Here is a 54,744-nt window from a genome sequence, read left to right as displayed (position 1 = left end):
GCCTGGGGCGGCTTCATGCGCGCCGCGCGCACGCTGGCGGAAGGCGGCCGCTTCGACGGCTTCGCCGACGCCGCGCCGGGCGCGAGCTCAACGCCTTCTTCCGCCCCTTTGCCGGCTGAGGCGTCGTGGACGCGCTGCTCGCCGAGATCCGCAACTGCCGCGTCTGCGCCGAACACCTGCCGCTGGGGCCGCGCCCCGTGGTGCAGGCCAGCGCCGGCGCGCGGCTGCTGATCGTCGGCCAGGCGCCCAGTCTCACCGTTCACAAGACCGGCGTGCCGTGGGACGACAAGAGCGGCGAGCAACTGCGCCGCTGGCTCGGCGTCGATCGCGACACCTTCTACGACGCGGCGCGCATCGCGCTCATGCCGATGGGTTACTGCTACCCCGGCCGAGGCACCAGCGGCGACCTGCCGCCGCGCAAGGAGTGCGCGCCGCTGTGGCAACACAAGCTGCTCGCGCAGATGCCGCGCGTCGCGCTGACGCTGCTCATCGGCCAGTACGCGCAGCGCCACTTCCTGGGCAAGACCGCGCGCGCCAACGTGACCGAGACGGTCGAGGCCTTTGCCGACTACGCGCCGCGCTTCATTCCGCTGCCGCATCCGTCGCCGCGCAACACCGGCTGGTTCCAGCACCACCCGTGGTTCGAGAGCGATGTGCTGCCGGTGCTGCGCGAGCGCGTGCGACAAGCGCTCAGCGGCTGACGCACGCCATCCTTCGTCGGGGAGCGAAGCGAGGCGGTGCCTTCGCCGACATCATCGGCGGCATCTCACCCCTCGGAAGAAAGCGCACCCCATGCAACGCGAAGTCATCCGTGTCGAACCGCTGTCGACCTGGCTGGACAACTGGAAGGCCCCGGTCTCGGTCGCCACGCGCCACGGCGACACGGTGTACGTGTCGGGCCTGCCGCCGTTCGACCCGGCCACCGGGCAGGTGGTGCTCGACGCCTCGCTCGAGCGGCAGGCCGAGCTGGTGCTCGAGCAGCTCAGGCTGTGCCTGGAGACCGCCGGCTCCTCGCTCGGCCACGTGCTCAAGTGCAACGTGTATTGCACCTCGGTCGAGAAGTTCGCGGCGGTCAACGCCATCTATGCGCGCTACTTTCCGAACGACCCGCCCGCGCGCATCTTCGTCTGCGTGCCCGCGTGGCCGGGGAAGTTCGACATCGAGATCGACTGCGTCGCGGCCACGCGATAACTACTGCGCCGAGGCCGCGGCATCAAAGGGCCGCGCCGCGTACACCACGCGCCCGCCCACCACCGTCATCAGCGACGTCGTCTTGCCGATGCGTTCCACCGGCACGGCCAGAAAGTCCTGGTCGAGCACCGCGAAGTCCGCGAGCTTGCCGACCTCCAGCGTGCCGCGCCGGTTCTCGTCGAAGCTGAACCACGCGCTGCCCGCCGTATACAGGCGCAGCGCCTGCTCGCGCGTGGGCGTTTCGTCGGGGCCGCGCATGGCCTTGCCGCTCACCGTCTTGCCGTCGAGCATCCACTGCAAGGCGACGAAGGGGTTGTACGAGGCCACGCGGTGCGCGTCGGTGCCTGCGCCCACGTTCACGCCGGCGCGCAGCGCGGTGCCGATGGGCGGCATGCGCCGCGCCGCGTCGCCGCGCACGGCGAGCATGCGGTCGCCCTGGAAGTACATCGCGTCCTGCATGGTCCAGCCGATGCCCAGCGCCTTCATGCGCGCCAGCGTCTCGGGGGAGGCGTCGTCCAGGTGCGCGATCGACCAGCGCAGGTCCTTGATCGGCACTTCGGCGTTCAGCTTCTCGTACAGGCCCAGCAGGTGGTCGACCGAGCCGTTCTCCTGCCAGTGGATGGTGACGGCGAGCTTGCGCTGCGCCGCCCATCGCACGAGCTCGTAGAACTTCGCCTTCACCGCTTCGTCGGGGAAGTTGTTGTTGTACATCGCGAGCGTCACGCGTTCACCCAGGCCGTTGAACTTGAGCATGTCGTCGCCGAAGCCCATCGGCAGCATCTGCGTGAGGTCGCGAAACTCCTGCAGCTCGGCGCCGGGCTTCTGCGCGAACACGCTGTAGGCCACGCGCAGCGTCAGCGCCTTCTCGCGCCACAGCTCGAACAGCGCCGCGTACTGCGAGGGCGCGATGCTGAAGCCACCCGGGTCCACCAGGCCCGTGATGCCGAGCCGGTTCAGCTCGGTGAAGAAGGCGCGCGTACCGGCCACGTTGTCGGCGTAGGTGGGCTTGGGCAGCTTGTCGAACAGCGCCGAGATGCCGACGATGTCGCCGGTCATCCAGCCCGGCGCGCCGTCGGGCGAAGGCTTCATGCCAGCGGGCAGGGTGCCGGCGGGAACGCCCAGCGCCTGGAGCGCCTTCGGCGTCATCACCACCGCTTCGTAGAAGAGCTGCACGTACACGGGATGGTCGGGCGCGGCCTCCTGCAGCTCGGCCAGCGTCGGGCGGCGGCGCTCGGCGAACTGCTGCTCGGTCCAGCCGCCGGCCACGATCAGCCAGCCGCCGGGGCGTGCGTTGGCGGCGGCCGTGCGGATGCGCGCCATGGCCTCGGCGATGGTGCCCGCGCCGATCCAGTTGACCTCGGTCGAGTAGCTCAGCGCGGCGCGCACCGCGTGCATGTGCGAGTCGATCAGGCCCGGAATGACGGTGCGCCCGCCCGCGTCCACGGTGCGCGTGGCGGGGCCAGAGAGCGCGCGCATCTGCGCGGCGTTGCCGACGGCCACGATGCGGCCGTCCCGCACCGCGAGCGCCTGCGCGGTGGTGCCGGCGGCGTCGAGCGTGACGATCTTTGCGTGGGTGACGACCAGGTCTGCCGGTTGCGCCTGCGCGGCAAGGGTCAGGGCGAAGAGGCTGGCAAGCACCAGTCCCTTGCCAGGGACACCGCAAAACCGGCTTTGCCGGGCCGCGGGTGTCGCTCCCTGCAAGGGGGTTGGCGTAGCGACACGAAGTGCGCGAAGACTGGGGTTGAGCTTCATCAGTCGACCTTGATGCTCGCGGCCTTGACCACCTGCTGGGCCTTGCCGGTCTCGTCGACGATGAACTTGTTGAACTGCGCCGACGACATGGTGAAGGGCTCGGCGCCGAGCTTTTCGAGCCGCTCCTTCAGCTCGGGCGACACCATGATCTTCGCGACCTCGGCCTGCAGGCGGTCGACCACCGGCTGCGGCGTTTTCGCGGGCGCGAACAGCCCGACCCAGAACAGGTACTCGGAGCCCGGCACGCCGGCTTCCACCGTCGTCGGCGCATCGGGCAGCGCCGACGAGCGCTTGCCCGTGCCCACGGCCAGCGCCTGCAGTTTGCCGGTCTTGATGAGCGGCAGGGCCGACACCATCGGCGCGAAGAACCAGTCGACGCGCCCGGCCATCACCTCGGTCATGGCCTCGGGCGTGCCGCGAAAGGGCACGTGCTGCGCGTCGATGCCGGCCGCGAGGCGGAACACCTCGGCGTTCATGTGCGTGGCCGAGCCGTTGCCCGCCGAGCCGTAGTTGAAGCCGCCGGGCTTGGCCTTGACCTTGGCCACGAGGTCTTTCACGTCGCTGAAGTGCGACGGCGCCGTCACCAGCACGTTGGGCAGGCTGGCCATGGGCGTGATGCCGGTGAAGTCCTTGAGCGTGTCGTAGGACAGGCCCTTGTAGATCCACGGGTTCACGAGGTGGCCCGCCGAGTGCACCAGCAGCGTGTAGCCGTCGGCCGGCGACTTGGCCGTGATGGCCGCGCCCAGCGTGCCGCCCGCGCCGGGCTTGTTGTCCACGATGACGCTGGTGCCCAGCGCCGGCCCGAGCTTCTCGGCCACGAGCCGCGCGACGATGTCGGTGCCGCTGCCCGCCGTGAACGGCACGACCAGCTTGATGGGCTGCGTGCCCGGCCAGGGGCCCTGCGCGTGCGCGCCGGTGAGCGCGCAGGCCGCGAGTGCCGTGGCCGCCGCCGCCAGCGCCTGCCTGCGGCTCCAGGTGAATGTCTTCTTCATGCGTCTTGTCTCCGTTGATTTAATTGGTCGAGCAATGAATGACTGGAAAAAAGGGGAGGCGCTAGGCGGGCGGCGCGTGCGGCATCACCAGCGCGACCAGCACCGGCCGGTTCGTGCGGTTCTCCAGCTGGCGCTTTTCACCGGGCGCGAAGCGGCAGCTGTCGTAGGCCTGGAGCACGTCTTCCTGGTGCGCGCCGTCGATCTCGCCGACCACGTGCAACTGGCCTTCGAGCACGAGGTAGAGCTTTTCCATCGGCGAGCCGTCGAGCCCGGTGTGGCCGCCCGGCAGGATCTGGCTCATGCCCATCCACATCTGCGTCGAGGGGCCGGCTTCCTTGCCTTGCAGGCGCAGGCAGCGCATGTCGAAATGATTGGGCGCCTCATAGTGCGGCGCCTCGCTGAAACGGGTCACGTGCATGGGGTGTGCTCCAGGAGGGAGGGGGTGGTTCAGGGCCGCAGCACGACGCGGTCGGTGCTGCCCGAGAGCACCAGCCGATAGGCGTCGATCGCTTCGTCGAGCGTGAAGCCGCGTGCCACGGGAAAGGGCTTCAACGTGCCGCGCTCGAAGCCGTCGCGCATGGCGTCGAGCTGCGCGGTGCTGGCGATGCAGTCCATGGCCAGCGAGTCGATGCCCACGAAGGTGTGCATGCCCCGGTAGAACGCGAAGATGTCGAAGGGCACTGCGCGCTCGTGCGTGGCGATGAAGATCTGCGTCGCGCCCTTGGCCATCGCCTTGTTGGCGGCCTCGAAGTAGGCGCTGCCCACGGTGTTGTAGACGATGTGCGCGCCGCGCCCGTCGGTCAGTTCGCGCACCTGCGCGCCCACGTCGGCGTGGTGGCGCGCATCGATCACATCGACGGCCCCGCTGGCAAAGCCCTCGAACGGCCCCGCGTGCCGCTGCACCGCGATCACGCGGGCGCCGGCTTGTGAAGCCAGTTGAACAGCAGCCTGCCCGACCTTGCCGTTGGCGCCGAGCACCAGCACCGTCTGCCCCGCCTGCGGCATGCCGCTGCGCCGAAAGCCTTCATAAGCGGTCACGAAGGGCACGCCCACCGCGCCGGCTTCGTCCATCGAGATGCCCTGGGGCTTGGCGCGCAGCGCCTGTTCGGGCAGCACGAGATAACGCGCATGCGAGCCGTCACGCGTGATGCCGACATCGCCGCCGGAGCCATAGACCTCGCGCCCGATCCATTCAGACGGCCCGCTCACGACCGTGCCCGCGAAGTCGCGCCCCGGGGTCCGTGGCCACACGGCCTGCGGCATGATGCCCAGCGTCGCCTTGACGTCGCTGGGGTTCACTGCAGCGGCGGCGATGCGTACCACCGCGTGGCCGGCAGGCGGCGTCGGTTCGGCCTGCGGCGCGGCGTGCAGTTGCAGCGCATCGAGGTTGGCGGCTTTTTCGTTCACCCGCAATGCGCGGGAGGTGTGGGTCGTGTGCATGGCAGCGACGTTCATCTTTGGATTCCTGCTTGCTGTGTTTTGGATTGCTTGTGCTGCTGTTCAGGGCGTGTGCACAGGACACCGGGTACTCCCCTCCGCGAATGTCCCCCGGGGCTTCGCCCCTCCTCCTTTATTTCGCTGCGGGGAGCACCCGATGCCCTGTGCACTTGGGCACGCTGCTGGTGCTCGCCGATCAACGACCGCTCCGCATAACGGTCACGTCGATGGGGTGCCTTGCGCAGCGAAATAAAGGAGGAGGCCGCAGGCCGGGGGACATTCGCGGAGCAAGGCACCCCGTCGGCGTGATCGCGCCCTGAACGACCGGACGCAAAACAAGAGATGCAGGGGGCCACGCTAGCCCCGCCCAACCGGCAGCCCCAACATCGCACGCGCCTCACGCGGATTCGCTACTTCACCGCCCAGGCTCAAGAGAATGTCTCGTGCCTTGGCCACGAGCTGCGCATTGCTCTCGGCGAGCACGCCCTTTTCGAGGTAGATGTTGTCTTCCATGCCCACGCGCACATGGCCGCCCAGCAGCCACGACTGCGCGACGATCGGGAACTCCATGCGGCCGATGCCGAAGGCGCTCCAGAACGCGCCGCGCGGCAACATGTTGCGGGCGTAGAGCAGCGTCTCCGGCGTGGGTGCGAAGCCGTACTTCACGCCGAGCACGAAGGTCCACATGGCCGGCCCGTCGAGCGTGCCGTCGGCGATCAGGTCGAGCGCCAGGTTGATGTCGCCCGAATCGAAAATTTCCAGCTCCGGCTTCACGCCCGCCTCGCGCATCACCTTCGCCATGCGCCGCACATTCCTCGGCGTGTTGATGACCACGTCGGGGCCCGAGTTCATCGTGTTGAGGTCGAGCGAACACACGTCGGGCTTGATGAGCGCGATGTGCTCCACGCGCTTCTCGGGCGGCAGCAGCGTGGTGCCCGGCGCGGCCACCTTCGGGTCGTCTTCGCCCGGAACGAAGCGCCCGCCGGGCCCGGTCGTGAGGTTGACGATCAGCTCGCGGTTCTCGCGGCGGATGCGCTCGACCACCTCGCGGTACAGCTCGACCTCCATCGACGGCTTGCCCGTCTCCGGATGGCGCACATGAATATGCACCTGCGCCGCGCCGGCCTCGGCCGCCGCCAGGCATTCGTCGGCGATCTGCACCGGCGTGATCGGCAGGTGCGGCGTCTGCTCCGGCTTCACGAGGTTGCCCGTGACCGCGCAGGTGATGAGCGTCTTGGTAGCGGCGCTCACAGGTGGCGCCCTCCGTCGACCACGATGCGCGTGCCCGTCACGAAGCGCAGCGTGGTGGCCAGCGCCTCGACCGTGGCGGCCACGTCGTCGGGCAGGCCGATGCGGCCCAGCGGCGTGGTGCTGGCCATCTTGTTCGCGAACTCCGCGCCGCGCCCGGGCACGAAGCCCGATTCCACCGCGCCCGGCGACACCGACACCACGCGCACCGCCGGCGCCAGCGCCTTGGCCAGCGCGTCGCCCACCACGTCGAGCCCGGCCTTGGCCGCCACGTAGGCCAGGTTGCTGCCCACGCCCGTGAAGCCCGCGATGGACGAGATGTTGGCCACCAGCCCGTCGCCGCTGGCCTTGAGCATCGGCGCAAAGGCGCGGATGGTCGCGAACACGCCGCGGAAGTTGGCGCGCACGATGTCGTCGATGAGCTCGTCGGTCAGCGCGTCGAGGTCGGCGGCCGGCACGGGCTGCGTGTGGCCCGCGCTGTTGACCAGGATGTCGCAGCGCCCGAACGTGGCCTTCACCTCGGCGGCGGCGGCATTCAGGCTCGCCGAGTCGACGATGTCGGCGCGGATCGCCGTGTGGCGCTGGCCGTGGGCAGAGGGCAGGGCGGCGGCGCGCGCGGCCGCGTCGTCGCCCTTGCGGTGCAGCAGCACGCAGGTCGCGCCGAGCGCGGCCAGCCGCGTGGCCGTGGCGTAGCCGATGGCGCCTAAACCGCCGGTGATGACGGCGACCTTGCCGTCGAGTCTGGAAACAGGATCGAAGCTCATGGTGATGGATGTGGTGGGTAGGCGTGGGTTCAGGGAATGGGAGGCCGGGGGAACTTCATCTCGCCGGGCTCGAGCTCGAAGTCGTGGTGCATCGACGCGCTCCGGCCGTCGGGCGCCAGCGCGAAGCGGCCGATCAGCCTGCGCGTCACGCCGAAGGTCGGGTCGCTTTCCAGGTTCTCGTCGTCGTCCGCGAACACCTGGGTGATCAGCACCTTGTGTCCCGGCTTGCTCACCATGAAGTGCAGGTGCGCGGGCCGGTTCGGGTGGCGTTGCTGTGCGCGCAGCAGCACGCCGCAAGGGCCGTCGGTCGGCACCGGGTAGCCGGCGGGGCGCACGCTGCGAAAGTGAAAGCGCCCTTCGCGTCGGTGGCGAAGCGGCCGCGCAGGTTCATGTCTTCCTGCGACGGGTCCTGGTTTTCATAGAGGCCGATGGGCGAGGCCTGCCACACGTCGACCGTGGCACCCGCCACCGGCCGGCCCTGGCCGTCGCGCACGGTGCCCGTCACCTCGAGCGGAATGCCCGGCGTGCCCGAGCGCGCGATGCTGTCGCCCAGCGCGCAGTCGGGCGAGTTCGCGCGCCAGAACGGGCCGAGCAGCGCGGCCGGCGACTCGCCGTGCGGGTCCTGGTTGTTCTGCAGCGCGACCACGGTCGACACGCCCAGGATGTCCGCCGCCAGCACCACCTCGTTCTTGGTCTCGCCCGTGGCATGGCCGATGGCGACGATGAATTCGAGCGCCTGCTCGAACTCTTCTTCGGTCAGCCGCACCTCCTGCACCAGCGCGTGCAGGTGGCGCGTGACCGCCTCCATCACGGTGCGCAAGCGCGGGTCGGGCGTGCGTTTCATGGCGTCGAGGGTGAAGCCCAGCACCGAGCCGGGCGAGGTGGCAATGTTCATGGCGGGTCTTTGCAATCGTTTGCACGATATTAGTCCAAATCGCCGAAAAGTAAAATGGCGGTTTCCGACAGACCCTGAGTCAAGTATCGGAACCCGGAGCCGCCCGACTGCCCGACAATCGTTTGCACCAATGAGCACCAGCCCCGCATCGCCATCGTCCCCCGTCACCATCCGCGACGTCGCGCGCGCCGCCGGCGTGCACGTGTCGACCGTGTCGCGCGCGCTCAGCCCCGAGAAGCGTTCGCTGATCAGCGACGAGGTGCTGCGCGTGGTGGAAGAGGCCGCGCAGCGCCTGGGCTACCGGCCCAACCGCGCGGCCTCGGCGCTGCGCACGGGCCGCACCCACACCATCGGCGTGCTGGTGCCCGACATCACCAACGCGGTGTTCCCGCCGATCCTGCAGGGCATCGAGGCCAGCGCGGCGGCGCGCGGCTACTTCGTGTTCGTCACCAACGTGGTGGACCCGGCGCTGGCGCGCCCGGTGCTCGAGCGCATGCTGGCGCAGCGCGTCGACGGCGTGGTCATGGCCACGGCCACGCGCGACGACCCGCTGGTCGACTTCGTCACCAGGGCCGGCATGACGGCCGTGCTGGTCAACCGCGCCGACGAAACCGGCCGCCTGCCGGCCGTGGTCAGCGACGACCGGCTCGCGATGAAGCTGGCGGTCGATCACCTCGTGGGCCTGGGCCACAAGCGCATCGCGCACCTCGCGGGGCCGCAGACCATTCCGACCGGCGTGGGCCGGCGGCTGGGCGTGGAGCAGGCGCTGCGCGACCACCGCATGAAGCCTTTTCGCGTGGTCGAGTGCGCAAGCTACAGCCGCGAGGCCGGCGCGCTGGCCATGAAGCAGATGCTCGCGGCCGGCGCGGCCCCGCAAGCGGTGGTGTGCTGCAACGACCTGGTGGCGCTGGGCGCCTACGACGCATTGCGCGAGGCCGGGCTGCGCGTGCCCACCGACATTTCGGTCACCGGCCACAACGACATGCCGCTGGTCGACATGGTCGACCCGCCGCTCACCACCATCCGCCTGCCGCACCGCGAGCTGGGCTGGCGCGCGGCCGAGATGCTGTTCGACGAGATCGACGGGCGCTCGATGTCGGCGTCGACCGTGGTGCTGCGGCCCGAGCTGGTGGTGCGCAAGTCGACAGGCGCGCCCGCCGCTGCTGCCGCGCGCTGAACCGGCAGGCGGCCTACCTGATCCGCCACCACAGCGCCGAGATGTCGTCGCTCAGGCCCGCCAGAAGCAGGGCCACGGCGGCCAGCGCGATGAGCGCCTTCGTGCGGCGCGACAGCCCTTCCTTGGGCGCGAAGTCTTCGGCACGGCCGCTGAAATGCACGCCGCAATGCGGGCAGCGCAGCGCATAGCCGAACACCGGTTCGTTGCAGCGGATGCAGGGCACTTCGCCGGGGCCCGGCTCGCTCGACGCGTCGGCGCCGTCGCGCGCGGCCTGCGCCGCCGCCGCGCGCTGCTGGGCTTGCCGGGCCCGGCGCTCGCGGTGCGCGGCCAGGTCGATGGGTTCGTGGGAGTTGTCGGGCATGGCTGAATGCTCGTGAGTCTAGGCCGGGCGCGGCGCGGGTTTCTTTCGCGCCGCCGGACGGCGCGGCGGCTTGGCCTCCAGCACCAGTTCGGCCGGCAGCGTGTCGTTCCATGATTCGGTGAAGTAGGCGCGGTCGCTCGGCACCAGCTGCGGCAGCGCCTCGCGCAGCAGGTCGAGCGACTGCTCGGCCGCCTTCAGGTCGCCGGCATGCGCCGCGTACCAGGCGTGCTCGAACAGCAGGCTGCAGTGCTGCAGGCCGGGGTAGCGGCGGCGCCCGGCCTGGTGGTCGGCCAGCCGCGCCTGCGCCACCTGCACCCAGCGCGCGGGCCAGTGGGTCGCGTCGAAGGCGTCGGCCAGCGGCCCCGCGAGCTTCGACACGGCGGCCGGGTCCAGCGGCTTCTGCGCGCGGAACTGCGCGAGCGTCGGCTGCTTGTCGGGCCGCAGTGGCCGCGCGCGATGCGCATCAGGTAGATCGCGTTCCATGCCGAGCGGCCCTGGCCGTCGGTGTGGCCGCACAGCCATTCGCTGAAGGCGATCCACTGCACCGCGCGGCGCGTGGTGTCGGCGTTGCCGTGCTGCGCGAGCGCGGGCAGGTCCGACAGGCCCACGCGGTCGAACAGCCACGCGGCCATGCCCATGTTGGCGGCCACGTGCTGGGCCGCGTCGAACGAATGCGATTCGAACGCCGCCGCCAGCGCCTCGCCGAAGCGGCGCAGCGACTCTTCGGCCAGCGCGGCCGCGGCCGGCTTGTCGTCGGCCGAGAGCCCGAGTGCGCGCGAGCGGCACACCAGCGCCCACAGGTTGCACCACTCGAAGCGCACGTCGGGGTGGTGCCGCAGCACCAGCCCGCGCGCCGCGTCGTCGGCCATGCCGCCGAGCAGCGACTGCGCCAGCGGCAGGTCGCGCGCGGTGTAGGCGCACCACGCGGCGACGATGCACTCCATCGCGCCCAGGTAGTCGTTGCCCGCCACGTGGTGCGCGAGCCGCTGTTTCTTCAGGGCCTGCAGGCGGCGCCGCGCCTGCTCGTTGTCGCCGAGCCGGCGCCACAGCATCGCCTCGTTGAGCGTGACCAGCGCGCGCTGGAAGTCGGTGGCGGCCAGCGTGCCGGCGAGCGGATCGATTCGAGCGCGCTCGGCGGTTGGGCGTCCGCACCGCTGCCGCCGCTGCTGCCGTTGCCCGCGACCGGCGCCATCAGCCGGCCCTGCCGCGCCGCCTGCTGCGACGCGACCAGCTGCTTCCAGAATGCCGCGTCCTGCAGGTGCACCGCGTCGGGCGGCGGCGAGCCGGTGGCCTGCGCCTTGCGCGCCCGCAGCCCGAGGAACGACGCCACCTCGCGGCCGTGGCCGCGCGGTCGTCCACCAGCACACGCACGCGCCGGGCCTCGGCCGCCGGCAGCCAGAACGGCCCCTGCTGCGCCGCTCGGCATTCAGGAAGCGGGGCTCGCGCAGCGTGTCCTCGCCCCAGCCGACCTCGATGTCCCAGCCTTGAAGTCGCGGAACGCGCGGCTCACGACCATGCGCAGCGTGCTGGCGTCGGACACTTCGCCGCGCAGGTCGGCCAGCCGCACCAGCCGCGCCGGCCTCGTGGGCATGCAGCATGCGCACCAGCAGCCAGAGCGATTGAAAGGCCGCGCGCCGGCCGTTGACCGACTGCGGCGAGGTGAGTTCGATGGAAAGAAGAGCGGGCTTGGACACGCCCCGAATTGAACCTCAAAACGGGCGCGATACCTGAAGAAAAACGCGTGCCGGGCTCAGTACCGGTGGCGGTCCAGCAGCTCGGGCACCTCGCTGCGCCCGATGCCCAGGTCGCGCAGCTCGTGCTCGCTCATGCCGGCCAGGTGGCGCATGTCGGTCCGCGCGCGGCGGCCGTTCACCACGCGGCGGCGCCAGCCGCGCAGGGCATGGATCAGGCGTTGATGAAAAGACGATGGCTTCGGGGCGGTCACGGTGGGCTCCTTGGTTGGGAGCGCTCATCTTCCGGCGGTGCATACTATTGTGGAAGTTGAGAATTCTGAGCACTTCAATCAGATTCCCTGATACCTGCGGACGACACCCCATGCGACAGCTCAACCTCGACCAACTGCGCACCCTCATCGCCATCGTCGATCTCGGCACTTTTTCGGCGGCGGCCAAGGCGCTGCACCTGGCGCAGCCACGGTGAGCCTGCACATCAGCGAGCTCGAATCGCGGCTGGACGCGCCGCTGGTGGTGCGCGGCAACCGCCGCATCACGCCCACCGCCGCGGCGCGGCGCTGGTCGAGCGCGGCCGCAAGCTGCTGCGCGACACCGACGACGCGGTCGAGGCCGTCAAGCGCCAGGCCGAGGGCCGCGTGGGCCGGGTGCGCCTGGGCACCTCGACCGGCGTGCTGGTCGACCTGCTGCCGCAGGTGCTCGAGGCGCTGGGCGAGGAGCATGCGGGCATCGACGTCGAGGTGAGCATCCGCGGTTCGTTCGAGGCGATGGAGCGGCTGGCCGAGGGCACGCTCGACATCGGCCTAGTCGCCATTCCGCAGCCGCCGGTGCGCGGCATCGTCGTCACGCCGTGGTGCGAGCAGCCGATGATGGCCTTCGTGCCCGCGCGCTGGAAGGCGCCCAGGCGCGTCACGCCCGCGTGGCTGGCGGCGCAGCCGCTGATCTTCAACGAGGCGACCACGCACATGTACCGCCTCACGATGGAGTGGTTTGCCGCCGCGGGCTTTGCACCCCGCGCGCGCATCGAGCTGAACTACGACGCCGCCATGCGCAGCCTCGTGGCGGCCGGCTATGGCGCGGCGCTGTTGCCGCTGCAGCAGAGCACCGACACCGCGCGCAACGACCGCATGCGGATCCTGCCGGTGACGCCCAAGCTCACGCGGCGCGTGGGCATTGCGCACCGCCAGCCCGCGATGCTCGACGGCGCCACGCTGAGCGTGCTGAAGGTGCTGACGATGTTCCGCCAGACCTGACGGGCAGCGGCGGAGAACTCAGCCCGCGTCGGGCTTGCGCATGCCGAGCGAAAGAATCTCGTTGGCGTTGACGATGGCCGTCGCGATTTCTTCGGTGGTCGTGCGCTTGCTCATGGCCTGGTCGCGAATCAGGTCGTAGGCCTGGCCTTCGGACACGTCGTGCGTCTTCATGAGAATTGCCTTGGCCTCGGCGATGCGCCGTTGTCCCAGCAGCTTGGCCTCGACCTTGCGCAGCCGCTTGGCCAGCGAGCGCGCTTCCTTGTGCGCTTCGCGCGCCACCACCAGCGCCGACAGCAGGCCGAACGAGCGCACCGGTGAAGGCAACACGGCCTTGGCCCCGATTTCGAGCACGGCCTCGATGATGGTCGGGTTCTCGTAGGTGACGACGGCGATGATGGCCGGCGCATCGTCGCTCTTGGTCCACTCGAAGCGCAGGTTGATGAGGTCGGGCTGCACCGCCATGAACGCCACGTCGATGCCTTCGGGCAGCACTTGCACGGGCGGCCAGAAGGCTTGCACCTGGCAGCCGATGCGTTGCAGTTGCTGCGTGAGTTGCCGGCCGTCGCTGTCGTCGGGGTGGATCACGGCGATCTTCAGCAGCCGCAGCTCTTTCAGCTGCGGCGGTGTCACGCGCAGGGTGTGCCGTTTGGGGGCTGTGCCGTCCACTTATCGGGCCTTCTGTTGTTCGGGGCGTCGCTGTTCAGGGCGTGTGCACAGGACACCGGGTACTCCCCTCCGCGAATGTCCCCCGGGGCTGCGCCCCTCCTCCTTTATTTCGCTGCGGGGAGCACCCGATGCCCTGCGCACTTGGGCACGCTGCTTTTGCTCGCCGATCAACGACCACCCTGAACAGCAGCGCACGAACATGGGCGATGTCATCCTAGAGCTCCAACGTATCCAGCTTGGCCGTCCAGTCGCCCAGCGAGTGGGTGACGAGATAGGGATCGGGGTACACGGCCCGCGTCGCCTGCCGCACGATGGTGAATTGACCGTGCGCATCGACCCGCCCGATGCGTGGGTACAGACAGGTGTGGTGATTGGCCGGATCGATCTTGACCAATCCCTGCGGCGCATCGAACTCGCTCCCCAGAATGTATGGAAGGATTTCCGCGATGCCGTCGCTGCCCGCCTGACGATAGGCATTGGCGAAGATGTGCATCTGGAAATACGAGGCCTCCCAGCACAGGTTGGGTACGCAGCCGTCGCCGAAGCGCGCGCGCAACATCGCCAGGCAACGCCGGTTGGCCGCCGAGTCGATCGACTGGAAGTACGGCGCCGCCGTGAAATGCCCCGTTGCCACGCCATGGCCCATCTGCGAAATCTCGGCCTCCGAGGTCGTCAGGCTCGCGATCGGCATCGTCTTCGGGTCGAAGCCGGCTTCGGCATACGCGCGGTACAGGCTTGCGGTGGAGTCACCCACCACCGTCGAGAAAATGAAGTCGGGCCGCTTGTCGCGGATGTCGTCCATGATCGCGCGGTAGTCGCGCTCGCCGGCATCCAGCGCCACGTAACGCTCGCCGAGCTTTTCGCTGCCGGGCCGCTGCATCACCAGCTCGCCCATGATGCGGTTCGACTCGTAGGGGTAGATGTAGTCGGAGCCGATCAGATACACGCGCGCGCCGAAGTTCGTGGTCATGAACTCGGCCAGCTGCACGCTGTTCTGGTTGGGCGCCGCGCCCGTGTAGATCACGTTGCCCGAGTACTCGAAGCCCTCGTACAGCGTCGGGTAGAAAAGCAGCTTGTTCCACTTCTCGATGACCGGGATCACGGCCTTGCGGCTGCTCGACATGTAGCAGCCGAAGATCACGTTCACGCGGTCCTGCACGATCAGTTTCTCGGCCAGCTGGGCGTAGCGCGCGGGGTTGGATTGCGGGTCGTAGCGCACGGCCGCGAGCTCGCGGCCGTCGACGCCGCCGGCCGCGTTGATCTCCTCGATGGCGAGCAACGCGCCCTGCAGCTGCGAGAGCCCGATGGTCGATGTGACGCCGGTTTCCGAGTAAAGGATGCCGACGCGAAGGGGGTCCTTGTCAGCCACGCTGAAGTCTCCTTGGGGGTCGTCGAATCATCATAGTCTTCAGTGGGCGGCGGCCAGCCGCGCGCTCATGCGCGTCAGGCGTGCGGGCAGGCTGCGCGCGTCGTCGGCGATGCAATAGTTGCGCCAGCCGAAGATGCGCCGCACATACGCGTCGGCCGCGCCGTCCACCGCGATGCAGGCCGTGCGCACGCTGGCGCCGCGGGCCTCGGCCACGGCCTGGCGGGCGTCCTCGACCAGGTAATGCGGGTCGTGCACGTCGATGTCGGAAGGCGCGCCGTCGGTCACGAGCAGCACCGCGCGCTGGCCGGGCGGCTCGTCGTGCATCAGCGCGGCGGCGTGGCGCAGCGCGGCGCCCATGCGGGTGGAGTAGCGGCCGCGCACCGCGCCGATCATGGCGCGCGACGGTGCGTCGAGCGGGCGGCCCGATTCGAGCAGGCGGTAGTAGTACACCTCGGCGCGCGTGTTCGACGAAAAGCCGTGGATCGCGAGCCGGTCGACGCCGCGCGCGTCGATGCGGCCAGCAGCAGCGCGGCCTGCTTCTCGATGTCCAGCAGCGACGCGGCGTGCGGGCCGGCGTCGTTGGCCGACGCGGAAAGGTCGAGCAGCACCAGCACGCTCGACGGGCGCGGGCCCTTGCCGGGCCGCATGAACAGGCGCGGGTCGGGCCGCAGGCGCAGGCGGCGGTCGACCAGCACCTCGATGGCGGCGTTCAGGTCGATGTCGTCGCCCTCCCATTGGCGGCGCAGGCGGTGCGTGCGGTCGAGGTGCCGCGCGCGGGGCAGGGCGAGCGGGGGAATGCGCTCGTTGCTGCCATGGCGCAGGGCCTGTTCGCGTGCGGCGGCAAGGCCCTGCCATGCCGGCAGCTTCTCGATCACCGTGCACCAGTCGGGGCGCAGGCGTTCGAGCTTGCGGTCCCATTCGGGGTAGGTGTAGCGGCCGAGTTCCATGTCGCCCGCGGCCTCGGGCGGCGGCCCGCCGCCGTCGTCGGGCGCATCCGACGAAGAAGAAGGCGGTGGCGGCCGCGCGCCCGCCTGCTGCAGCGCGATGGCCTCGTCGGGCGGCGTCTCGCTTCGCCGAAATCCCACAGGTAGCTGTTGTCGTCGCGCCAGGCGCGGGCACCGCGTAGTCCTGCGGCTCGAAGCGCACGCGCATCTGGCCGAGGTCGTTCGCCAGGATCGACGCGATGGCGCGGAACGCGTCGTAGTCTTCCAGGCCCGCGCCGGCCACGGTCTCGTCGAACAGGCGGCGCGCCTTGTTCACCCAGTGGTTGTCGTCCTGCCACGCGGGGAGCATCAGCACGCGGTCCATGCGCGCGAGGAGCGCGGCAAAGCGCAGGTCCAGCGGATCGGGCACGGGCGCGAGCGATGCGGCGAACCAGCCATGCACGCCGGGGAAGTCGCGGCACAGCAGGCGCTCGACGCGCGCGTCCTCGACGGCCGAGACCACGGCGATGCCCATGGGCTTGAGCGCGCGCGCCGGCCGCGCGGGCCTGGAGTGCCGCAGGTGCGCAACAGCGTGCGCGACCATGGCGCGGCACAGGCGATGTGACCCCTCGGCGCCCTCCGGCAGCAGCAGCTTGCGGCCCGCAAGCACGGCGCGCGTTCCCGCCCCCGTGAGCGGCTGCACCTCCACGTCGATGCCGGCCAGCCCGCGTGCCAGCAGGGCGAGGGCGCCGTGCCCGTCGTTCATCCGAACTGCGCCTCGACAAAGCCCTGCAGCGCGCTCGCCATGTCGGGGTCGTCGGTGAGGGCGCGGGTCATCGTCATCTCGCAGCTTTCGCGCGGCGTCACGCCGTCGCGGATCAGCACGCCCGCGTAGATCAGCATGCGCGTCGACACGCCCTCGTCGAGTCCGCGGTGCTTGAGCTCGCGCGAGCAGTGCGCAATGGCCACCAGCTTCGTCGCGAGCTCGGTGCCCACGCCGGCCTCGTGCGCGACGATCTCCGCCTCGAGCGCCCCGTCGGGGTAGTCGAATTCGAGCGCCGCGAAGCGCTGGCGCGTCGACGGCTTCATGTCCTTCGCGCTGCTCTGGTAGCCGGGGTTGTAGGACACCACGAGCTGGAAGTCGGGGTGCGCGTGCACCAGCTCGCCCTTCTTGTCCAGCGGCAGGATGCGGCGCGCGTCGGTCAACGGGTGGATCACCACGGTGGTGTCCTGCCGCGCCTCCACCACCTCGTCGAGGTAGCAGATGCCGCCGTGCCGCACGGCCAGCGTCAGCGGCCCGTCATGCCAGGCGGTGCCGTTGGCGTCGAGCAGGTAGCGCCCCACGAGGTCCGAGGCCGTCATGTCCTCGTTGCAGGCCAGCGTCACCAGCGGCCGGCCCAGCGACCACGCCATGTGCTCCACGAAGCGCGTCTTGCCGCAGCCCGTCGGGCCCTTGAGGATCAGCGGCATGCGGTGGCGGTACGCCTGCCGGTACAGCGCCACCTCGTTGCCCGCGGGCTTGTAGAAGGGCTCGGCCTCGATGCGGTAGCCGGCGAGCGGGTCGTGCACGGGTGCGTTCATGGCGTGGCGAGCAGTTCCTTGAGGGCGTCGTCGATGAAGCGGGTGTCGACCGGGCTGCTGCCGCCGCCCGCGAAGTGGCCCCACACGCCGGGGATCGGCCGGCACTCGGCGTTCGGCATGTGCGACACCTCCCATTCGTTGTCGGCCACGGGAAAGTACAGGTCGCGCTCGGCGGGCATCACCAGGGCGCGCGCCTTGATGGCGCCCAGCGCCTTCTTGAAGTCGCCCTTGAACACCGGGTTGTCGCTGATGTCGCCGTGCTGCCACGACCACAGCATGGCCAGCAGGTTGTTCGCGTCCTTCTTCAGGAAGAAGCCTTCCCAGTAGCCGACCAGGAAGTCTTCGAGCGAGCTGAAGCCCAGCTCGCGCCACAGCTGCCGCATGTAGAAGGGCTGCGACAAACCCCAGCCCGCGTACACCCGGCCCACCGCGCGCAGCCCGGTGGCCGGCGGCGCGGCGTACCAGCCGCCGTTCCATGCGGCGTCGGCCGTGAGCGCGGCCTTCACGCCTTCGAGGAACACGATGTTGTGCGGCGCCGTCTTCGCCGAGCCGCAGAACGGCGCGATGCGCCGCACCATGTCGGGGTACAGGCAGCCCCACTGGTTGGTCTGCTGCGCGCCCATCGACCAGCCCACCACCAGCGCGAGCTGCTCGATGCCGAACTTCTCGGTCACCAGCCGGTGCTGCAGCGTCACGTTGTCGTAGAGCGTGACGTTCGGAAACGCGCCAGGTTGTAGGGCTCGGGCGAATTGCTCGGCGAGGACGACAACCCGTTGCCCAGCATGTTGGGCACGACGATGAAGTACTTCGCCGGGTCCAGCGCCATGCCGGGGCCGATGAGCCATTCGTTGTCGTAGTGCTGGCCCGAGTACCACGTGGGGTAGACGATGGCATTGCTCTTCTGTGCGTTGAGCGTGCCGTAGGTCTTGTAGGCCAGCTTCGCGCCGCGCAGGGTGGCGCCCCGCTGCAGCGCGACGTCGCCGAGTTCGAAGATCTCGTAGTCCATGGGGCGGCGGCTCAGCGGTGCTTGGCCGGCTCGTTGGGAATGCCTTCGATCGGGCATTCGGGCGTGCCCACGGTGCTGCGCGTGAACGACTCCACCATCTCGCGCGTGCCCTCGGGGTCGGTGATCCACTTGGTGTAGAAGTTGTAGGGGCAGGCGGCCACGCCCTTGTCGCCGTCGCCCGAGTTGATGGTGCCGGTGTAGCCGCGGTGCACCAGCTTGAACAGGTGGTTCTGCGACTGGCCGTTCTTGCGCGCGTCGCGGATCAGGCCCATCGACAGCTCGGCGTAGTTGATGCCCATTTCTTCCTCGCCGCATTCGCCGAGCGTGCGGCCGTCGAAGCCGATCAGCGCCGAGTGGCCGAAGTACGAGTACACGCCGTCGAAGCCCGCCGCGTTGGCCACCGCCACGTAGGTGTTGTTCATGAAGGCCATGGCCTTCGACACCATGATCTGCTGCTCCTTGGCCGGGTACATGTAGCCCTGGCAGCGGATGATGAGCTCGGCCCCGCGCATCGCGCAGTCGCGCCAGATCTCGGGGTAGTTGCCGTCGTCGCAGATGATCAGGCTGATCTTCATGCCCTTGGGGCCTTCGCTCACATACGTGCAGTCACCCGGATACCAGCCCTCGATGGGCACCCACGGCATGATCTTGCGGTACTTCTGGACGATCTCGCCCTGGTTGTTCATGAGGATCAGCGTGTTGTAGGGCGCCTTGTTCGGGTGCTCCTCGTGGCGCTCGCCGGTCAGCGAGAACACGCCCCACACGTTGGCGCGGCGGCAGGCGTCGGCAAAGATCGCGGTCTCCTCGCCGGGCACCGTGGCGGCGGTGTCGTACATCTCCTTCGCGTCGTACATGATCCCGTGCGTGGAGTACTCGGGGAAGACCACCAGGTCCATGCCCGGCAGGCCCTTCTTCATGCCGACCAGCATTTCGCCGATCTTGCGGGCGTTGTCCAGCACCTCGGCCTTGGTGTGCAGGCGGGGCATCTTGTAGTTGACGACCGCGACGCCCACGCAATCGTTGCTGCTCGAAATATCACCATGTCTCATGACGCTGCTCCTGGAGGGGTGGTTGAGGAAAAGAAAAGAGGAAGGGGTTTCACACGGTCAGGAAGGACCTGACCTTGTCCTGGTCGAGGCTGGCGCGCGCCTCGTCGTGCACGAGCCGCCCGCGGTCGATGACGAGGAAGCGGTCGGCCAGGTCGAGCGCGAAGCTCAGCACCTGCTCCGACACCACGACCGCGAAGCCGCGCTCGGCGCGCAGCACGTTCAGCGTCTGCGCGATCTCCTTGATGATCGAAGGCTGGATGCCCTCGGTCGGTTCGTCCAGGATCAGCACCCTGGGCTCGGAGATCAGCGCGCGCGCAATCGCCAGCATCTGCTGCTGGCCGCCCGAGAGGTTGCCGGCCTTGCGCTGCTTCATGTCCTTCAGCACGGGGAAGAAGCGGTACAGGTAGTCGGGCACCGTGCGGTGGCCCGACCTGGCGGCGCCCGAGAGGATGTTCTGCTCCACCGTGAGAAACGGAAACACCATGCGCCCCTGCGGCACGAAGGCCAGGCCGCGCGCCACGCGCTGGTAGCTGGGCAGCGCGGTGATGTCGGCGCCGCCCAGCCTGATGTGGCCGCCGCGCGCGGGCAGCAGGCCGATCAGCGACTTCAGCAGCGTGGTCTTGCCCATGCCGTTGCGGCCCATGATGGCCACCGCCTCGTCGGGCGCGACGCGCAGCGACACGTCGCGGATCACATGCGACTCGCCGTACGCCACGTCGAGTCCGGAAACTTCGAGCATCTGTGTTTCTCCTTGAGTTCAGTGGCCGAGGTAGACGTCGATCACGCGCGGGTCGGCCTGCACTTCGGCGGCCGTGCCTTCGCTGAGCAACTTGCCCTGGTGCAGCACGGTCACGCGGTGCGCGATGCGCTTGACGAAGTCCATGTCGTGCTCGATCACCACCACCGACTTGCCCGGCGCGATGCGCCGCAGCAGGTCGCCGGTCTGCTCGCGCTCGCGCGGGCTCATGCCGGCCACGGGCTCGTCGAGCAGCAGCAGCTCGGGCTCCTGCATCAGCAGCATGCCGATCTCCAGCCACTGCTTCTGGCCGTGGCTGAGCTGCCCCGCGCGGCGGTCGAGCTGGTCGAGCAGGAACACGTCGGCCGCCATCGCGTCGATGCGCTCGCGCAGCGCGGCCGTGCGGCGGAAGGTCAGCGACTGCAGCAGGCCGTGCATGCGCGGCAGCGAGATCTCGAAGTTCTCGAGCACCGTCAGGTCTTCGTAGACCGAGGGCGTTTGGAACTTGCGGCCCACGCCGGCGCGCACGATCTCGTGCTCGTTCAGGCGGGCCAGGTCCTGGCCGTTGAACAGCACGCGGCCCGAGCTGGGTTTCGTCTTGCCGCACACCATGTCGAGCAGCGTGGTCTTGCCCGCGCCGTTCGGCCCGATGATCACGCGCAGCTCGTTGCGCTCGACCGCCAGGCTCAGGCCGTCCACGGCCTTGAAGCCGTCGAAGGACACGGTGAGGTCTTCCACGCGCAGGATCTGCTCGCTCGACGGCGGCACGGCCGTGGCGGCTTGTGGCAGTCCGCCGTTGGGCAGGGTCATGGTCGCGTTCATGGCGCCGTCTCCGCATGGCGCCGGCGCAGCAGTTTTTCGCCCAGGCCCGCCAGGCCGTTGGGCATGGCCCAGACCACCAGAATGAACACGGCGCCCAGGAAGTACAGCCAGCCTTCGGGGAAAGTCTCCGACAGGTACGACTTGAGAAAGCCGATGAGCAGCGCGCCGATCACCGCGCCCGGGATCGACAGGCGCCCGCCCACCGCCGCGTAGATCACCATCTCGACCGAGGCCACCACGCCGATCACGCCCGGCGCGATCAGCCCCACCTGCAGGCTGTAGAACGCCCCGCCGATCGAAGACAGCACGGCTGCCACCGCGAACACGAAGGCCTTCATGTGCGCCGTGTTGTAGCCGCTGAAGCGCACGCGGTCCTCGCGGTCGCGGATGGCGATGAGGATCTTGCCGAAACGGCTGCGCACGATGACGAGCGACACCGCCATCACCAGCGCGATGGCCAGCACCTCGATGAAGTACATCACGCGCTTGGCGTCGTCGCCTGCGATGTCCAGCCCCAGCAGCGTGCGGAAGTCGGTGATGCCGTTGGCGCCGCCCGTGTCGCCCTGCTGGCCGATCACCACCACGGTGAGCGTGAGCGCCAGCGACAGCGTGACGATCGCGAAGTACACGCCGCTCACGCGCCGCTTGAAGATCGCGTACGAGAACACATACGCCAGCACGGCCGGAACCGCGAGGATGCCGACCACGGTCCAGCCCAGCGAATGGAACGGCTGCCACCAGGCGGGCAACTGCTCCACGCTGCTCCACACCATGAAGTCCGGCAGCTCGGGCGCCGAGGCTTCGAGCTTGAGGAACATCGCCATCATGTAGCCGCCCAGGCCGAAGAACATGCCCTGGCCCAGGCTCAGCACGCCACCGTAGCCCCAGGTCAGCACCACGCCCACCGCGACGAACGCGAAGGCCAGGTACTTGCTCACGAGGTTCAGGCGGAACGCATCGAGCGTGAGCGGCAGCACCACGGCCAGCAGCAGCAACACCGCGGCCATGGCGCCGATGTCGCGCCGGCGTTGAGGAGAAAGAGGAGAAAGCTTTTGCAACCGCATGCCTCAGCTCCTGGACCGCGTGGCGAACAGCCCGTTGGGGCGGAAGTACAGCACCACGATCACCAGCAGCAGGATGGTCGCCTTGGCCATCGAGCCGCTCATCAGGTACTCGAGCCAGGTCTGCGACTGCGCGATCGAGAAGCCCGACAGCGCCGTGCCCACCAGGCTCTGCACGCCGCCGAACACCACCACGATGAACGAGTCGACGATGTAGAGCTGCCCCGTGCCGGGGTTGGTCGAGCCGATCATGGTGAACACCGCGCCCGCGATGCCCGCCAGGCCCGAGCCCAGCGCGAAGGTCATGGCGTCGACGCGGTGCGTGTCGATGCCCACCGCGCCGGCGATGGCGCGGTTCTGCGTCACCGCGCGCACCTTCAGCCCCCACGGCGTGCGGTACAGCAGCAGGTACACGCCGGTCGCGACCAGCGCGGTGAGCCCGACGATGAAGATGCGCGTCAGCGGCAGCTGGATGCCCGCGGTCGGCTCCCACGCCCCCGCCAGCCACGCGGGCAGCGGCACGCTCACCTCCTGCGCGCCGAAGATCGAGCGGTAGGCCTGCTGCAGCATCAGGCTCAGGCCCCAGGTGGCGAGCAGGGTGTCCAGCGGGCGGTCGTAGAAGAAGCGGATGAAGCCGCGCTCCAGCACGTAGCCGAACGCGAAGGTCACGGCGAACGCGAACGGAATCGCGGCGAACAGGTACAGGCCCATGAAGCCCGGCGCGAAGTGCTCGAAGAAGCGCGCCGCCAGGTAGGTCATGTAGGCGCCGAGCGCCATCAGTTCGCCGTGCGCCATGTTGATGACGCCCATCAGGCCGAACACGATGGCCAGCCCGATCGCCATCAGCAGCAGGATGGTGAACAGGCTCACGCCGTTGAACACCTGCATCACCGCGATGTCGAAGTTCATCGCGTTCAGACCTTCGGGAACGGGTTGGGCTCGACCAGCTGCGGCGATTCCCACACGATGTCGAACTGCCCGTCGGGCCGCGCGCGACCCACGCGCACCTTCTTCCACACATGGTGGTTGGTGGCGTGGACGCGCACCGTGCCCTCGGGCGCCTCGATCTCCACGCCCGAGGCGGCGGCCGTGACCTTGTCGACGTCGAAGGACTTGGCCTTCTCCACCGCCAGCTTCCACAGGTACACGCTGTTGTAGGCCACCTCCATCGGGTCGCCGATCACGCGGTCCTGCCCGTACTTGGCCTTGAAGGCCTTCACGAACTTCTCGTTGGCCGGCGACTTGATGCTCTGGAAGTAGCCCATGCAGGCGTAGTAGCCCGCGGCGTTGTCCTTGCCGATGCCCTCGATCTCGTTCTCCGACACCACGGTGGACAGCAGCACCTGCTTGGCGCCGTCGAGCCCGGCCGCGCGCAGCTGCTTGTAGAGCGCCACGTTGGAGCCGCCCACCACCGTGCTGTAGATGCAGTCGGGCTTGGCGGCCTTGATCTTGTTGATGATCGACGAGAACTCGGTGTGGCCCAGCGGCGCGTATTCCTCGCCGAGCACCTTGCCGCCGGCCTTGGCGATGGCGGGCTTGGCGATCTTGTTGCAGGTGCGCGGATAGATGTAGTCGGAGCCGACCAGGAAGAAGCTCTTGCCCTTTTCGCGCGCCATCCACTCCACGGCCGCGATCACCGACTGCGTGGCTTCCTGCGAGGGGTAGAACACGCGCTTGTCCTGCTCCTGGCCTTCGTAGTAGGTCGGGTAGAACAGCAGGCCCTTGGCCTGGGCGAGCACCGGCAGCAGCGCCTTGCGCGAGGCCGAGGTGTAGCAGCCGATGATGGCGGCCACCTTGTCGCGCTCCAGCAGCTTGCGCGCCTTCTCGGCGAACACGGGGTTCTCGCTCGCGCCGTCTTCGACCACGGCCTCGATCTTCTTGCCCATCACGCCGCCGGCCGCGTTGATCTCCTCGATGGCGAGCTTTTCGGCGTCGACCAGCGAGGCCTCGGCGATGGCGATGGTGCCCGAGAGCGAATGCAGCAGGCCCAGCTTCACGGTGTTGCCGTCCTGCGCGAAGGCCAGCGGCGCCACGCCGGCGGCCGCGCCCAGCACGATCATCGAGCCGCCCGTCTTCACGATCTGGCGGCGGTTGAAAGCGTTCGTCGTCGTCATGTCAAATTCCTTTGTGTTTGTGCGAGTCATCAGGAAGATCCGACCTTCGGAACCGTGCGTTGGGTGTCTCCTCCCGCGGCGCGGCCCTGCAAACGGGCGCTCGGCTGCCAGTGCGTTTTTTCTTCGGGCAAAGCTCCGCCACCGGATGCGGCGCATCCGTTTCGAAAAAGCTTCCTTGCGGCCGAAAAAACAAAAAAGCCCGAACCGGTGGTGAAACCGATTCGGGCTTTATTGCCCGACGCCTCGCTGGCAGCACTGGCAGCGGGTGTCGTATGACTGGTAACGATTGCTCGTTGGGGCGGATTCTTCTCAACTCACCCCGGCATGAACATACGCTTTTTCGCCAATTGGCGAAAGCGCGGCGCATGTGTTATTCGCGCGCAATCAATCAAATGAATGAATGAATGAATGCAATCAGCGTGGACGGGCGTAGTCGGACTCGATCCAGGCGCTGGCGCTGGCGGCCGTGAGCCTGAAGGCGGGCGACACGCTCACGCTGGCGAGCTCGGCGTCGTCGGCATCGTCGTAGGCGGTGAGCGTGGCCGAGGGGTTGTCCTCGTCGGGCACGATGGCCAGCGCCACGCGAATGCGCTGGTCGTTGCGCGCGGTGACCGTCACGCTCTTGTTGAGCGTGGCGTGCAGCTGCTGCTCGTGGCGGCGGATCACTTCGGCGGCGGTCTTTACCAGCGTGGAGAAGGCGGGGCCGTCGAGCGGCTTGGGGTTCTTCTTGTCGCGGCCCATGGTCCAGGGGCCGACGAGGGCGGGCTCGGGGTCGCCGTGGCGGGTCATTTCGACGGCCCAGCCGTCGTCTTCCTCGTTCTTGATGACGCGGGCGGTCCAGGTGTCGTCGCGCCAGAGGCGGGGCTCCTGCAGGGGGAGGGCGTCGGTATCGGTGTCGGTATCGGTCGGTTCGGTCATTCGGGTGCTTGTGTTCTTGCGTGGGCCATTTTCCCCTTTGCGCCTGCCTGTTCCCGCCCGCCAACGTACTGTTGCAGTCCCTCGGCCAGCGCGTCGAAGGCGACGCGGCAGCGCGGGCTGTTGCGCAGGTCTTCGTGCATGGTGACCCAGGTGTCGAGCGCGAGCGTCAGCGCGCGCGGCATCAGCCGCACCAGTGCGTCGCTGCGCCGGGCCAGGCCGACCTGGCACACGCCGACACCCGCGCCCGCGCGGATCAGCGCCAGCTGCGCCAGGTCGCTGTCGGTGCGCAGCGAGAACGCATCGCGGTTGTAGCCCTTGAACGCCTTGCCCGCGTTGCGCACGAAGGCCGAGGGCTGGTCGTAGCCGACCACCGTGTGCTGGGCCAGGTCCTCGAACTTGCGCGGCGTGCCGTGGCGCGCGAGGTAGTCGCGGTGCGCGTGAAAGCCCAGTTCGATGTCGCCGATGCGGCGCGCCACCAGCTGCTCCTGGCGGGGCCGCACCATGCGCACGGCGATGTCGGCCTCGCGGCGCAGCAGGTCCTGCACGCGGTTGGTCAGCACCAGCTCGACCTTGAGCGCCGGGTGCGCCTCGCGCAGCCGCGCCACGATGGGCGGCAGCACCTCGACGCCGATCACCTCGCTGGCCGACACGCGCACCACGCCGCGCACGCCTTCTCCGTGGCTGCTGGCCGCGCGCTCCAGCGAGGCGGCGGTGCTTTCCATGGCCTCGGCATGCGTGCGCAGCGCCTGCGCCACCTCGGTGGGCAGCAGCCCGACCTGCGAGCGCGTGAACAGCACCACGCCCAGCGCCTCTTCGAGCGCGGCCACGTGGCGCCCGGCCGTGGGTTGCGTGATGCCGAGCGCGCGCGCCGCGCCCGACAGCGAGCCCTCGCGCAGCACGCCGAGGAAGGAGCGGTAGAGCTCCCAGCCGATGTTCGAAGTCATACATAAATGTATAGCCGCTGGCTAATGTTCGGCAATTCCATTGGAGCCCGCCCGGTTCCAGAATTCGCCCATCGACAACTGTTCTGGAGCATTTCATGGCACACGGCAACGACGACAACACGGTTCTGGTTCTGGGCGCGACGGGCGGCATCGGCGGCGAGGTGGCTCGCCAGCTGCGCGACGCGGGCTGGCAGGTGCGGGCCCTGAAGCGCGGCGCGGCCGAAGCTGGAACGAGGAAAGACGGCATCACCTGGATCGCCGGCGACGCGATGGATGCGCAGGCCGTGCGGCAGGCGGCCAAGGGCTGCGCGGTCATCGTGCATGCGGTCAACCCGCCGGGCTACCGCAACTGGTCGCAGCTGGTGCTGCCGATGCTCGACAACACCATTGCCGCCGCCAGGGCCGAGGGCGCGACCATCGTGCTGCCGGGCACGCTCTACAACTTCGGGCCCGACGCTTTTCCGTTGCTGGCCGAAGACGCGCCGCAGCACCCGGTCACGCGCAAGGGCGCGATCCGCGTCGAGATGGAAAAGCGCCTCGAAGACGCCAGCCGCCAGGGCGCCCGCGTGCTGATCGTGCGCGCCGGCGACTTCTTCGGGCCGAAGGCCGGCAACAACTGGTTCTCGCAGGGGCTGGTGAAGGCGGGGCTGCCGGTCAAGGCCGTGAGCTACCCGGGCCGCGCCGGCATCGGCCACCAGTGGTCGTACCTGCCCGACGTGGCGCGCACCATGGTCGAACTGCTGGCGCGGCGCGACCGGCTCGCGCCCTTCGCGCGCTTTCACATGGGCGGCCACTGGGACGCGACGGCACGCGCATGAGCGGCGCCATCCGCAAGGCGGTAGGCCGGCGCACGGGCGCCGCCGTGCGCGTGTCGGCCTTTCCGTGGTGGCTGCTGACGCTGGCCGCGCCCTTCGTCACCACCTTCCGCGAAATGCGCGAGATGCGCTACCTCTGGCAGACCCCCGTGGGCATGGACAACGCGAAGCTGGTGGCGTTTCTGGGCCGCGAGCCGCACACGCCGCTCGACGAGGCGGTGGAGGCCTCGCTCGAAGGCATGGGCTGCCTGGCCACGGCGCCGGTGGCCGCTGCAGCCTGAGCGGTCAGAACACCGAGAGGCCCGTGCGCGTCACGAACAGTTCGAGCGCCTTCATGCCCAGCAGCGAATTGCCGGTGGCGTCGAGCGCCGGCGACCACACGCACAGCGTGAGCGTGTCGGGGACCACCGCCACGATGCCGCCGCCCACGCCGCTCTTGCAGGGCAGCCCGATCGAGAAGGCCACGTCGCCCGCCGCGTCGTAGGTGCCGCAGGTGAGCATCAGCGAGTTGATGCGGCGCGTTTGCCGCTCGCCGGTGATCGCGGGCTGGCCGTCGATCGGGTGGGCGCCGTCGCGGCACAGGAAGGCGGCGGCGCGCGCCAGCTGGCGGCAGCTCATGCGCAGCGCGCACTGGTGGAAGTAGGTGTCGAGCACGGCGGCGACGTCGTTGTCGATCTTGCCGAAGCTCTTCATGAAGTTGGCCAGCGCCACGTTGCGAAAGCCCGTGTCGGCTTCGGACTGCGCCACCTCGTCGTCGAAGCCGATGGGCTCGCCGCACAGGCTGGCCATGAGCGCGAGGATGTCGGCCTTGGCGCTGCCGCCGCTGGCCCGCGCCTGGCTCACCAGCCGGTCGGCCACCGCGATGGCGCCCGCATTGATGAAGGGGTTGCGCGGCTTGCCCTGTTCGTTTTCCAGCTGCACCAGCGAGTTGAAGGGGTTGCCCGAAGGCTCGCGGCCGATGCGCTCCCACAGCGCGTCGCCCATGCGCTGCATGGCGAGCGTGAGCGTGAAGAGCTTGGACACGCTCTGGATGGAGAAGGGCGTTTCGAAGTCGCCCGCGCCGGCCTCTTCGCCGTCGCAGGTGCGCAGCGCAATGCCGAACTGCCGTGCGTCGACGCGCGCGAGCGCGGGGATGTAGCTGGCCACGGTGCCGCCTTGTCCCAGTTGAGGACGCAGGGTGGCGACGATCTCGTCGAGCACGGGCTGGAAGTTCATGGTGTTGCCGTTCTTCATGCGCTGCGTTGTACCGCGGGCCGGCGGTTCACCAGCACGATGCCCAGCGCCACGCCGATGAGCGCCACGATCAGCTGCAGGGTCAGCGGCTCCTTCAGCAGCGCCACGCCGAACACCAGCGCGAACAGCGGCGTGAGGAAGGTGAACGACGACATCTGCGTGGCCGGGTAGTGCCGCAGCAGCCACATCCAGGTGAGGTAGCTCGCGAAGGCGCCGATCACGGTTTGCAGCGCCACCGAGCCCCAGGCCCAGGTCGAGTACGAAAACCCCCAGTGCTCGCCGAGCGCGAGCGACAGCACCGGGCACATCGCCGCCGTGACGGCCACCTGGTAGAACAGCGTCTTCTCGGCGCTGGCCGTGGCCAGTTTGGTGGTGCGCAGCGTGAGCGTGGTCAGGCCCCACAGCGCGCCGGCCGCCAGGCCCATGGCGTCGCCCACCAGCTGCGACGAGCTCATGTGGCCGAAGCCTTCGCTGAAGGCCAGCACCACGCCCGCGAACGCCAGCAGCAGCCCCAGCCACTGGAAGCCGCGCAGCCGCTCGGCCGGCACCCAGCGCGGCAGCAGCACCGACACCCAGAAGGGCGCGGTGTACAGAAACACCGTGAGCCGCGACGCGCTGGTGTTCTGCAGCCCCAGGTAGATGCCCGCGAACTCGCCCGAGAACAGCAGCCCGGCCAACAGGCCCGGCCACAGCGTGCCGTCGCGCTCGAACAGCGGCACGCGCCGCCACACGCACCACAGCCACAGCAGCGCGGTGGCGCCGACCATGCGGATCGAGGCCTGCCACATCGGCGGCACCTCGGCCACGGTGGTCTTGATGAGGATCTGCTGCAGGCCCCAGAACGCGCAGCAGGCGATCAGGAGGCCGATGGCGAGGGAGTCGAGGTGGGTCTTGCGCTGGATCATTCGCTGCTGTCGGTGGGGCGCGGCGGAAGAAGGGGCCGCGCAATTCATCTGATGATCGTATCGCGCCCGGGTGTTTTCTGCGCAGGGTCGTTCCGCGGCGGCAGCGGGACGCGACGCTGCGCTAACATTCGATCCTTCGTTCAGGGTACCGCTTTCCCTCGCACGGCTCAGCACCCGGTATAGGTGCCGAGCGGCAGAGGTATTCAGTGGGCCCACAAACCTTTTCCTGGCTGTTGCTCGCGGCCAGCGTGGCGGCGGAAGTCATCGGGACGATCGCGCTTCGCCATGCGGACGGATTCACCCGCCCTGTTCCGTCGCTGGTCGTCGGCGTTTCCTATGCCGCCGCCATCTGGCTGATGTCGGTCGCCGTCAGGCACCTGGAAGTGGGGCTGGCCTACGCGGTGTGGGCGGGCAGCGGCGCCGCATTGATTGCAGCACTGGGCATGGTCTGGTTCGGTGAATCGACGACGCTCCTGCGCACGGCGGGCATCGCGATGATCGTGATCGGGGTCGTGGTGCTCAACCTCGACGCGCGCTAGCGATCGGCCACCGGGTAACCCGGCTTGCCCCGCGTGCCCACCATCAGGTCGGGCACCACGGTCTCGACGTCGGGCAGGGCGCGGGCCGCGCGCTCCAGCTTCTTCGCCAGCGCGGCATTGGGCACGCAGCCCTGCAGGTACACCCAGCGCCGCTGGATCATCACCCACACGCTGCCCTTGTTCACGCCCGGCACCGCCTGCAGCGCGGCGCGCACCTTGGGCGCCAGGGGCTTGTCGTAGCGGTAGGCGTTGCTGTCGGTGCACTTGCCGGCCAGCCAGCAGCTGGTGCCGCGCTCCAGCCGCGAATGGGTCTGCACGCGGCGCTCCTCGGCGGTGTAGAACGGGCCCTCGGGCATGGGGCAGGCCGGCAGGCCCGCCGCGACCTGGAAGAACGGGTCGTCGAACCAGTTCTGCTTGAGCGGTCCGCCCGCCTCCTGCGCCATGCCGGTCTGCGCGGCGAGCAACAGGACGGACAGGAGCGCAGGGCGGTGCATCACAAGGGGTGTTCGGTGTAGAAGCGCCCGCCGTGGAACAGCAGCGGCGAGGCGCCCGCGTCGTGCGTGCAGCGCTCCACCTCGCCCACGAAGATCACGTGGTCGCCTTCGTCGTAGCGGCTGCGGTTGAAGCACTCGAAGCTCGCGGCCGCGCCGGCCAGCACGGGCGCGCCGCCCAGGCCTTCGGTGAAGGCCACGTCGGCCCAGCGGTCGATGTTCTTGGTGGCGAAGCGCTCGGCCAATGATTTCTGGCTGGCCGCCAGGATGTTGACGGTGTAGTGCGAGCCGGCGCTGAGCGCGGGCATCGAGCCGGCCGCGCGCGCCAGGCTCCACAGCACCAGCGGCGGCGCGAGCGAGACGGAGTTGAAGGAGTTGGCCGTGAGGCCGACCAGCGTGCCGTCGGCCGCGCGGGCGGTGACGATGGTGACGCCGGTGGCGAACATGCCGAGCGCATCACGAAATTCGTCGGGCGAAAAAGAGGGCGGCTGGGCCCGTCGGGGAGTGGTCACTGAAAAAGGCGGCAAGGGCTTGGAGGGCAGAAGGCCATTTTGGCTCAGCGACCGGGGGGCTGCTTGGCGGGGCTCATCAACTCGGTCACCAACCGGGAATAGGCGGTGGCCGCAGGCGAGAGGGTACGCCCCGCGAGCGTCACGAGGCTGTAATGCGTTTGCATGCGCGCAAGGCCGGCCACCGGCAACGGCACCAGCGCGCCGGTCTCGTGGCCCGGCACGGGCGCCAGCGGCGCGAGGATCACCGCGTGGGCCGTGAGCGCCAGGTGCCGCAGCGTGCCCGCGTCGTCGCAGGTCAGGTTGAACACGGGGCGGTCTCCGCCGTTGCCGCCGTTGCCGCGCCGGGCGTGCCGGTCGAACTGCGCGGCCACCTCGGCCGCAGTCGCGGGCCGGCCACGGGGTAGTCCATGAGCTTCTCGATCGTCGGCTGCTGCTTGAGCTTGAGCAGCGGATGCTTCGGCCGCACGAAGAACGACACCGGCATGTTGGGCAGTCGCGCCAGCTTCAGGCCGGGCTGCTTCTTCAGGTCGCGCGTGTCGGCGATGAACAGGTCGAGCTGGCGGCGGTGCAGGCGCTCGCACAGGGCGGCGGTATCGGCCACCTCCATGCGCATCTGCAGCTTCGGGTGGCGCTGGGTCATGAGCGACAGCGCCATGCGCCCCAGCGTGCCGGCGGCGAAGGGGCCGAGGCCGACCGCGAGGCTGCCGATGGCCAGGCCCTCGAGCTGCAGCACGTCGCGCTCGATCTGCCTGGCGTCGGCCAGCAGCTCGCGGGCGCGCGCCAGCACCAGCTCGCCGGCCTGGGTGAAGCGGACGGTGCCGTAGGCGCGGTCGATCAGCCGCGCCTGCAAGCCCTCTTCGAGGTTGTCGATGCTGCGCGAGAGGGCCGGCTGCGACAGGTGGCAAGCCTGGGCGGCGCGGCCGAAGCTGCCCTGGTCCGCAAGCGCGACGAGATGCTGGAGCTGGCGCAGCTGCATTTTGCGTTCTGGGTAAAAAGGGAGTTCATATTTTGCATTTGCCAAGGATTCGGCCGCTTCGGAGAATCGCCGCATGACCCCTTCCTGTTCCTTCTCCGCCGCGCTCGTTGCACTGGCCTGTGCGTTGGGCGCCCCGTCGACCTCCGCGCAGACCGGCCCCAAGGCGCCCGAGCCTTCCACGCTGCAGGCCAACGCCGAGATGGCGAAGACGCTGCCCTTCGCGGACCGCCGCGATTTCGACGACGCCCTGCGCGGCTTCGTCGCCACGGTGCCCGACGCGCTGGTGCCCGGCACCGGCGCGCGCCCGGTGTGGAGCATGAAGCTCTACGATTTCCTCAAGGCCGACGCGCCGGCCGACACCGTCAATCCCAGCCTGTGGCGGCAGGCGCAGCTCAACGCCATTCACGGGCTGTTCCAGGTGACGGACCGCGTCTACCAGGTGCGCGGCTTCGACCTGGCGAACATGACCATCGTCGAAGGCGACACCACGCTGATCGTCATCGATCCGCTGCTGTCCGCCGAGACCGCGCGCGCCGCGCTCGACCTCTACTACCGGCACCGGCCGCGCAAGCCGGTCGGCACGGTGATCTACACGCACGGCCACGTCGACCACTTCGGCGGCGTGAGGGGCGTGGTCGACGAGGCCGACGTGAAGGCCGGCAAGGCGCAGGTGCTGGCACCCGCGGGCTTCATGGAAACGGCGGTGGCCGAGAACATCCTCGCGGGCAACGCGATGAGCCGGCGTGCGCAGTACCAGTTCGGATCGCTGCTGCCGCCGGGCGCGCGCGGGCAGGTCGACACGGGGTTGGGCAAGGCGCTGGCGCACGGCACCGTCTCGTTGATCGCGCCCACGGCCACCATCGACAAGCCGAGCGACGAACGCACCATCGACGGCGTGCAGTTCGTGTTCCACCTGGTGCCGGGCTCCGAGGCGCCTTCGGAAATGCTCATGTACCTGCCGCAGTTCCGCGTGCTGAACATGGCGGAGGACGTGACGCACACCATGCACAACCTGTACACGATCCGGGGCGCCGAGGTGCGCGACGGCAACCTGTGGTCGAAGTACATCGACGAGGCGCGCGTGGCCTTCGGCGACAAGGCCGACGTGCTGATCGCGCAGCACCACTGGCCCACCTTCGGGCCGGACCGCATCGTCGACCTGCTGAAGAAGCAGCGCGACATGTACAAGTTCATCAACGACCAGTCGCTGCGCCTGTTGAACCAGGGCTACACCGCCGCCGACATCGCGGAGACGCTGCGCATGCCCGCGAGCCTGGCGCGGGAGTGGTCGGCGCGCGGCTACTACGGCACGCTGCGTCACAACGCCAAGGCCGTCTACCAGAAGTACCTGGCTGGTACGACGCCAACCCCGCCAACCTGAACCCGCTGCCGCCGGTGGCCTACGCGCAAAAAACCGTCGAGTACATGGGCGGCGCCGACGCGGTGCTGGCCCGTGCGCGCGAAGACTTCAGGAAAGGCGAGTTCCGCTGGGTCGCGAGCGCGATGAGCCAGGTGGTGTTCGCCGACCCGTCGAACCGCGCGGCCCGCGAGCTGGGCGCCGATGCGCTGGAGCAGATGGGCTACCAGTCGGAGGCGGGTACCTGGCGCAGTGCCTACCTGGTGGGCGCGATGGAGCTGCGCGGCGGCGTGCCGAAGATTCCGGCCGGCGGCAGCGCCAATGCCGACACGTTGAAGGCGGTGAGCAACGACCTGTTCTTCGATTTCCTCGGGGTGCGGCTCGACGCGGCCAAGGCCGAAGGCAAGAAGCTGGTCATCAACTGGAACTTCACCGATTCGAACCAGCAGTTCGTGCTGACGCTGGAGAACTCGGCGCTGACCCATATCGCGGGCCAGCAGCCGGGCGCCGACGCCACGGTGACATTGAGCCGGGCCACGCTCGACGCGGTCACCTTGAAGGAGACGAGCTTCCCCGCGGCGGTGTTGACGGGCAAGGTGAAGATCGACGGCGATCGCGCGAAGTTGGCGCAGCTGATGTCGATGCTCGATACCTTCGAGCCCATGTTTCCCGTGGTCGAGCCGCGCCGGTAGAAAAGCTCACCCGAAGAACCAATAGCAGACCGCGACCGCCGCGACAACGCCCGCCAGCTCGGCCAGCAGCGCGCAAGGCACCGTATGCCGCGCGCGCTGGATGCCCACGGCGCCGAAGTACACGGCCAGCACGTAGAAGGTGGTCTCGGTGCTGCCCTGGATGGTCGCTGCCACCAGCGCGGGGAAGCTGTCGACGCCCTGCGTCTTCATGGTCTCGATCAGCATCGCGCGCGCCGCGCTGCCTGAAAAGGGCTTGACCAGCGCCGTGGGCATCGCGTCGACGAAGCGCGCGTCGAAGCCGCCCGCGCTCACCAGCCAGTGCAGGCCGTTCAACGCGAAGTCGAGCGCGCCCGAGGCGCGCAGCACGCCGATGGCGCACAGCATGGCCACCAGGTACGGCAGCAGGTTCTTCGCGATGTCGAAGCCTTCCTTGGCGCCTTCGATGAAGCACTCGTAGACCTTGATGCGCCGGATGGCCCCGGCCAGCAGGAACCCGACGATCACGCCGAACAGCGTGAGGTTGCCCAGCAGCGACGACAGCGACGCAATGGCCGCCGCCGACAGCGTGCCCAGCAGCGCCATGAAGCCGCCCAGCAGCAGCGCGCCGGGCACCAGGTAGGCCAGCACCACCGGGTCCCACAGCCGCAGGCGCTGCACCGCCGCCACCGTCAGCAGCCCGACCAGGGTCGAGGCGCTGGTGGCCAGCAGGATCGGCAGGAACACCATCGTCGGGTCGCCCGCGCCCTGTTGCGCGCGGTACATGAAGATCGTCACCGGCAGCAGGGTCAGCGACGAGGCGTTCAGCACCAGGAACAGGATCTGCGCGTTGGTGGCCGTCAGCGGGTCGGGGTTCAGGCGCTGCAGCTCGCGCATCGCCTTCAGGCCGATGGGCGTGGCGGCGTTGTCCAGCCCCAGCGCGTTGGCCGCGAAGTTCATGGTGATGAGGCCGAGCGCCGGGTGCCCGGCCGGCACGCCCGGCATCAGGCGCCGGAACAGCGGCCCCAGCATGCGCGCGAGCCAGCCGACCAGCCCGGCCGCCTCGGCGATGCGCAGAAAGCCCAGCCACAGCGTGAGCGTGCCGAACAGCAGCACCATCACCTCGACCGCCAGCCGCGCCATGGTGAACAGGCTCTCGACGATGGCCGCGAAAACACCCGGGTCGCCGCCGACGAGCCAGCGCCCCAGCGCGGCCAGCGCCGCCACCCCGAAGAAACCCAGCCACAAGCCGTTGAGCACGTTTCTTTTTTTCCTTTTTGGTGCGCGGATCATAGGCCGCGCATTCGCCGCCGCCGCGAGCTACAGTTCGGGCCATGCGCGCCGCCATCACCCTTCGCCGACTTGCCGCCCTGGCACTGGGCGCCGCCTCGTTCTGGCTCGCCGGTTGCGTGAGCCTGCCGCCGGGCAAGCCGATGCCCGTGGTCACCGCCTTCCCGGCCGCGCAGGTGTCGCAGACCGAGCTGGGCCAGCTCGCGGCCAAGGGCACGCCGGGCGGTTCCACGTCGCTGTCGGGGTTCCGGCTGCTGCCGGAGGCGGCCTTTGCATTCGACGCGCGCATCTCGCTCGCGCGGCACGCCGAGAAGTCGCTCGACGTGCAGTACTACCTGATCCAGAAGGACGACGTCGGCCTGCTGTTCCTCAAGGAACTGCGCGAGGCGGCCGCGCGGGGCGTGCGCGTGCGCCTGCTGGTGGACGACCTGTACACGGCGGGCGAGGACGAGGTGTTCAGCACGCTGTCGGCGTTCCCGAACATCGAGGTGCGGCTGTTCAACCCGCTGCCCTCGCGCGCCAATTCGCTGTCGACGCGGCTGCTGATGTCGCTGACCGACTTCGGGCGCATCAACCACCGCATGCACAACAAGCTGCTGGTGGCCGACAACAGCTTCGCGGTGTCGGGCGGCCGCAACATCGCCAACGAATACTTCATGCGCAGCACGGCGGCGAACTTCATCGACATGGACGTGCTGTCCAGCGGCCCGGTGGTGCGCCAGATGTCCGAGGGCTTCGACCGCTACTGGAACAGCGAGCACGTGCGCCCCATCGAGCAGGTCGCGCCGCTGCGCCTGCCGGTGGAAGAAGCGCAGAAGCGCTTCGACGCCATCGCGCGCACGGCGGTGCCCGACGTGGCCATGCACCAGCGCGACGTGCTCAACAAGTCGCCGGTGGGGCAACAGCTCATTGCCGGCGATGTGGAGCGCTACTGGGCGCCCTCGACGCTGTTCGTGGACGACCCCGAGAAGATCACGCGCAAGCCCGACGCGGCCTACGTCGGCAGCGTGACCGAGGGCGCGCTGAGCGTCATCAACTCGGCCAGGCGCGAGGTGAAGATCGGCTCGCCGTATTTCATTCCGGGCGCGCACGGCATGGCGATGATGAAGAAGGCCATCGAGCGCGGCGGGCGCATCACGGTGATCACCAATTCGCTGGGCGCCACCGACGAGCCGCTGGCCTACGCGGGCTACGAGCGCTACCGCGCCGACATGCTGAAGGTCGGCGTCACCATCTACGAGATCGCGCCCACGCTCACCGGGCGTTCGGGGCGCTTCGGCGACTTCGGCAAGTCGATCAGCCGGCTGCACGCCAAGCTCGCGGTGGTGGACGACGAGCGCTTCTTCGTCGGCTCGATGAACCTCGACCACCGCTCGGCCGCGGTCAACACCGAGATGGGCCTGGTCATCGACAGCCCCGAGCTGGTGAAGGACTACGACAAGCTCATGAGCGGCGAGCGCATCAACCTCGGCTACCGCCTGCGCCTGGGCCCCGACGGCCGGCGCGTGCAGTGGCTGGAGTACGACGACGCGGGCGGCGACATCGTGCATGAAGACGAGCCCGGCGAGTTTCTCTGGCTGCGCTTCAAGAACTGGCTGCTGCTGCCCATCGTGGGCGAGGAACTGCTGTAGCAGCGCCCCCGGCCGTCACCGCCGTGTAATACGGTTTGCACATTGGCCCTCTAGATTGCGTCGTCCCACGACGCATAACAAACAGAGGGTTCCTTCATGCACGCCATGCCCGCCTTGCCGCGCGCCTTTTCCGACTCGCGGGGGCCGCGGCTTGCCGTTCTCGCCGGCCTTGTGGTCGCCGCCGCCACCTTGCTGCAGGCCTGCAATGGCGGCAGCGACCCGCAGACGGTCGTTCTCGGGCCGCCGCCTGCACCGGCGCCCGCGCCGCCGCCGCCCGATGCCGCCACCGTGGACACCAACCTGCAGGCCACCTGGGTCGAGATCGGCGACAACAACGCGGCGATCGCGCGCGTCATCACCAGCTACACCGCGCCGGCCGCCGCCATCACGGCCGACGCCAATGCCATGTGCCCGCAACTGACGGTGGACGGCAAGGCCACGCGCATGAAGTTGCGCATCGGCGCCGGCACCATGGCCCTGCGTCCCACGGCCAGCGACCCGGTGGATTCGAAGCCTTCCGCCTTCCCGGTGTCGACCTGCGAGGCGACCTTGCCCGCCGGCGCGACGCAGGCCGCCATCGGCAGCCGCGTGCTGCCGCTGCCCAAGGCCGAGCCGCAGCGCGTGCTCGTGCTGGCCGACACCGGCTGCCGCATGAAGAAGGCCGACAACGCCTTCCAGCCCTGCAACGACACCGGCGTGTGGCCGTTCGCGCCGATCGCCGCCACGGGCGCGGGCTTCAACCCCGACCTGGTGCTGCACATCGGCGACTACCACTACCGCGAAAACGCCTGCCCCGGCGACATCGCAGGCTGCAAGGGCAGCCCCTGGGGCTACGGCTGGGACACCTGGCAGGCCGATTTCTTCGCGCCCGCCGCACCGCTGCTCGCCAAGGCGCCCTGGGTGCTGGTGCGCGGCAACCACGAGGAATGCGCGCGCGCCGGCCAGGGCTGGGCGCGCTTTCTCGATCCGCGTCCGTACACCGACAAGCGCTCGTGCAACGACCCCGCCAACGACGACAGCGGCAACTACGCCGACCCGTATGCCGTGGCGCTGGGCACGGGCTCGCAGGTCATCGTGTTCGACTCGGCCAAGGCCGGCAAGGTGGCGCTGGCCACGAACGATCCGCAGTTCATCGCCTACCAGAAGCAGTTCCAGGCGGTGAGCACGCTGGCCGCCAAGCCCGGCATGACCACCACGATGTTCACCAACCACCATCCGATCCTGGCCTTCGCGCCGATCGCCGGCAAGAACCCGGCGCCGGGCAACCTCGCGCTGCAATCGGTGATGAACAGCATCAACCCCACGGCCTACTACCCGGCCGGCGTGCAGGTGGCGCTGCATGGCCACGTGCATGACTTCCAGGCGCTGAACTTCTCCACCGACCACCCCGCCACGCTCGTGACCGGCAACGGCGGCGACAACCTCGACGTGGCGCTGCCCGACCCGCTGCCGGCCGGTGCCACGCCCGCGCCGGGCGTGACCATCGACCGCATCACGCACAACAACAGCTTCGGCTTCATGCTGATGGAGCGCAAGGCCGCGCCCGGCGTGGGCTGGAACTTCAAGGCCTACACGGTGGCCGGCAAGCTGCTCGCCACCTGCGCGCAGACGGGCAGGACGCTGGCTTGCGACAAGACCGGCCTGCTCACGCCGTGACGACGGCGCGCGCGAGGCGCCGCGGCCTGCTGGGCGCAGGCCTCGTGCTGGCGGCGGCCTGCGCGGGCTGGGTCGGCGGCACCCTGGCCGCGCCCGATGCGCGCACCGCGCAGATCAACCCCGGCGGCCCCCGAGCGTGGTGATCGAGCACATCGGCGCCACGCCCAAGCTCACCGAGCGCGTCGACGCGACGCTCGCCACGTTCCGGCCCGACCCGACGCTGGCCGCACTGGGCAAGCGCATCTTCTTCGACACGCGCTTGTCGCAGCCGCAGGGCCTGTCGTGCGCCGGCTGCCACGACCCGGTGCGCGCCTTCACCTCGACGCTGAACGCGCCGTCGCTGGCCGGGCCGCGCACGCCGCAGGGCAGCCGCCCCGGCCACTTCAGCGCGCGCACCGCGCCGTCGCTGCTGTACGTGCGCTACGTGCCGCGGCGCCATTTCTACCAGGACGACGATGCGCCTTTCGCCTCGCCGTTCGGCGGCCTGTTCGCCGACGGCCGCGCCGACACGCTGGCCGAGCAGGCGCGCGGGCCGCTGTTCGATCCCGACGAGATGAACAACGCCTCGCCGCGCAGCCTGCTGCGCAAGCTGCGCGGCACCGACCTCGCGCCCGCGATGTCGCTGGCCTTCGGCGCGAAGGTGCTGCAAGACCCGCAGCGCGCGGTGCAGGGCATCGGCCTGGCGCTGCAGGCGTACCTGCAGAGCGACGAGATGGCGCCCTTCAGCTCGCGCTTCGACGACTACCTGCGCAAGCGCGCGCCGCTGAGCCCGACCGAGATGCGCGGCCTGGCGCTGTTCAAGAACCCGGACAAGGGCAACTGCATGTCGTGCCACACCATCTCGGACACCGCGAGCCGGCCCGAGCGCTCGCTGTTCACCGACTTCGGCTACGACGCCATCGCCGTGCCGCGCAACCTGTCGCTGCCCGCCAACCGCAACCGCCGCTACTTCGACAACGGCCTGTGCCGCACGGCCGCGCGGCTGCGCTGGCCCGAGCCGAACCAGTGGTGCGGCTACTTCCGCACGCCGGGGCTGCGCAACGTGGCGGTGCGCCAGAGCTTCATGCACAACGGCGTGTTCACCACGCTGCGCGACGCGGTCGCCTTCTACGCCACGCGCTCGACCGACCCCGCCAGGTGGTACCACGGCAAGCCGACCTTCGACGACGTGCCGGCGGCCTTCGGCGACAACATCAACGTCAACTCCACGCCGATGAACCGCCGCCCGGGCCTGCCGCCCGCGCTGACCGACACGGAGATCGACGAGATCAGCGCGTTCCTGGGCACCCTGACCGACGCGCCGTATGTGGCGGCCATGCCGAAGCCGACGGCGAAGTAGCGGCCGTTGTCGCCCGATGTCATCTGCCGGGAGGACAGGTGCGTTACATTTCTAGTAGAAATGTGAACTTTTGTCACTGCAAACGCCCTCTGGAGACCTCGACATGACCGTTCCCGTGCCGCGCGAGTCGATTGCGCCGCTTTCCACCAGCCGTCGCCGTGCGCTGACCGGACTGGCCGCAACCGCCGCCGCCGCGGGCCTGGGATTTCCGGCGCTCGCACAGACCCGGGCGGTTCGCGTCGGGACCACCTTCGACAACAGCAGTGTCGAGAAGGCCAACGGGCAGGGGCTCTACCAGGGGTCGAGCGCGTTCTTCAATGCGCTGAACAAGGCGGGCGGCATCAACGGCACCAAGGTCGAGCTGGTGATGGCCGACGACACCTTCAAGCCCGACGTGGCCAAGGCCAACGCGCTGGCTTTCGAAAAGGACAGCTCGGTGCTCGCGCTGGTGCACCCGCTGGGCACGCGCCAGACGGCCGAGGTGATGGACGCGGTGCCCGGCATGGCCGTGGTCGGCCCCATCACCGGCACCATCTCGCTGCGCAAGAAGGCCTCGCCCAACACCTTCTGGGTGCGCGCCAACTACGACCAGGAAGTCGAGAAGCTCGTGAGCACGGCCGCCGTGCTGGGCCAGAGCCGCATCGGCCTCGTGCATTCGGAAGACCCGCTGGGCCAGTCGGTGCTGGCCGCGTTCAAGAACGCGCTGGCCAAGGCCAAGCTGGAGCCGGCGGTGATTGCCACCACGCCCAACACCACCAGCATGGAAGTCGGCCCCGCCGCCGCCGCCATCGCCAAGGCCAAGCCGCAGGTGATCGTGGTCGGCCTGGCCGGCACGGCGCCGGTGTTCCTGAAGGCACTGCGCGAAGCGGGCAACAGCAGCTCGGCCTACGGCCTGTCGATCACGGCCAGCGCGCTCGCGGCCATGGGCGACCTGGCGCGCGGCCTGGGCTTCGTGATCGTGGTGCCGTCGCCGTACTCGACCAAGTACGAGATCGTGCGCCGCTACCAGGCCGACATGGTGGCCAACGGCGTCAAGGAGTTCTCGCTCACGAGCCTGGAGGGCTACATGAACGCGGCCGTGCTGGCCGAGGGCATGCGCCGCGCCGGCGGCTCGCTGACGCGCGCGCGGTGATGTCGGGCCTGGCGAGCATCGAGAACTTCGACCTGGGCGGGGTGAAGATCAACTACGGCCGCACCAACCGCGAAGGCGGCCAGTTCGTGGACGTGGCCGTGATCGGCAGCCGCGGGCAGATGCTGAGCTGACCCTGCGGCGGGCGGCGGCCTGCCGTCAGGCGGCTTCGTCTTCAGCGATGCCCACGCCGAGCAGGCCTTCGAGCAGGCCCTTGTCGGCCGCAAGCGCCGCGCTCGGGCCGGTGTGCACCACCGTTCCGCGCTCCAGCACGATGGCCTTGTGCGTCATCTCCAGCGCCAGCACCGGGTGCTGCTCCACCACGATCGACGCCAGCCCTTCCGACTCGCACAGCCGGCGAATGGCGGCGGCCAGCTCTTCCACGATGATCGGCGCCAGGCCCTCCATCGGCTCGTCGAGCAGCAGCAGCTTGGGGTTGGTCATCAGCGCGCGGCCGATGGCCAGCATCTGCTGTTCGCCGCCCGAGAGCTGGTTGCCGTAGTTGCCGCGCCGTTCGCGCAGGCGCGGAAAGAAGTCGTAGACGCGCTTCAGGTTCCAGCCGCCGAGCCGCGAGATCACCGTGAGGTTTTCTTCCACCGTGAGCGAGGGGAACACCTCGCGCTCCTGCGGCACCCAGCCCAGCCCCGCGCGCACGCGCTGGTGCGACGGCCAGCGCGTGATGTCCACGCCCTGCCAGCGGATCGCGCCCTGCATCACGCGGGTGTTGCCCATCAGCGTTTCCAGCAGCGTGGTCTTGCCCACGCCGTTGCGCCCGAGGATGGCCAGGCTCTCGCCCTGCTGCAGCGAAAAGTCGAGTCGGTCGAGCACGACCGCGTTGCCGTAGCCGGCGGTGACACGGTCGAAGGCGAGTGCTTCAGGCATGGTGGTGCGAACTTCCCAGGTAGACCTCGCGCACGCGCGGGTCGGCGCCGATTTCCGAGGGCGTGCCCTCGGTGAGGATGCGTCCGCCGACCAGCACCGAGATGCGGCGCGAAAAGCGGAAGACGAGCTTCATGTCGTGCTCGATGAACAGCACGCTGATGTCTTGCGGCAACGCCGCGATGGCCTCGAACAGCTCGCCGCTCTCGTCCTCGGGCACACCGGCGGCGGGCTCGTCGAGCAGCAGGATGCGGGGCTTGGCCGCCAGCGCCAGCGCAATCTCGAGCAGGCGCTGCTTGCCGTAGGCCAGCTCGGCCACGGGCACGTCGGCCAGGCTGTCGAGCTTGAGCGCGCCCAGCAGCGCATGCGCCTCGTCGAACACGGCCGTGCAGCCCTTCAGCGGCCGCCACCAGGTGGCGCCCAGCCCTTCGCGCTCGCTGATCGCCAGCACCACCGACAGCAGCGGCGTGAGGCTGGGGAACAGCGTGTTGATCTGGAAGGTGCGCGCCAGGCCCAGGCGCGCGCGCTTGTCGCAGGACAGCCGCGTGAGCTCGCGATCGCCCATGTGGATCGTGCCGCTGGTGGGCTTGAACACGCCCGTGAGCAGGTTGATGAGCGTGGTCTTGCCGGCGCCGTTGGGGCCGATCAGCGCCTGCCGCGCGCCGGGCTCGAGCGAGAGATTCACTTCGCTCACGGCCTGGAACGCGCCGAAGCGGATGCCCAGGTTCCGGGTGCGCAAGGTGTGGGTGGTGCCCGAGCTCATCGCGCCTTCCCCGCCGACGTGCGAACGAAGCGCGACAGCGCCCCCATGATGCCGCCGCGCCCGAGCATGACGGCCGCGATCAGGAAGATGCCGAGCCAGAACATCCAGTACTGCGGATTCATGTCCGCGAACCAGTCGTGCACCAGCATGTAGACGATGGCGCCGATCATGCCGCCGTACAGGCGCCCGGTGCCCCCGAGCACGAGGATGATGAGCACTTCGGCCGAGCGGTTGAAACCGATCGACTCGATGCCGACGAACTGCGTGGTCTGCGCCAGCAGCGCGCCCGCCACGCCGGCCACGGCGGCCGAGAAGGCATAGGCCATGCGCAGCCGCGCTTCCACCGGCGAGCCGATGGCGAGCATGCGCTTGCGGCTGTCGTGGATGCCGCGCAGCGCCAGGCCGAAGGGCGAGCGCAGCACCAGCCGCACCAGCAGGAACATCGCCAGCACCACACCGAAGGCATAGCAGAAGGCGGTCTTGCCGTAGAGGTCGAAGTCGAAGAAGCCGAGCACGGGCGCGATGACCACGCCCTGCAGGCCGTCGGTGCCGCCGGTGATGCCCGAAAGCCGGTTGGCGATTTCGAACAGCAGCACGCACACGCCGATGGTGATCATGAGCCGCGTGAGGTCGGCGCCGCGCACGACGAGGTAGCTCAGCACGTAGCCGAGCACGCCGCACACGGCGAGCGCGAACAAGAGGCCGGTGAAGGGCTCGCTCCAGCCGTACTTGGCGAGCAGGCCGGCCGCGTAGGCACCCGCGCCGAAGAAGGCGGCATGGCCCACGGTCAGGATGCCCGCGTAGCCCAGCGCCATGTCGAGCGACACCGCGAACAGGCCGAAGATCATGACCTGGCTCATCAGCGTGAGCTTGTCGGGCAGCAGGAAGAAGCTGGACGCGAGCGCGACCCAGAAGACGGCTTCCGCGGCGCGCAGCTGCGCGGGAGAGGCGGTGAAGGCTTTCATGCGAGCCCCTTCTTGGCGACGATGCCGTTGGGCCGCACCAGCAGCATGACGATCATGAAGACGTAGATCAGAAAGGCGCCTGCCTCGGGCAGGTAGTACTTGCCCGCCACGTCGACGATGCCGACGAGCAAGGCCGCGATGAACGGGCCAGTCACGGTGCCCGCGCCGCCCACGCACACCACCATCAAGAAGTAGACGAGGTACTTGAGCGGGAACGACGGCTCCAGCCCCAGCATGCCCAGGCTCAGCGCGCCGCCCAGGCCCGCCAGGCCGCAGCCCAGCGAGAAGGTCAAGAAGAACAGACGCTGCACGTTGATGCCGGTGCCGCCCGCCACGCGCTGGTTGTCCACCGCCGCGCGCACCATCGCGCCGTAGCGCGTCTTGCCCAGGCCCAGCAGCAGCGCGACCAGCACCGCCACGCCGCAGACGATCAGGAACAGGCGGTAGCGGCCCACTTCGAGGCCGCCCAGCAACGACACCTGGCCGTCGAGCGCCGGCGGCAGCGTGAAGGGCTGCATCGTCGGGCCGAAGAAATACGTGAACGCGGCGATCGACACGAACACCACGCCGATCGACAGCAGCACCTGGTCGAGCGGGTGCGCGCGGTACAGCCGGCGGTAGAACACGAACTCCAGCACCGCGCCCACCACGGCCGCCGCCACGAAGGCGGCCGCCATCGAGAGCCCGAAGCCGAGCCCGAAGTGTTCATCAGCACGGCGGCCACGTAGCCGCCCACCATCGCGAAACTGCCGTGCGCGAGGTTGACGAAATTCATGAGCCCCATCGTGATGGACAGGCCCACGCCGATGAGGAACAGGAGCATGCCGTAGGCCACTCCGTCGAAGATCACGATGCCCATGACTTTCCTGTTGTCGTCGTCGTCGCTGCCGATGCTTACTTGGCTTCCTTCGCCGGGTCCTTGACGCGGTCGAACTTGTCGAACTCGACGTTCACCAGCTGGCCGTTCACGCGCTCGGTCTTGCGGATGTAGACGGTCTGCACGATGTCGCGCGTGACCGGGTCGATCTCGATCGGGCCGCGCGGGCTCTCGAAGCTCAGGCCCTTGAGCGCGTCCATGAACTTGTCGCCGGCGGTGTCGCCCTTGGTCTTGGCCAGCGCGAGGTCGATGGCGGCCATGGCGTCGTAGGCGGTCACGGCGAAGTAGCTGGGGCGCAGCTTGGCGCCGTTGTCGGCGGCGAAATCCTTCACGAACTTCTGGTTCTTGGGCGAGGGGTGCGCGAACGAATAGTGGTGGCTGGTCACGAGGCCCAGCGCCACGTCGCCGGTGGCGTCCAGGTAGCTGTCGTCGGTGGCTTCGCCGGTGGCGTAGAGCTTGATGCCCGCCTGCTCCATGCCGCGTTCCTTCCAGACCTTCAGGAAGGCCGGCGGCATCACGCCCGAGGGGAAGAAGAAGAACACGGCCTGGGGCTTGGCGTCCTTGATGCGCTGCACGTAGGCCGAGAAGTCGGGGTTGTTCATCGGCGTGCGCACTTCGCCCGACACCTTGCCGCCGCCGGCGGTGAAGGTCTTCTTGAAGGCGGTTTCGGCGTCGACGCCCGAGGCGTAGTCGGCGACCACGGTGTAGGCGTCCTTGATGCCTTCCTTGAGCATGTAGCGCGCCATCGGGTCGGTCACCTGCTGCACGGTGAACGACAGGCGGGCCACGTAGGGCGAGCTGGTGGTGATGGCCGAGGAGGCGGCGTTCATCACGATGGTCGGGATCTTGGCCTGCGTGGCGATGGCGCCCACGGCGTAGGCGTTGGGGCTGAAGTCCAGGCCGGTGAGCACGTTCACCTTGTCGCGCACGATCAGTTCCTGCGCGATGCGCTTGGCGGCGTCGGGCGCGGGGCCGGCGGTGTCTTTCTTGATGATCTCGACGGTGCGCCCGCCGACCTTGCCGCCGTGCTCTTTCAGGTACAGCGCGATGCCGGCGTCGAACTGGCGGCCGTAGTCGGCGTAGGGGCCCGAGTAGGTGGCAATGAGGCCGATGCGCAGCGGCTCGTCGGCGGCCTGGGCCGTGGCGCCCAGCAGGCCGAAGCCGGCCAGCAACAGGGTCGACAGGAGGGTTCTCTTGGTGATCGTCATGGGCGTCATTTGGAAAGGCCTTTCAGGTGGAATGGATGCGCCGCGCGGGCGCCGCTGTCGTGTAACCGGATGTGCAACGCGAGCGATGATGCCCGAGCCGCGCGTCAGATCTGGGTATCGGGCACGCGCACCGTGAGGCCATCGAAGGCCGCGGTGATGTTCAGCTGGCAGCTCAGGCGGGAGCCGGGCTTGCGCTCGGAGGCGACGGCGTCGAGCAGCGCGCTCTCCATGTCGTCGGGCGGCGGCAGCAGGTCGATGAAGGCGTCGTCCACGTAGACGTGGCAGGTGGCGCAGGAGCAGCAGCCGCCGCACTCGGCGTCGATGCCGCGCACGTTGCCGCGAATGGCGGTTTCCATCACGCTGGCGCCGACCTTGGCGTCGACGTCGCGCGTGGTGCCGTCCTTGAGGATGTAGTGGATCGTGGGCATTGTTGTTCTTGGGGGCTCGGTCAGAACATGTCGAAGTACTCGCGGTGTTCCCACTCGCTGACTTCGAGGTTGAAGCGGGCGATTTCCGCTTCCTTGATGTGGCAGAGGTAGTCGACGAAGGTCTTGCCCATCTGCGCGTTGAGCATCTCGTCGCGGCGCAGGCAGGCCAGCGCATCGCTCAGGGAGCGCGGCAGCTGCTCGGCCGGCGTTTCGTACGGCGCGTCGGCCGAGGGGCCGGGGTCGGTCTTGTGGCGGATGCCGTCCAGGCCCGAGAACAGCTGCGACGCGAGGTACAGGTACGGGTTGGCCGTGGGCTCGCCCACGCGGTTCTCGATGCGCGAGGCGTTCTGCCCCACGCCGCCGAGCACGCGCAGCATCGCGCCGCGGTTGTCGCGCGCCCAGATCGCGCGGTCGGGCGCGAGCGAGAAGGGGCGGTAGCGCCGGTAGCCGTTGATGGTGGGGCTCGCGAGCGCGGCCGCGCCGCAGGCGTGCGCCTTCAGGCCGCCGAGGTAGTGCATGCCGATCTCGCTCAGGGTCTGGCCCTCGACTTCGGGCATGAACGCGTTCACGCCGTCGCTCTTGCGGCGCAGCGACTGGTGCAGGTGCCAGCCGCTGGACATCACGTTCGGGATCTTCGGTCGGCACATGAAGGTGGCATGCAGCCCGGCGCGCTGGCAGATCTGCTTGATGGCGCTGCGCAGCAGCACCATGGTGTCGGCGGGCATGACGCCGGCGGTGGGGCCGAAGGTCAGCTCGAACTGGCTCGGGCCGAACTCGATCTCGAGCGAGCGCAGCGGCAGGCCGAGCGCGATGAGGTTCGAGCGCAGCAGTTCCATCAGGCCGTCGACGCGGTCGTAGCGCAGCTCGGTCAGGTACTGGTGGCCGTGCGACAGCAGCGACACGCGCGGCGGCTCGCCGGGCTGGCCCGAATCGGCCAGGCCCATGCGCGCGTCGTCGAGCTTGAAGACATGGAACTCCACCTCGAGGCCGGCGATGAAGTCCAGCCCGAGTTCGTCGAGCTGGCGCACCGCGCGCTGCAGGATCTGCCGCGTGGCGAAGGGGCAGGGCTTGCCGTCGGCCATGTAGGCGTCGCACAGGATCCAGCCGGTGCGCGGCGACCACGGCAGTACCTTGAAGGTGGCGGGGTCGGCCACCACGGTGAAGTCGGCGCCGCCCTGCAGGCCTTCGATGGCAAAGCCGCCGCCTTGCGTGAACACCGGGAACACGGTCTTGTGCGAGGTGTCCTTGGCCAGCAGGGTGGACGTGAGGTTCACGCCCTCCCACAGGGCCGAGCGCGCCTCGCCGGCCACCAGCGTCTTGCCGCGCAGGATGCCGTGCTGGTCGGGCCAGGCGAAGCGCACGAGGTCGACCTCGCCGCTGTCGATGCGGCGCACCAGTTCCCTGGCCTGCGCGTGCTGGTCGTCCGACCAGAGGCCGAAACGGTCGACGAATGTGTGGCTGCTCATGGCGTACTCAGGCAGCCAGGCGTGCGCAGGCCCAGTCCGACTTCAGGCGGCGCGCGCGGTCGGCGTCCTGCCAGTAGGCCTCGGTGGCGGCCTCGTCGCTGACGTTGCGCCCGATGCCGTCGATGGACGGCGGGCCGGTCATGGCGCTGGCCTGCGCGGCGTCGATGAGCATCGGCGCGGTCTCGCCGGCGAGCGTGGCCTCGATGGCCTTCACCAGCACGCGGCGGTAGGCAATGATGCCCTTGTCGGTGCTGCCCAGGTGCTCGCGCGTGCGGTCTTGAATGGCGCCCTGCGACTCCACCGCCCACTGGTCGTGCACGTTGATGTCGTCGCCCATGCCGGTGTAGGTCTCGGTGGCCTGTTCCTCGATGCTGTAGCCGTAGTTGTTGCGCTTGTTCTTGCGCGAGGTGTAGTCGGGCAGCTCGTAGAGCTTCAGGCGCTGGTCGCGCATCTGCTGCTTGTCGACCGGGCCGGTGAAGCTGGTGAACACGGCATACCAGTAGCAGTGCGTGTCGTCGACCGGCACGTGCCACTGCGAGATGGTCATCTCGGCGCTCATGGGGATCACGAAGGCCTGCGGGAACACCACGTTGGTCACGCGCACGTGGGTGGTGTCTTCGCTCAGCTTGCGCAGGGCCTTCAGGCGGAAGCCGTAGTCGGTGGGCTCCACGCTGATGTCGGGGCGGTCGTACTCGCGCAGCACCTTGGTGATGGGCATGTCGGAGTCGGCCGAGGCGCCGCGGAACTGCTTGCCGTAGCTCTCGGAGGTGTCTTCGTCCTCGAAGAAGCGGTGCAGGTACGAGGCGTGCGCCGGGTCGATGCCCACTTCGAGCGCCTGCAGCCAGTTGCACTCGAACAGGCCCTTGAACGCGAAGGTGTGGCTGTCGGGCGCGACGAAGCAGTCGAAGTCGGGGAAGGCGGGGGGCTCGCCCTCGCCGATGTACGCGAAGATGGTGCCGGCCTTCTCGACCACCGGGTAGGCCGACTGCTTGATGCGGCTGCACAGCTTGCTGGTGGGCGGCTCGGCCGGGGTTTCCAGGCAGTTGCCCTTGGCGTCGAACAGCCAGCCGTGGAAGGCGCAGCGGATGCCGCCGTTCTCGAGCCGGCCGAAGGCGAGGTCGGCGCCGCGGTGCGGGCAGTCGCGGTCGAGCATGCCGAGCTGGCCGTTCTCGTCACGGAACAGGACGAAGTCCTGCCCCATGAGCTTCACCGGCTTGACCGGGCGCGGGCCCGCCAGTTCGTCGGCCAGGGCCACCGGTTGCCAGTAGCGGCGCAGCAGCTTGCCGGCGGGCGCGCCGGGACCGACGCGGGTGATGAAATCGTTTTGCTCGGCGCTGATCATCGTGCGGGCTCCATCGTGGGTTCTGTGGACTGAGGCTTGCAGGCATTGCATGCAACTGTATGCATTGTCTTGGTGATCCTCGGCCCAGGTCAAACTTTCATCTGCTGATTCGCCCTGTAATGGGGCATGGAATGCCAAAAATCAGGGTTAACGCTGAGCGTAACGTCGGTTTTTGACACTTGATTACACGAAGTGCATGCAACAAGCGAGCCAGCATAAATATGCTGCGTGCAATGGCGGGCGCGTCTCCTAGAATTCGCCGATGGACTCCCAACAATCCCGCGTGCTCGTGCAGCTGCGCGACATGATTCTCAAGGGCGAATTCGTGCCCGGAGAGCGGCTGGCCGAGATCCCGCTGGCCGAGAAGCTCGAGGCTTCGCGCACCCCGGTGCGGCTGGCGCTGGCCAGCCTGGAGCACGAAGGCTGATCGAGCAGTCGCCCTCGGGCGGCTACCAGATGCGCCGCTTCACCTCGCAGGAAGTGGCCGACGCCATTCGCGTGCGCGGCGTGATCGAAGGCTTTGCCGCCCGCCTGCTGGCCGAGGACGGCGCGCCGCGCCAGCTGCTGCGCGACCTGAAGGACTGCCTGGACGCCGGCGACCGCGCGGTGAACAAACCCAGCATGGAAATCGACGACTACGCGGCCTACGTCGAAATGAACGACCGCTTCCACAAGCTGATCCTCGAAGGCTGCGGCAACCTCGCGCTCAAGCGCGTGATGGACATGCTGGGTGGCCAGCCATTCGCCGCGCCGAGCGCGATGCTGCCGATGCAGTCGTCGATGGAAGAGGGCCAGCAGTGGATGCGCCAGGCGCACCGCACGCACCACGCGATGGTGCAGGCCATCGAGCGCGGGCAGGGCTCGCGCGCGCAGGCGCTGGGCGAGGAGCACGTCGAGATCGCGCGCATGAACCTCGACTACGCGCTGGAGCGGCCCGAGCTGGCGGCCGAGCTGATGCCGGGGATTCGCCTCGTTTCCAAGGGGCGCAGCGCCTGAACGATTTTGTCGAACTGCTCAGTCTGTAAAAGACCGAGCGGTATTTCGGCGAGCATGCCGTCTGGTTGACGACGCCCAAGACTAGAATTTCCGGCATGAATGCCGTTTCCCCCGCCAAGAAGACCTCGTTCAAGGAGCAGATGCTCCAGGCCCGCGAAGAGGCCATCGTGCAGACCGCGAACCGGCTGCTGGCCGAAAAGGGCTTCGAGTCGATGACGGTCGACGAGGTGGCGGCCGCGGTGGGCATTGCCAAGGCCAGCCTCTACAAGCACTTTCCCAGCAAGGAAGACCTGGCCGCCGCCGCGATGGTGCGCATCATGCAGCGCACGCTGGATTTTCTGGCGTCGGTGCCGGCCGAAGACAAGCCCATTGCCAAGCTGCGCGCCGTGGTGCGCTGGTCGATGCAGGTGCAACTGGCCGGCGAGATGCCGTCGCTGCCGCACCAGAACTCCACGCTGCGCGCCGCGCTGATGAACAACCGCGCCTACCTCGACCGGCTGGTGACCATCAGCGACCAGCTCGGCGCGTGGATCCAGGCGGCGCAGGCCGACGGCTCGCTAAACCCGAAGCTGCCGGCCATTGCCGTGCTCTACACGCTGTTCGCGCGCGCCTGTGATCCGGTGCTGGGTTTCCTCAAGGCCGGCGGGCTGCAGACCGACGAGCAGATCGTCGAGCTGGTGCTCGCGACCTGCTTCGAGGGCATCGCCTCGCGCTGACCCGGCGGCTCAGCTGTTGAGCACGCGCCGGGGCGTCACCACGGCCTCGACCGCCCAACCGACCGCCAGCAAGCGGTGGTCGGTGTTGCCGATGCCGGCAATCATCAGCCCGACCGGCGCGCTGCCCGCCTCGTGGCAGGGCACCGAGAGCGCGCAGCCGTCGAACAGGTTCACCACCGAGGGGTTGCGCAGCATGCGGCCGTTGATGCGGTAGTAGGTGTCGTCGTCCTTCAGCACCTCGGCAATGGGCGGTGCGGTGTCGGGCGTGGTCGGCATCAGCATCGCGTCGTAGCCGGCGGCGGCCGTGTTGATCGAGCGGATGAACTGGCGGCGCAGCGCCTGCAGCTGCAGGTAGTCGGGCGCGGTGATGGTCTCGCCGGTCTTGATGCGGGCCAGCACGCGCGGGTCGTACTTGGCGGCGCCGGTCTTGATGAACTCGCGGTGCCAGGTGAAGGCCTCGGCGGCGGTGATCATGCCGCGCGGGTTGATGGTCGGCGCCTTCGCGAACTCGAGCATCGGCAGCTCGGTGATGGTGGCGCCCGCGGCGGACAGCTTGGACAGCGCGGCGGCGAAGGCGGTGGCCACGGCCGGCGACAGGTCGTCCTGGAAGAAGGTCTTGGGCACGGCAAAGCGCAGGCCGCGCAGCGGCGGCACCCTGATCGGGCGCGGCAATTCGCCGGCCAGCACGGCGTCGAGCAGGGCGCAGTCTTCCACCGTCCAGGCCATCGGGCCGGCCGAATCGAAGGAGGTCGACAGCGGCAGCACGCCGTCGAGCGGAATGCGCCGCTGCGTCGGCTTGAAGCCCACCAGCCCGTTGAGCGCGGAGGGAATGCGCAGCGAGCCGCCGGTGTCGGTGCCGATGGCGCCGGCGGCCATGCCGTCGGCCACGGAGATCGCGCCGCCGGACGTGGAGCCGCCCGGGATGCGGCCGGTCGCGCGGTCGAACACGTTCTTCGGCGTGCCGTAGTGGGGGTTGATGCCCAGGCCCGTGTAGGCGAACTCGACCGTGTTGGAGCGCCCGATGATGATCGCGCCCGCGCGCCGCAGCCGTTCGACCACGATGGCGTCGCGCGCCGCCGGCGGCTGGCCGGCCAGCACGGTCGAGCCGCCGAGCGTGGTGACGCCGGCTTCGTCGAACAGGTCTTTCAGCGAGATCGGGACGCCGGAGATCGGCGAGGCCGCCGGGCGGCCGGCCTTGCGGTCGGCATCGAGCCGCGCGGCGGTGGCGCGGGCCGTGTCGGCGTGCACGCGGATGAAGGTGCGCACGCCTTCACCGGCGGGGTTCTGGATGGCCGCGAGTGCTTCTTCCACCAGCTGGCTGCTGCTGAGCGAGTTGGCCGCGAGGCGGCGCGACAGCTCGACGATCGACAGCTGGCCCATGGCCTTGCCGCCGGTGTCGGGGGCTTGCGCTGGCGTCTGCGCGAACGCCCTGGGCCAGAAGGAGAGCAGGCCGGTGGCGGCTGCGGCGCCGGCCGACTGTTGCAGGAAAGTCCGACGTTGTTGTTGCTGTTGCGTCATGGCGCTCTCCTCCGGGTGGATGGGTGGGCCTCATGGCAGTCTACACAGCGGGCGGGGCCGGCGCGTTGCAGGCGGTTACTGTGTAACGCCGGCGCGGGTGGTGCTTTTTCAGTGCACCTCGATCAGCAGGTGGGGCTTGAAGCCTTCCTGCTCGCCGTTGCGCGCGTAGCCCAGCGGGTTGGCCACCACGCGGCAGCCGTTCTTCACGTAGTCGGACGGGCAGTGCAGATGGCCGTGCAGCCACAGCTTGGCGTGCGGAAGCAGCGCATCGAGCGCATTGCAGAAACCGGCCGTGCCCGGGGACAGGCCGTAGCGCGGATCGCCGCTGTCCAGGCTGGGCGCGAAGTGGGTGATGGCCACCGTGGTGCCGTCGAAGGGCTCGGCCAGTGCCTGCTCGAGCCAGGCCTGGCAGGCCAGCCCTTGCTCACGCAGCTGCGCGGCGAGGAAGAGTTCGCCGTTACGCATGGTGGCCGCTTTTTCAAGGTAGAAATCGGCCGCGCGCATGGCCTTGCCGCGTTTCTTGAGCGCCTCGGCCAAGCCGTCGGTGGGCTCGGCCAGCGCGTCGAAATCGGCCCAGAGGGTGGTGCCGATGAAGCGGATGCCGTCGATGACGCGGGTTTCGCGCTCCAGCCAGAGAATGTCGAGCTCTTCGCAGAGGGTGCGCAGGCGCTCGTGGGTTTCGTCGAAGTCGACGTTGTCGTACTCGTGGTTGCCCGGCACGTAGACCACGGGGGTCGGCCAGCCGTTGCGGGGCGAGAACCGGCCCAGGCCGAAGTCGGTGTCGGTCAGGCGGGAGCCCTGTTGGTAGGAGCCGATGTCGCCCGCCAGGATCAGCATGTCGGCGCCCGGCACGGGCTCGGCCTGGAAGCGGGGATGGGACTCCAGATGGAGGTCGGACAACAGTTGCAGCTTCATCGTCGGGCCAGTCTAGGTGAATTGCCCCATGCGCGAAGTGCATAAGGTCGGGCTTGCTTTCCTAGGGAAAACCCTTAATCTAAGGACATCAACCACTCAGAGCACGGCCATAAGCCGCGCAACACCATGTTCAGCCTCATCGCCCAAGTGGCACGTTTCTTCCGTTCCTCGACCGTCAATGCCCCGGCCAGCCACGCCGCCGCGCTGATGGAAAGCGCCGACATGCGCGCCGGTCGCGGAGCCCACCACGCGCAGGAACTGCGCGCCGCCGCCTCGGCGTACCTCAGCGTCGTTCGCTGACCTGCGGGCTTCTTCGGTCAGCCGGGCACCTTCTGCCCGAGGACCGATCCGGCGAAAGCCGCGGCTGCCGAGCGCAACAGCGCCGTGCGCAACCACTCATGAGAATGCCCGTGCTGGGCGCGCCGGTGCCAGATGGCGTCGACGTGCACCGGGGGCTGGTCGAAGGGCAGGTCGCGCAGCACCAGTTGGTCGTCGATGCCGGTCACTGTTACAAAGTGGCGCGGCAGCACGGTCAGCAGGTCTGAATTGGCGACCACCCGGCCCGCCGTGAAGAACTGGTTCACCGTCACCACGATGCGCCGCTCGCGCCCCAGCGCGCCCAGCGTCTGGTCGATGAAGCCGTAGGGCCGCCCCGAAAAGCTCACCAGCAGGTGCCGCGCCGCGCAGTAGTCGTCGAGCGTGAGCGGCGCATTCGCCAGCGGATGGCCCCTGCGCATCACGCACACATATTGACCCAGGTAGAGCCGCTGGGTCTCGAACGCAACCCCCACGCCCGACTGCCCGCGCGCCGCGAGGCTGGCGATCACCGCCGGGAAATAGCCGACCGCCATGTCGACCTCTTCGAGCTCGAGCATGCGGCGCGGGTCGCGCGTGGTCAGCGGCAGCACGCGCAGCGAGATGGCGGGCGCTTCCTTTTCAGCGATCTGCACCAGGCCTGGAATGAGCTCGGCCGCGGTGGCATCGGCCATGGCCAGCAGGAAGGTGGTGTCGGCGGTGGCGGCATCGAATTCGCCCGGGGCCAGCGTGTGCTGCAGCTGGCGCAGGGCGTCGCGCACGGTCGGCCAGAGGGCCAGCGCCCGGGGCGTGGGTTCGACGCCGGCGCCCGAGCGGCGCACCAGCTCGTCTCCCAGCACCTCGCGCAGGCGCCGCAGCGCATTGCTCACAGCCGGCTGGGTGATCGACAGGTTGCGGGCGGCGCGCGTGAGGTTGCGCTCCGCCATCACCTCGTCGAAGACGCGGAGCAAGTTGAGGTCGAGCGTGCGAAAGTTGACGTCCATCAGTGCTGTGAATGATAAACATCAGAAAGATAAAGTGGAAACGCACTAGGGTAAGCCCTAATATCACTGCATCGGCCTTGTTCGCCACCACTGTTAGCAACATCCCAGGAGGGATACATCATGACCAGCTTCGTTCACGTTGACCAACCTACCGTCCACCCCGGCGTGCGTCGCGCCGAAGTCCTGTTCGGCCAGATCCAGGCCGCACGCGCCGGCGCCAACGGCGCCCGTCCGCTCATCGCCCTGCTGATCGTCGCCCTGCTGATCGTCGCCATCGCGGCGGCCGTGCTGGTGGTGACCGACGTCCTCGTCTCCAACTGGAGCGAAGGCGGCCTGCTCGCTGTCTGGACCGTGTTCTGTGTTGCCGCGATCGCTTTGTTCGCGGTGTTTGCCGGCTCGGTCCGCAAGACCGGCATGGCTGGCCTCTGGCGCGCTGCTTCAGAGCGCCGTGCCGCGGCACGTGCCGATGCCCGTTTCCTGGAAACCGCCAAGAACGATCCGCGCGTGATGCAGGAACTGCAAGCCGCCGTGTGGCGCCAGCAATCGGAAGGCGCCGTGCCTGCCGCCGAAGCCGCCAAGATCGATGCGGTGGCTCGCGCGAACAGCTCGCGCTATTACTAAGACTGAGCAGCGATCTGCTGAATGAGAAAGCCGCCTTCGGGCGGCTTTCTCATTTGTGAGAGGTACATACAGCTCTTTGCCTGGAGTAGGGGAGTCGACAAGTCGGCTCTATATAAGAAGCCGACGTCGTTCCCTGGGGCTCGCTGCGCCAAAGTGAAAAAAGTCACGGGAGTTTGACGATGTCAGAAAAACCGTTGTATGATCGAAGGCTCGGCTGACAACGCATTCATGTGTTTCAAGCGATCAGGCTCTCCGGGGTTT

Annotated in this window: 57 protein-coding genes and 6 pseudogenes; 18 read left to right on the top strand and 45 right to left on the bottom strand. The window is 68.9% G+C overall.

The genetic code is table 11. The annotated features are described in order from the left end of the window. Positions 1-125 precede the first annotated feature (125 nt). A complete protein-coding gene (locus BMG07_RS15015; protein WP_198085241.1) occupies positions 126-701 on the top strand; it encodes a uracil-DNA glycosylase family protein in 576 nt (191 codons plus the stop codon). A gap of 91 nt (positions 702-792) precedes the next feature. After that, positions 793-1,191, top strand: a complete 399-nt coding sequence (locus BMG07_RS15010; RefSeq protein ID WP_198085240.1) for a RidA family protein — start codon at positions 793-795, stop codon at positions 1,189-1,191. Here the strand turns inward: BMG07_RS15010 and BMG07_RS15005 are convergent, their stop codons facing one another. The 7 genes and pseudogenes from BMG07_RS15005 to BMG07_RS14975 all read right to left on the bottom strand — a co-directional run bounded on the left by BMG07_RS15005 (position 1,192) and on the right by BMG07_RS14975 (position 8,279). After that, positions 1,192-2,829, bottom strand: a complete 1,638-nt coding sequence (locus BMG07_RS15005) for an amidohydrolase (RefSeq protein ID WP_307866968.1) — start codon at positions 2,827-2,829, stop codon at positions 1,192-1,194. A 113-nt stretch (positions 2,830-2,942) separates the two neighbouring features. Next, positions 2,943-3,935, bottom strand: coding sequence for a tripartite tricarboxylate transporter substrate binding protein (locus tag BMG07_RS15000; protein WP_198085239.1), 993 nt, complete (start codon positions 3,933-3,935; stop codon positions 2,943-2,945). 61 nt (positions 3,936-3,996) lie between these two features. Further along, on the bottom strand, positions 3,997-4,353 hold the full coding sequence (locus BMG07_RS14995) for a cupin domain-containing protein (RefSeq protein WP_198085238.1): 357 nt from the start codon (positions 4,351-4,353) through the stop codon (positions 3,997-3,999). A 29-nt stretch (positions 4,354-4,382) separates the two neighbouring features. Continuing rightward, positions 4,383-5,390, bottom strand: coding sequence for a zinc-binding alcohol dehydrogenase family protein (locus BMG07_RS14990; protein ID WP_269758992.1), 1,008 nt, complete (start codon positions 5,388-5,390; stop codon positions 4,383-4,385). Positions 5,391-5,729: 339 nt separating this feature from the next. After that, positions 5,730-6,623 (bottom strand): 3-keto-5-aminohexanoate cleavage protein, encoded by an 894-nt coding sequence (locus BMG07_RS14985; protein WP_198085237.1) that lies wholly within the window; start codon positions 6,621-6,623, stop codon positions 5,730-5,732. Further along, positions 6,620-7,384: an SDR family NAD(P)-dependent oxidoreductase gene (locus tag BMG07_RS14980; RefSeq protein WP_198085236.1), complete on the bottom strand. Its 765-nt coding sequence runs from the start codon at positions 7,382-7,384 to the stop codon at positions 6,620-6,622. Before BMG07_RS14980 ends, BMG07_RS14985 begins: the two co-directional genes overlap by 4 nt. A 29-nt stretch (positions 7,385-7,413) precedes the next feature. Next, positions 7,414-8,279 (bottom strand): annotated as a pseudogene (locus BMG07_RS14975) (dioxygenase). Positions 8,280-8,409: 130 nt separating this feature from the next. Here BMG07_RS14975 and BMG07_RS14970 point away from each other — a divergent pair. Further along, positions 8,410-9,456, top strand: coding sequence for a LacI family DNA-binding transcriptional regulator (locus BMG07_RS14970; RefSeq protein WP_198085235.1), 1,047 nt, complete (start codon positions 8,410-8,412; stop codon positions 9,454-9,456). A gap of 13 nt (positions 9,457-9,469) precedes the next feature. On the opposite strand, the gene BMG07_RS14965 is transcribed toward BMG07_RS14970, so the two are convergent. From BMG07_RS14965 to BMG07_RS14955, 5 genes are all read right to left on the bottom strand, one after another. Beyond that, positions 9,470-9,817, bottom strand: a complete 348-nt coding sequence (locus BMG07_RS14965) for a hypothetical protein (RefSeq protein ID WP_198085234.1) — start codon at positions 9,815-9,817, stop codon at positions 9,470-9,472. A 194-nt stretch (positions 9,818-10,011) separates the two neighbouring features. After that, positions 10,012-10,869: a hypothetical protein gene (locus BMG07_RS42205; protein ID WP_269758991.1), complete on the bottom strand. Its 858-nt coding sequence runs from the start codon at positions 10,867-10,869 to the stop codon at positions 10,012-10,014. Then, on the bottom strand, positions 10,812-11,147 hold the full coding sequence (locus BMG07_RS42200; protein ID WP_269758990.1) for a hypothetical protein: 336 nt from the start codon (positions 11,145-11,147) through the stop codon (positions 10,812-10,814). The genes BMG07_RS42205 and BMG07_RS42200 overlap by 58 nt, the downstream gene beginning before the upstream one ends. Positions 11,148-11,243: 96 nt before the next feature. After that, positions 11,244-11,408 carry a hypothetical protein gene (locus BMG07_RS42195; protein WP_269758989.1) on the bottom strand — a complete coding sequence of 55 codons (165 nt, stop codon included), beginning with the start codon at positions 11,406-11,408 and terminating at the stop codon, positions 11,244-11,246. Between the two features lie 159 nt (positions 11,409-11,567). Next, on the bottom strand, positions 11,568-11,762 hold the full coding sequence (locus tag BMG07_RS14955) for a DUF1127 domain-containing protein (RefSeq protein ID WP_198085233.1): 195 nt from the start codon (positions 11,760-11,762) through the stop codon (positions 11,568-11,570). A gap of 110 nt (positions 11,763-11,872) precedes the next feature. Here BMG07_RS14955 and BMG07_RS14950 point away from each other — a divergent pair. Continuing rightward, a pseudogene (locus tag BMG07_RS14950) lies at positions 11,873-12,761 on the top strand (LysR family transcriptional regulator). An 18-nt stretch (positions 12,762-12,779) separates the two neighbouring features. Here the strand turns inward: BMG07_RS14950 and BMG07_RS14945 are convergent. From BMG07_RS14945 to BMG07_RS42185, 4 genes are all read right to left on the bottom strand, one after another. Further along, positions 12,780-13,427: an ANTAR domain-containing protein gene (locus BMG07_RS14945; RefSeq protein WP_198085232.1), complete on the bottom strand. Its 648-nt coding sequence runs from the start codon at positions 13,425-13,427 to the stop codon at positions 12,780-12,782. Between the two features lie 214 nt (positions 13,428-13,641). Continuing rightward, the gene (locus BMG07_RS14940) at positions 13,642-14,796 is read right to left on the bottom strand and encodes a transporter substrate-binding domain-containing protein (RefSeq protein ID WP_198085231.1); all 1,155 of its coding nucleotides are present in this window, start codon (positions 14,794-14,796) and stop codon (positions 13,642-13,644) included. A 39-nt stretch (positions 14,797-14,835) separates the two neighbouring features. After that, positions 14,836-15,246: a VWA domain-containing protein gene (locus tag BMG07_RS42190; RefSeq protein ID WP_269758988.1), complete on the bottom strand. Its 411-nt coding sequence runs from the start codon at positions 15,244-15,246 to the stop codon at positions 14,836-14,838. After that, entirely contained in the window at positions 15,186-15,881 is a 696-nt protein-coding gene (locus tag BMG07_RS42185; protein WP_269758987.1) for a hypothetical protein, read from the bottom strand. Before BMG07_RS42185 ends, BMG07_RS42190 begins: the two co-directional genes overlap by 61 nt. Between BMG07_RS42185 and BMG07_RS42180 the strand changes: the two genes are divergently transcribed. After that, the gene (locus tag BMG07_RS42180) at positions 15,841-16,344 is read left to right on the top strand and encodes a hypothetical protein (protein ID WP_269758986.1); all 504 of its coding nucleotides are present in this window, start codon (positions 15,841-15,843) and stop codon (positions 16,342-16,344) included. The genes BMG07_RS42185 and BMG07_RS42180 overlap by 41 nt on opposite strands. A gap of 137 nt (positions 16,345-16,481) precedes the next feature. Here BMG07_RS42180 and BMG07_RS14930 read toward each other — a convergent pair whose 3' ends face one another. From BMG07_RS14930 to BMG07_RS14885, 11 genes are all read right to left on the bottom strand, one after another. Then, the gene (locus BMG07_RS14930; RefSeq protein ID WP_198085230.1) at positions 16,482-17,300 is read right to left on the bottom strand and encodes a CbbQ/NirQ/NorQ/GpvN family protein; all 819 of its coding nucleotides are present in this window, start codon (positions 17,298-17,300) and stop codon (positions 16,482-16,484) included. Next, positions 17,297-17,995, bottom strand: a complete 699-nt coding sequence (locus BMG07_RS14925) for a hypothetical protein (RefSeq protein ID WP_307866967.1) — start codon at positions 17,993-17,995, stop codon at positions 17,297-17,299. The genes BMG07_RS14930 and BMG07_RS14925 overlap by 4 nt, the downstream gene beginning before the upstream one ends. Continuing rightward, the gene (locus BMG07_RS42175) at positions 17,992-18,306 is read right to left on the bottom strand and encodes a hypothetical protein (RefSeq protein ID WP_269758985.1); all 315 of its coding nucleotides are present in this window, start codon (positions 18,304-18,306) and stop codon (positions 17,992-17,994) included. Before BMG07_RS42175 ends, BMG07_RS14925 begins: the two co-directional genes overlap by 4 nt. An 11-nt stretch (positions 18,307-18,317) precedes the next feature. Beyond that, positions 18,318-19,355 (bottom strand): aliphatic amidase, encoded by a 1,038-nt coding sequence (locus BMG07_RS14920; RefSeq protein ID WP_198085229.1) that lies wholly within the window; start codon positions 19,353-19,355, stop codon positions 18,318-18,320. A gap of 49 nt (positions 19,356-19,404) precedes the next feature. Continuing rightward, positions 19,405-20,094: an urea ABC transporter ATP-binding subunit UrtE gene (gene urtE, locus BMG07_RS14915; RefSeq protein ID WP_198085228.1), complete on the bottom strand. Its 690-nt coding sequence runs from the start codon at positions 20,092-20,094 to the stop codon at positions 19,405-19,407. 18 nt (positions 20,095-20,112) lie between these two features. Next, positions 20,113-20,901, bottom strand: coding sequence for an urea ABC transporter ATP-binding protein UrtD (gene urtD, locus BMG07_RS14910; protein ID WP_269758995.1), 789 nt, complete (start codon positions 20,899-20,901; stop codon positions 20,113-20,115). Between the two features lie 8 nt (positions 20,902-20,909). After that, complete coding sequence (gene urtC, locus BMG07_RS14905; protein WP_198085226.1) at positions 20,910-21,977, bottom strand: urea ABC transporter permease subunit UrtC; 1,068 nt, start codon at positions 21,975-21,977, stop codon at positions 20,910-20,912. Positions 21,978-21,980: 3 nt separating this feature from the next. Further along, positions 21,981-22,883 (bottom strand): urea ABC transporter permease subunit UrtB, encoded by a 903-nt coding sequence (urtB, locus tag BMG07_RS14900; protein ID WP_198085225.1) that lies wholly within the window; start codon positions 22,881-22,883, stop codon positions 21,981-21,983. Between the two features lie 5 nt (positions 22,884-22,888). After that, complete coding sequence (urtA, locus tag BMG07_RS14895; protein ID WP_198085224.1) at positions 22,889-24,088, bottom strand: urea ABC transporter substrate-binding protein; 1,200 nt, start codon at positions 24,086-24,088, stop codon at positions 22,889-22,891. Between the two features lie 414 nt (positions 24,089-24,502). After that, positions 24,503-25,006 (bottom strand): hypothetical protein, encoded by a 504-nt coding sequence (locus BMG07_RS14890; RefSeq protein WP_198085223.1) that lies wholly within the window; start codon positions 25,004-25,006, stop codon positions 24,503-24,505. Beyond that, positions 25,003-25,950 (bottom strand): LysR family transcriptional regulator, encoded by a 948-nt coding sequence (locus BMG07_RS14885; RefSeq protein ID WP_198085222.1) that lies wholly within the window; start codon positions 25,948-25,950, stop codon positions 25,003-25,005. Before BMG07_RS14885 ends, BMG07_RS14890 begins: the two co-directional genes overlap by 4 nt. A 70-nt stretch (positions 25,951-26,020) precedes the next feature. On the opposite strand from BMG07_RS14885, the pseudogene BMG07_RS14880 reads away from it, so the two are divergent. Then, positions 26,021-27,046: pseudogene (locus BMG07_RS14880) on the top strand (SDR family oxidoreductase). 4 nt (positions 27,047-27,050) lie between these two features. Here BMG07_RS14880 and BMG07_RS14875 read toward each other — a convergent pair. Together BMG07_RS14875 and BMG07_RS14870 are read right to left on the bottom strand one after the other, a co-directional pair. Further along, entirely contained in the window at positions 27,051-27,980 is a 930-nt protein-coding gene (locus tag BMG07_RS14875; protein WP_374221281.1) for a glutaminase, read from the bottom strand. A gap of 14 nt (positions 27,981-27,994) precedes the next feature. Further along, positions 27,995-28,903, bottom strand: a complete 909-nt coding sequence (locus BMG07_RS14870; RefSeq protein WP_198085220.1) for a DMT family transporter — start codon at positions 28,901-28,903, stop codon at positions 27,995-27,997. A gap of 206 nt (positions 28,904-29,109) precedes the next feature. Between BMG07_RS14870 and BMG07_RS14865 the strand changes: the two genes are divergently transcribed. After that, a complete protein-coding gene (locus BMG07_RS14865) occupies positions 29,110-29,442 on the top strand; it encodes a multidrug efflux SMR transporter (RefSeq protein ID WP_198085219.1) in 333 nt (110 codons plus the stop codon). On the opposite strand, the gene BMG07_RS14860 is transcribed toward BMG07_RS14865, so the two are convergent. Genes BMG07_RS14860 through BMG07_RS14850 form a run of 4 tightly spaced genes read right to left on the bottom strand, consistent with a single transcriptional unit; the run spans position 29,439 to position 31,421 of the window. Continuing rightward, positions 29,439-29,936: a BON domain-containing protein gene (locus tag BMG07_RS14860; RefSeq protein WP_198085218.1), complete on the bottom strand. Its 498-nt coding sequence runs from the start codon at positions 29,934-29,936 to the stop codon at positions 29,439-29,441. The genes BMG07_RS14865 and BMG07_RS14860 overlap by 4 nt on opposite strands. Beyond that, positions 29,936-30,445: a flavin reductase family protein gene (locus BMG07_RS14855; protein ID WP_198085217.1), complete on the bottom strand. Its 510-nt coding sequence runs from the start codon at positions 30,443-30,445 to the stop codon at positions 29,936-29,938. The genes BMG07_RS14860 and BMG07_RS14855 overlap by 1 nt, the downstream gene beginning before the upstream one ends. A 44-nt stretch (positions 30,446-30,489) precedes the next feature. Beyond that, entirely contained in the window at positions 30,490-30,753 is a 264-nt protein-coding gene (locus BMG07_RS42170) for a hypothetical protein (RefSeq protein WP_269758983.1), read from the bottom strand. Next, positions 30,741-31,421, bottom strand: coding sequence for a LysR family transcriptional regulator (locus tag BMG07_RS14850; protein ID WP_269758982.1), 681 nt, complete (start codon positions 31,419-31,421; stop codon positions 30,741-30,743). The genes BMG07_RS42170 and BMG07_RS14850 overlap by 13 nt, the downstream gene beginning before the upstream one ends. A gap of 73 nt (positions 31,422-31,494) precedes the next feature. Here BMG07_RS14850 and BMG07_RS42165 point away from each other — a divergent pair. After that, a pseudogene (locus tag BMG07_RS42165) lies at positions 31,495-33,470 on the top strand (alkyl/aryl-sulfatase). A 6-nt stretch (positions 33,471-33,476) separates the two neighbouring features. Here the strand turns inward: BMG07_RS42165 and BMG07_RS14840 are convergent. Continuing rightward, positions 33,477-34,706: a nucleoside recognition domain-containing protein gene (locus BMG07_RS14840; protein WP_198085216.1), complete on the bottom strand. Its 1,230-nt coding sequence runs from the start codon at positions 34,704-34,706 to the stop codon at positions 33,477-33,479. Between the two features lie 74 nt (positions 34,707-34,780). On the opposite strand from BMG07_RS14840, the gene BMG07_RS14835 reads away from it, so the two are divergent. The 6 genes from BMG07_RS14835 (at position 34,781) to BMG07_RS42150 (ending at position 40,625) form a co-directional block, all read left to right on the top strand. Then, the gene (locus BMG07_RS14835) at positions 34,781-36,367 is read left to right on the top strand and encodes a phospholipase D family protein (protein WP_198085215.1); all 1,587 of its coding nucleotides are present in this window, start codon (positions 34,781-34,783) and stop codon (positions 36,365-36,367) included. A gap of 96 nt (positions 36,368-36,463) precedes the next feature. Further along, a complete protein-coding gene (locus BMG07_RS14830) occupies positions 36,464-38,023 on the top strand; it encodes a metallophosphoesterase (protein ID WP_374221280.1) in 1,560 nt (519 codons plus the stop codon). Then, positions 38,020-38,166: a hypothetical protein gene (locus BMG07_RS42155; RefSeq protein WP_269758980.1), complete on the top strand. Its 147-nt coding sequence runs from the start codon at positions 38,020-38,022 to the stop codon at positions 38,164-38,166. The genes BMG07_RS14830 and BMG07_RS42155 overlap by 4 nt, the downstream gene beginning before the upstream one ends. After that, complete coding sequence (locus BMG07_RS14825; RefSeq protein WP_374221279.1) at positions 38,160-39,362, top strand: cytochrome-c peroxidase; 1,203 nt, start codon at positions 38,160-38,162, stop codon at positions 39,360-39,362. Before BMG07_RS42155 ends, BMG07_RS14825 begins: the two co-directional genes overlap by 7 nt. 103 nt (positions 39,363-39,465) lie before the next feature. After that, a complete protein-coding gene (locus BMG07_RS14820; protein ID WP_269758979.1) occupies positions 39,466-40,494 on the top strand; it encodes an ABC transporter substrate-binding protein in 1,029 nt (342 codons plus the stop codon). Beyond that, positions 40,491-40,625 carry a hypothetical protein gene (locus tag BMG07_RS42150; RefSeq protein ID WP_269758978.1) on the top strand — a complete coding sequence of 45 codons (135 nt, stop codon included), beginning with the start codon at positions 40,491-40,493 and terminating at the stop codon, positions 40,623-40,625. Before BMG07_RS14820 ends, BMG07_RS42150 begins: the two co-directional genes overlap by 4 nt. 25 nt (positions 40,626-40,650) lie before the next feature. On the opposite strand, the gene BMG07_RS14815 is transcribed toward BMG07_RS42150, so the two are convergent. The 8 genes and pseudogenes from BMG07_RS14815 to BMG07_RS14780 all read right to left on the bottom strand — a co-directional run bounded on the left by BMG07_RS14815 (position 40,651) and on the right by BMG07_RS14780 (position 48,419). Further along, the gene (locus tag BMG07_RS14815; protein WP_198085214.1) at positions 40,651-41,373 is read right to left on the bottom strand and encodes an ABC transporter ATP-binding protein; all 723 of its coding nucleotides are present in this window, start codon (positions 41,371-41,373) and stop codon (positions 40,651-40,653) included. Beyond that, a complete protein-coding gene (locus tag BMG07_RS14810; RefSeq protein WP_198085213.1) occupies positions 41,366-42,133 on the bottom strand; it encodes an ABC transporter ATP-binding protein in 768 nt (255 codons plus the stop codon). Before BMG07_RS14810 ends, BMG07_RS14815 begins: the two co-directional genes overlap by 8 nt. Beyond that, positions 42,130-43,098 carry a branched-chain amino acid ABC transporter permease gene (locus BMG07_RS14805; protein WP_198085212.1) on the bottom strand — a complete coding sequence of 323 codons (969 nt, stop codon included), beginning with the start codon at positions 43,096-43,098 and terminating at the stop codon, positions 42,130-42,132. The genes BMG07_RS14810 and BMG07_RS14805 overlap by 4 nt, the downstream gene beginning before the upstream one ends. Then, positions 43,095-43,957 (bottom strand): annotated as a pseudogene (locus tag BMG07_RS14800) (branched-chain amino acid ABC transporter permease). The gene BMG07_RS14805 and the pseudogene BMG07_RS14800 overlap by 4 nt, the downstream one beginning before the upstream one ends. A 35-nt stretch (positions 43,958-43,992) precedes the next feature. Next, complete coding sequence (locus BMG07_RS14795) at positions 43,993-45,183, bottom strand: ABC transporter substrate-binding protein (RefSeq protein ID WP_198085211.1); 1,191 nt, start codon at positions 45,181-45,183, stop codon at positions 43,993-43,995. Between the two features lie 104 nt (positions 45,184-45,287). Further along, entirely contained in the window at positions 45,288-45,611 is a 324-nt protein-coding gene (locus tag BMG07_RS14790; RefSeq protein WP_198085210.1) for a 2Fe-2S iron-sulfur cluster-binding protein, read from the bottom strand. A 20-nt stretch (positions 45,612-45,631) separates the two neighbouring features. Next, positions 45,632-47,077: a glutamine synthetase family protein gene (locus BMG07_RS14785; protein ID WP_198085209.1), complete on the bottom strand. Its 1,446-nt coding sequence runs from the start codon at positions 47,075-47,077 to the stop codon at positions 45,632-45,634. 7 nt (positions 47,078-47,084) lie between these two features. Then, on the bottom strand, positions 47,085-48,419 hold the full coding sequence (locus BMG07_RS14780; protein WP_198085208.1) for an aromatic ring-hydroxylating dioxygenase subunit alpha: 1,335 nt from the start codon (positions 48,417-48,419) through the stop codon (positions 47,085-47,087). Between the two features lie 262 nt (positions 48,420-48,681). Here BMG07_RS14780 and BMG07_RS14775 point away from each other — a divergent pair. Beyond that, a pseudogene (locus BMG07_RS14775) lies at positions 48,682-49,415 on the top strand (GntR family transcriptional regulator). Between the two features lie 95 nt (positions 49,416-49,510). Beyond that, the gene (locus BMG07_RS14770) at positions 49,511-50,131 is read left to right on the top strand and encodes a TetR/AcrR family transcriptional regulator (protein ID WP_198085207.1); all 621 of its coding nucleotides are present in this window, start codon (positions 49,511-49,513) and stop codon (positions 50,129-50,131) included. 9 nt (positions 50,132-50,140) lie between these two features. On the opposite strand, the gene BMG07_RS14765 is transcribed toward BMG07_RS14770, so the two are convergent. Further along, entirely contained in the window at positions 50,141-51,649 is a 1,509-nt protein-coding gene (locus BMG07_RS14765; protein ID WP_269758977.1) for an amidase, read from the bottom strand. 108 nt (positions 51,650-51,757) lie between these two features. Further along, on the bottom strand, positions 51,758-52,564 hold the full coding sequence (locus BMG07_RS14760) for a metallophosphoesterase (RefSeq protein ID WP_198085206.1): 807 nt from the start codon (positions 52,562-52,564) through the stop codon (positions 51,758-51,760). Between the two features lie 126 nt (positions 52,565-52,690). Between BMG07_RS14760 and BMG07_RS14755 the strand changes: the two genes are divergently transcribed. Next, positions 52,691-52,864 (top strand): hypothetical protein, encoded by a 174-nt coding sequence (locus BMG07_RS14755; RefSeq protein WP_198085205.1) that lies wholly within the window; start codon positions 52,691-52,693, stop codon positions 52,862-52,864. Between the two features lie 17 nt (positions 52,865-52,881). On the opposite strand, the gene BMG07_RS14750 is transcribed toward BMG07_RS14755, so the two are convergent. Further along, a complete protein-coding gene (locus BMG07_RS14750; RefSeq protein WP_198085204.1) occupies positions 52,882-53,862 on the bottom strand; it encodes a LysR family transcriptional regulator in 981 nt (326 codons plus the stop codon). Between the two features lie 120 nt (positions 53,863-53,982). On the opposite strand from BMG07_RS14750, the gene BMG07_RS14745 reads away from it, so the two are divergent. Continuing rightward, on the top strand, positions 53,983-54,483 hold the full coding sequence (locus tag BMG07_RS14745) for a hypothetical protein (protein ID WP_198085203.1): 501 nt from the start codon (positions 53,983-53,985) through the stop codon (positions 54,481-54,483). Positions 54,484-54,744 lie beyond the last annotated feature (261 nt).

Origin of the sequence: Variovorax sp. E3 (genome assembly GCF_016082275.1) — a bacterium.
Taxonomy (GTDB): Bacteria; Pseudomonadota; Gammaproteobacteria; order Burkholderiales; family Burkholderiaceae_C; genus Variovorax.
This window is presented reverse-complemented; position numbering and strand designations above follow the sequence as displayed.

Bases quoted from the DNA above. Each gene is read 5' to 3' on its own strand.
- BMG07_RS14920 (WP_198085229.1), bottom strand. From the start codon at position 19,355: ATGAGACATGGTGATATTTCGAGCAGCAACGATTGCGTGGGCGTCGCG.
- urtD (WP_269758995.1), bottom strand. From the start codon at position 20,901: ATGACCCTGCCCAACGGCGGACTGCCACAAGCCGCCACGGCCGTGCCG.
- BMG07_RS14930 (WP_198085230.1), bottom strand. From the start codon at position 17,300: ATGAACGCACCCGTGCACGACCCGCTCGCCGGCTACCGCATCGAGGCC.
- urtB (WP_198085225.1), bottom strand. From the start codon at position 22,883: ATGAACTTCGACATCGCGGTGATGCAGGTGTTCAACGGCGTGAGCCTG.
- BMG07_RS14995 (WP_198085238.1), bottom strand. From the start codon at position 4,353: ATGCACGTGACCCGTTTCAGCGAGGCGCCGCACTATGAGGCGCCCAAT.
- BMG07_RS14890 (WP_198085223.1), bottom strand. From the start codon at position 25,006: ATGACCGAACCGACCGATACCGACACCGATACCGACGCCCTCCCCCTG.
- BMG07_RS42195 (WP_269758989.1), bottom strand. From the start codon at position 11,408: ATGCCCACGAGGCCGGCGCGGCTGGTGCGGCTGGCCGACCTGCGCGGC.
- urtE (WP_198085228.1), bottom strand. From the start codon at position 20,094: ATGCTCGAAGTTTCCGGACTCGACGTGGCGTACGGCGAGTCGCATGTG.
- BMG07_RS14795 (WP_198085211.1), bottom strand. From the start codon at position 45,183: ATGACGATCACCAAGAGAACCCTCCTGTCGACCCTGTTGCTGGCCGGC.
- BMG07_RS14835 (WP_198085215.1), top strand. From the start codon at position 34,781: ATGCGCGCCGCCATCACCCTTCGCCGACTTGCCGCCCTGGCACTGGGC.
- BMG07_RS14750 (WP_198085204.1), bottom strand. From the start codon at position 53,862: ATGGACGTCAACTTTCGCACGCTCGACCTCAACTTGCTCCGCGTCTTC.
- BMG07_RS14850 (WP_269758982.1), bottom strand. From the start codon at position 31,421: ATGCAGCTGCGCCAGCTCCAGCATCTCGTCGCGCTTGCGGACCAGGGC.
- BMG07_RS14820 (WP_269758979.1), top strand. From the start codon at position 39,466: ATGACCGTTCCCGTGCCGCGCGAGTCGATTGCGCCGCTTTCCACCAGC.
- BMG07_RS14755 (WP_198085205.1), top strand. From the start codon at position 52,691: ATGTTCAGCCTCATCGCCCAAGTGGCACGTTTCTTCCGTTCCTCGACC.
- BMG07_RS14780 (WP_198085208.1), bottom strand. From the start codon at position 48,419: ATGATCAGCGCCGAGCAAAACGATTTCATCACCCGCGTCGGTCCCGGC.
- BMG07_RS14990 (WP_269758992.1), bottom strand. From the start codon at position 5,390: ATGAACGTCGCTGCCATGCACACGACCCACACCTCCCGCGCATTGCGG.
- BMG07_RS42205 (WP_269758991.1), bottom strand. From the start codon at position 10,869: ATGCTGTGGCGCCGGCTCGGCGACAACGAGCAGGCGCGGCGCCGCCTG.
- BMG07_RS14965 (WP_198085234.1), bottom strand. From the start codon at position 9,817: ATGCCCGACAACTCCCACGAACCCATCGACCTGGCCGCGCACCGCGAG.
- BMG07_RS14770 (WP_198085207.1), top strand. From the start codon at position 49,511: ATGAATGCCGTTTCCCCCGCCAAGAAGACCTCGTTCAAGGAGCAGATG.
- BMG07_RS14765 (WP_269758977.1), bottom strand. From the start codon at position 51,649: ATGACGCAACAGCAACAACAACGTCGGACTTTCCTGCAACAGTCGGCC.
- BMG07_RS14980 (WP_198085236.1), bottom strand. From the start codon at position 7,384: ATGAGCTTCGATCCTGTTTCCAGACTCGACGGCAAGGTCGCCGTCATC.
- BMG07_RS14815 (WP_198085214.1), bottom strand. From the start codon at position 41,373: ATGCCTGAAGCACTCGCCTTCGACCGTGTCACCGCCGGCTACGGCAAC.
- BMG07_RS14805 (WP_198085212.1), bottom strand. From the start codon at position 43,098: ATGAAAGCCTTCACCGCCTCTCCCGCGCAGCTGCGCGCCGCGGAAGCC.
- BMG07_RS14860 (WP_198085218.1), bottom strand. From the start codon at position 29,936: ATGCACCGCCCTGCGCTCCTGTCCGTCCTGTTGCTCGCCGCGCAGACC.
- BMG07_RS14810 (WP_198085213.1), bottom strand. From the start codon at position 42,133: ATGAGCTCGGGCACCACCCACACCTTGCGCACCCGGAACCTGGGCATC.
- BMG07_RS14830 (WP_374221280.1), top strand. From the start codon at position 36,464: ATGCACGCCATGCCCGCCTTGCCGCGCGCCTTTTCCGACTCGCGGGGG.
- BMG07_RS14790 (WP_198085210.1), bottom strand. From the start codon at position 45,611: ATGCCCACGATCCACTACATCCTCAAGGACGGCACCACGCGCGACGTC.
- BMG07_RS14875 (WP_374221281.1), bottom strand. From the start codon at position 27,980: ATGAACTTCCAGCCCGTGCTCGACGAGATCGTCGCCACCCTGCGTCCT.
- BMG07_RS14745 (WP_198085203.1), top strand. From the start codon at position 53,983: ATGACCAGCTTCGTTCACGTTGACCAACCTACCGTCCACCCCGGCGTG.
- BMG07_RS42180 (WP_269758986.1), top strand. From the start codon at position 15,841: ATGGCCTCGTCGGGCGGCGTCTCGCTTCGCCGAAATCCCACAGGTAGC.
- BMG07_RS42175 (WP_269758985.1), bottom strand. From the start codon at position 18,306: ATGGACTACGAGATCTTCGAACTCGGCGACGTCGCGCTGCAGCGGGGC.
- BMG07_RS15000 (WP_198085239.1), bottom strand. From the start codon at position 3,935: ATGAAGAAGACATTCACCTGGAGCCGCAGGCAGGCGCTGGCGGCGGCG.
- urtC (WP_198085226.1), bottom strand. From the start codon at position 21,977: ATGCGGTTGCAAAAGCTTTCTCCTCTTTCTCCTCAACGCCGGCGCGAC.
- BMG07_RS14785 (WP_198085209.1), bottom strand. From the start codon at position 47,077: ATGAGCAGCCACACATTCGTCGACCGTTTCGGCCTCTGGTCGGACGAC.
- BMG07_RS14760 (WP_198085206.1), bottom strand. From the start codon at position 52,564: ATGAAGCTGCAACTGTTGTCCGACCTCCATCTGGAGTCCCATCCCCGC.
- BMG07_RS14870 (WP_198085220.1), bottom strand. From the start codon at position 28,903: ATGATCCAGCGCAAGACCCACCTCGACTCCCTCGCCATCGGCCTCCTG.
- BMG07_RS15010 (WP_198085240.1), top strand. From the start codon at position 793: ATGCAACGCGAAGTCATCCGTGTCGAACCGCTGTCGACCTGGCTGGAC.
- BMG07_RS14885 (WP_198085222.1), bottom strand. From the start codon at position 25,950: ATGACTTCGAACATCGGCTGGGAGCTCTACCGCTCCTTCCTCGGCGTG.
- BMG07_RS14970 (WP_198085235.1), top strand. From the start codon at position 8,410: ATGAGCACCAGCCCCGCATCGCCATCGTCCCCCGTCACCATCCGCGAC.
- urtA (WP_198085224.1), bottom strand. From the start codon at position 24,088: ATGACGACGACGAACGCTTTCAACCGCCGCCAGATCGTGAAGACGGGC.